The organism is Actinoallomurus purpureus (genome assembly GCF_024055795.1).
Taxonomy (GTDB): domain Bacteria; phylum Actinomycetota; class Actinomycetes; order Streptosporangiales; family Streptosporangiaceae; genus Actinoallomurus; species Actinoallomurus purpureus.
Window position 1 is genome coordinate 57,476 of sequence record NZ_JAMXMY010000031.1, and the last position, 41,176, is coordinate 98,651.

At 69.3% G+C, this 41,176-nt stretch carries 34 protein-coding genes; 21 read left to right on the forward strand and 13 right to left on the reverse strand.

Annotated features, from left to right (window positions below):
• Positions 1–18: 18 nt before the first annotated feature.
• On the reverse strand, positions 19–888 hold the full coding sequence (locus NE236_RS39100) for an MBL fold metallo-hydrolase (protein WP_252847344.1): 870 nt from the start codon (positions 886–888) through the stop codon (positions 19–21).
• A 136-nt stretch (positions 889–1,024) separates the two neighbouring features.
• Between NE236_RS39100 and NE236_RS39105 the strand changes: the two genes are divergently transcribed.
• A complete protein-coding gene (locus NE236_RS39105) occupies positions 1,025–1,498 on the forward strand; it encodes a MarR family winged helix-turn-helix transcriptional regulator (protein WP_252847345.1) in 474 nt (157 codons plus the stop codon).
• A gap of 46 nt (positions 1,499–1,544) precedes the next feature.
• Here NE236_RS39105 and NE236_RS39110 read toward each other — a convergent pair whose 3' ends face one another.
• Complete coding sequence (locus tag NE236_RS39110) at positions 1,545–2,342, reverse strand: GntR family transcriptional regulator (protein WP_252847346.1); 798 nt, start codon at positions 2,340–2,342, stop codon at positions 1,545–1,547.
• 48 nt (positions 2,343–2,390) lie between these two features.
• On the opposite strand from NE236_RS39110, the gene NE236_RS39115 reads away from it, so the two are divergent.
• Entirely contained in the window at positions 2,391–3,218 is an 828-nt protein-coding gene (locus NE236_RS39115; RefSeq protein WP_252847347.1) for a carbon-nitrogen hydrolase family protein, read from the forward strand.
• A gap of 33 nt (positions 3,219–3,251) precedes the next feature.
• Here NE236_RS39115 and NE236_RS39120 read toward each other — a convergent pair whose 3' ends face one another.
• Together NE236_RS39120 and NE236_RS39125 are read right to left on the reverse strand one after the other, a co-directional pair.
• On the reverse strand, positions 3,252–3,398 hold the full coding sequence (locus NE236_RS39120) for a hypothetical protein (RefSeq protein WP_252847348.1): 147 nt from the start codon (positions 3,396–3,398) through the stop codon (positions 3,252–3,254).
• On the reverse strand, positions 3,398–5,320 hold the full coding sequence (locus NE236_RS39125) for an MDR family MFS transporter (RefSeq protein ID WP_252847349.1): 1,923 nt from the start codon (positions 5,318–5,320) through the stop codon (positions 3,398–3,400). Before NE236_RS39125 ends, NE236_RS39120 begins: the two co-directional genes overlap by 1 nt.
• Before the next feature lie 245 nt (positions 5,321–5,565).
• Between NE236_RS39125 and NE236_RS39130 the strand changes: the two genes are divergently transcribed.
• From NE236_RS39130 to NE236_RS39160, 7 genes are all read left to right on the forward strand, one after another.
• Positions 5,566–6,414, forward strand: a complete 849-nt coding sequence (locus NE236_RS39130; protein WP_252847350.1) for an MBL fold metallo-hydrolase — start codon at positions 5,566–5,568, stop codon at positions 6,412–6,414.
• A 419-nt stretch (positions 6,415–6,833) separates the two neighbouring features.
• The gene (locus NE236_RS39135; RefSeq protein ID WP_252847351.1) at positions 6,834–7,835 is read left to right on the forward strand and encodes a zinc-dependent alcohol dehydrogenase family protein; all 1,002 of its coding nucleotides are present in this window, start codon (positions 6,834–6,836) and stop codon (positions 7,833–7,835) included.
• Positions 7,836–8,002: 167 nt separating this feature from the next.
• Positions 8,003–8,842 (forward strand): MBL fold metallo-hydrolase, encoded by an 840-nt coding sequence (locus NE236_RS39140; protein WP_252847352.1) that lies wholly within the window; start codon positions 8,003–8,005, stop codon positions 8,840–8,842.
• Positions 8,843–8,915: 73 nt separating this feature from the next.
• Complete coding sequence (locus NE236_RS39145) at positions 8,916–9,389, forward strand: winged helix-turn-helix transcriptional regulator (RefSeq protein WP_252847353.1); 474 nt, start codon at positions 8,916–8,918, stop codon at positions 9,387–9,389.
• 211 nt (positions 9,390–9,600) lie between these two features.
• The gene (locus NE236_RS39150) at positions 9,601–9,846 is read left to right on the forward strand and encodes a hypothetical protein (protein ID WP_252847354.1); all 246 of its coding nucleotides are present in this window, start codon (positions 9,601–9,603) and stop codon (positions 9,844–9,846) included.
• Positions 9,847–9,857: 11 nt separating this feature from the next.
• The gene (locus tag NE236_RS39155) at positions 9,858–11,060 is read left to right on the forward strand and encodes an alpha/beta fold hydrolase (protein ID WP_252847355.1); all 1,203 of its coding nucleotides are present in this window, start codon (positions 9,858–9,860) and stop codon (positions 11,058–11,060) included.
• Between the two features lie 39 nt (positions 11,061–11,099).
• Positions 11,100–11,993: an alpha/beta hydrolase gene (locus NE236_RS39160; RefSeq protein ID WP_252847356.1), complete on the forward strand. Its 894-nt coding sequence runs from the start codon at positions 11,100–11,102 to the stop codon at positions 11,991–11,993.
• Between the two features lie 188 nt (positions 11,994–12,181).
• Here NE236_RS39160 and NE236_RS39170 read toward each other — a convergent pair whose 3' ends face one another.
• A complete protein-coding gene (locus NE236_RS39170; RefSeq protein ID WP_252847357.1) occupies positions 12,182–13,168 on the reverse strand; it encodes a phosphotransferase family protein in 987 nt (328 codons plus the stop codon).
• Between the two features lie 761 nt (positions 13,169–13,929).
• On the opposite strand from NE236_RS39170, the gene NE236_RS39175 reads away from it, so the two are divergent.
• The 3 genes from NE236_RS39175 to NE236_RS39185 all read left to right on the forward strand — a co-directional run bounded on the left by NE236_RS39175 (position 13,930) and on the right by NE236_RS39185 (position 17,227).
• Positions 13,930–15,417: a DHA2 family efflux MFS transporter permease subunit gene (locus NE236_RS39175; RefSeq protein WP_252847358.1), complete on the forward strand. Its 1,488-nt coding sequence runs from the start codon at positions 13,930–13,932 to the stop codon at positions 15,415–15,417.
• Between the two features lie 195 nt (positions 15,418–15,612).
• Entirely contained in the window at positions 15,613–16,221 is a 609-nt protein-coding gene (locus tag NE236_RS39180; RefSeq protein ID WP_252847359.1) for an RNA polymerase sigma factor, read from the forward strand.
• Positions 16,222–16,456: 235 nt separating this feature from the next.
• A complete protein-coding gene (locus tag NE236_RS39185; protein WP_252847360.1) occupies positions 16,457–17,227 on the forward strand; it encodes an acyl-CoA thioesterase in 771 nt (256 codons plus the stop codon).
• A 45-nt stretch (positions 17,228–17,272) separates the two neighbouring features.
• On the opposite strand, the gene NE236_RS39190 is transcribed toward NE236_RS39185, so the two are convergent.
• The 5 genes from NE236_RS39190 to NE236_RS39215 form a co-directional block, all read right to left on the reverse strand.
• Complete coding sequence (locus tag NE236_RS39190; RefSeq protein WP_252847361.1) at positions 17,273–17,605, reverse strand: hypothetical protein; 333 nt, start codon at positions 17,603–17,605, stop codon at positions 17,273–17,275.
• Positions 17,602–19,185, reverse strand: coding sequence for a PfaD family polyunsaturated fatty acid/polyketide biosynthesis protein (locus NE236_RS39195; protein ID WP_252847362.1), 1,584 nt, complete (start codon positions 19,183–19,185; stop codon positions 17,602–17,604). The genes NE236_RS39190 and NE236_RS39195 overlap by 4 nt, the downstream gene beginning before the upstream one ends.
• Positions 19,182–23,159: a hypothetical protein gene (locus NE236_RS39200; protein ID WP_252847377.1), complete on the reverse strand. Its 3,978-nt coding sequence runs from the start codon at positions 23,157–23,159 to the stop codon at positions 19,182–19,184. The genes NE236_RS39195 and NE236_RS39200 overlap by 4 nt, the downstream gene beginning before the upstream one ends.
• Before the next feature lie 5 nt (positions 23,160–23,164).
• A complete protein-coding gene (locus NE236_RS44130) occupies positions 23,165–29,401 on the reverse strand; it encodes an SDR family NAD(P)-dependent oxidoreductase (protein ID WP_308209206.1) in 6,237 nt (2,078 codons plus the stop codon).
• A 350-nt stretch (positions 29,402–29,751) separates the two neighbouring features.
• On the reverse strand, positions 29,752–30,372 hold the full coding sequence (locus NE236_RS39215) for a TetR/AcrR family transcriptional regulator (protein WP_252847363.1): 621 nt from the start codon (positions 30,370–30,372) through the stop codon (positions 29,752–29,754).
• Between the two features lie 69 nt (positions 30,373–30,441).
• Between NE236_RS39215 and NE236_RS39220 the strand changes: the two genes are divergently transcribed.
• A complete protein-coding gene (locus tag NE236_RS39220) occupies positions 30,442–30,807 on the forward strand; it encodes a YybH family protein (RefSeq protein ID WP_252847364.1) in 366 nt (121 codons plus the stop codon).
• Here NE236_RS39220 and NE236_RS39225 read toward each other — a convergent pair.
• Both NE236_RS39225 and NE236_RS39230 read right to left on the reverse strand, forming a co-directional pair.
• A complete protein-coding gene (locus tag NE236_RS39225) occupies positions 30,791–32,059 on the reverse strand; it encodes a YbfB/YjiJ family MFS transporter (RefSeq protein WP_252847365.1) in 1,269 nt (422 codons plus the stop codon). The two genes, NE236_RS39220 and NE236_RS39225, sit on opposite strands and share 17 nt — an antisense overlap.
• A gap of 98 nt (positions 32,060–32,157) precedes the next feature.
• On the reverse strand, positions 32,158–32,460 hold the full coding sequence (locus NE236_RS39230; RefSeq protein WP_252847366.1) for a muconolactone Delta-isomerase family protein: 303 nt from the start codon (positions 32,458–32,460) through the stop codon (positions 32,158–32,160).
• Positions 32,461–32,630: 170 nt separating this feature from the next.
• Here NE236_RS39230 and NE236_RS44135 point away from each other — a divergent pair, with 170 nt between their 5' ends.
• Together NE236_RS44135 and NE236_RS39240 are read left to right on the forward strand one after the other, a co-directional pair.
• Positions 32,631–33,545 carry a LysR family transcriptional regulator gene (locus tag NE236_RS44135; RefSeq protein ID WP_308209207.1) on the forward strand — a complete coding sequence of 305 codons (915 nt, stop codon included), beginning with the start codon at positions 32,631–32,633 and terminating at the stop codon, positions 33,543–33,545.
• A 189-nt stretch (positions 33,546–33,734) separates the two neighbouring features.
• On the forward strand, positions 33,735–34,448 hold the full coding sequence (locus NE236_RS39240) for an SDR family NAD(P)-dependent oxidoreductase (protein ID WP_252847367.1): 714 nt from the start codon (positions 33,735–33,737) through the stop codon (positions 34,446–34,448).
• Between the two features lie 45 nt (positions 34,449–34,493).
• On the opposite strand, the gene NE236_RS39245 is transcribed toward NE236_RS39240, so the two are convergent.
• Positions 34,494–35,387, reverse strand: coding sequence for a helix-turn-helix transcriptional regulator (locus NE236_RS39245; protein ID WP_252847368.1), 894 nt, complete (start codon positions 35,385–35,387; stop codon positions 34,494–34,496).
• A gap of 185 nt (positions 35,388–35,572) precedes the next feature.
• On the opposite strand from NE236_RS39245, the gene NE236_RS39250 reads away from it, so the two are divergent.
• The 6 genes from NE236_RS39250 to NE236_RS39275 form a co-directional block, all read left to right on the forward strand.
• A complete protein-coding gene (locus NE236_RS39250) occupies positions 35,573–36,535 on the forward strand; it encodes an SDR family NAD(P)-dependent oxidoreductase (protein WP_252847369.1) in 963 nt (320 codons plus the stop codon).
• A gap of 621 nt (positions 36,536–37,156) precedes the next feature.
• A complete protein-coding gene (locus tag NE236_RS39255) occupies positions 37,157–37,984 on the forward strand; it encodes an AfsR/SARP family transcriptional regulator (RefSeq protein ID WP_252847370.1) in 828 nt (275 codons plus the stop codon).
• Positions 37,985–38,105: 121 nt separating this feature from the next.
• Complete coding sequence (locus NE236_RS39260; RefSeq protein WP_252847371.1) at positions 38,106–38,564, forward strand: anthrone oxygenase family protein; 459 nt, start codon at positions 38,106–38,108, stop codon at positions 38,562–38,564.
• Between the two features lie 105 nt (positions 38,565–38,669).
• On the forward strand, positions 38,670–39,872 hold the full coding sequence (locus NE236_RS39265; protein WP_252847372.1) for an acyl-CoA dehydrogenase family protein: 1,203 nt from the start codon (positions 38,670–38,672) through the stop codon (positions 39,870–39,872).
• Positions 39,850–40,833, forward strand: coding sequence for a hypothetical protein (locus tag NE236_RS39270; RefSeq protein WP_252847373.1), 984 nt, complete (start codon positions 39,850–39,852; stop codon positions 40,831–40,833). The genes NE236_RS39265 and NE236_RS39270 overlap by 23 nt, the downstream gene beginning before the upstream one ends.
• Before the next feature lie 181 nt (positions 40,834–41,014).
• Positions 41,015–41,176, forward strand: a 162-nt coding sequence (locus NE236_RS39275; RefSeq protein WP_252847379.1) for a helix-turn-helix domain-containing protein, incomplete at its 3' end; no start/stop codon positions are given.

A 41,176-nucleotide genomic window follows, 5' to 3' on the forward strand; every position in this document is an offset into this window, starting at 1 on the left:
GCCGGCCCGGCCGGTCCCTCACCAGCGGACGGCCGTGAAGTCGATCGGCCGAGGCCGTAGCAGTCGCGTGCGCTCTGCCAGCGCTTGCACCCGCCGGGACATCTCGTCGGCGGCCAGGCGATGGCGGTCACCGTGGCCTGGCAGGACCCATTCGAATCGCAGGCGTCCGGCCGTCCTGGCCAGGGAGGCGGCCAACTCCTCGATGGAGTACCAGGTCACACTCTCCGCGACTTCCAGATCACCGGTGGCGCGTGACCAGTAGAAGCTGTCTCCACTGAAGCAGTACCGGCCATCCGCGAGGTAGAGCACACTCCCCTTGGTGTGGCCGGGCAGTGGATGGGCGCTGACCCCCTCGCCGACCTCCAGAGGTTCCAGGCCCCGGATCACCCGGTCCGCGTCCGGCGCCGCGTCGAGGTCGCCCTCGTGGATCCACAGCCGGGCGCCGAAATGGTCCGCATAGCGGCGGCCGTGTGCGGCGTGGTCTCGGTGCGTGAGCAGCACATCGGTGACGATGCCCGATGCCGCGTAACGCTCGGCGAGGTCACGGCTCCAGCGCGGTGTGTCGATCATCATCACCGTGCCGGACGGCCGCAGCAAGAGGTAGGAGTTGGCCCCGGCGGTGTGCCGGGAGTTGTGCCCGCACATCAGTACGCCGTTGTCCAAGGCCATCGGAAAAGGGTCGAGCGCCTGGTCCGGCTGCCCGGACGCCGGGCGGATCGAGCGTGTGGGGCAGGCGAAGGCGGCCGCGTGAAGGCTCCGTGTCTCCGCTTCATCGTTCGGCGGGCGCAGGATCTGCGACCTTCCGTCGGCCTCGCCGATCAGGTCGGGCGCGAGCTGTCGGGCGGCATCACAGTTGATGCAGCGGTCGTCCACGTACCAGCCGTCCATGGCAGGACTCCTTCCAGAAAGGGGGAACGACCCGGACCCGGGCCGTCATCAGGCCCTCCGGTTCGCAGAAGCAACGCATCGGATACAGTAGCTGCATAGTTAAGTATCTGAATCGTGAAGATAAATGGACCCCCGCATGCCCGTCAAACCGCAGGACGATCAGAACGACGAACTCGCCGACCGGATCATCGCGTCCATGACTGACCTCGCCGGAGCCCTGGGACGCCTGAACGACCTGATCGCCCAGCATCTCGGCATCGCGCAGACCGATCTGCTCTGCCTGCACGTGCTCGACCGCGCCGGAGCCTCCACTGCCGGAGCGCTCAGCTCTCAGCTCGGGCGTACCACCGGCGCGGTCACGCACATGATCGATCGCCTGGAGAAGGCGGGATACGTCCGGCGTAGACCGGACCCGAAGGACCGCCGCCGCGTACTCGTCGAAGCCTCGGCCCCAGGACTCGAACGGATCGCTTCGTTCTACGAGGGGATCGACGCCCGCAGCCGCCGATTGATGGCCGCCTTCTCCGGCGACCAACTGGCGGCGATCCACACCTTCCTTCTGGGCAGTTACGAAAGCGCCGCCGAAGAGTGTGATCACCTGATTCGGTAGCGAGGCCCCTGGCCGCCGCGATCGGGCGTGGTGACCGGCCGGCCCGTCAAACGTGCCTTGACCGCCTACGACCGCTGAGCCCCTTGGAGGCGGCCATCTGGTCCTCCTCGACGATGGACGCCCACAGCGCGTCCACGTCGACCGGCTCGCCCTGCGCCCGGGCCGCCTGCCGGGCCAGGATGAGCCCGGTGTTGGTCAGGTGCGCCCGCATCGCGCGTACGGCGCCGTCGGCGTCCGCGGCGGCGACGGCCGCCACGATGGGCTTGTGCTCCTCGTGCACCTGCCGCAGGGTCCGGGACCGGTCGTCGGTCGAGGTGCCGAGGATGCGCATCGTGTCGCGCAGGCCGCCGACGATCGCGCGGGCCCGGCCGTTGCCCGCCGCGACCAGGATGTGGTCGTGCAGGGCCTGGTCCAGGTGGAAGAACAGCGTCTCGTCACCGGCGTCGACCGCCGCCGCCATCTCCTCCATCGTCGCCCGCAGGGACTTCCCGAGCTCGGCCGAATCGCCGCCGGCCACCCGCCGGACGGCGGGCAGCTCCAGCGCCAGCCGTACGCCGAAGATCTCGACGATCTCCCTCGGGTGCGGCAGCACGACGCGGAACCCCCGGTTGCGCTCGACCTGCACCAGGCCCGCGTCCGCGAGCCGCAGCAGCGCCTCGCGCACCGGGCTCCGGGACACGTTGAGCTGCTCGGCCACCTGGTAGACCGAGTAGAGCCGGCCGGGGACCATCGCGCCCGTGTGCACCGCCCGGCGCACCTCGGAGATCACCTGCTCGGCCAGCGACCGCGACGCGTGCGGCAAGGGCTGCAGCCGGAGTTCGGCGTGCTGGCGGGTGGGCGGCATGCTGGCATGCTACCCACACGGGTACCGGCCGTACGGATGGAGAAGCCCATGCGCATCGCACTGAGTCAGCTGGTCGCCGGGACCGATCCGACGGCGAACCTGGCACTGGTCGAGGCCGGTGTCTCCGACGCCGCGGCCCGGGGCGCCCGGGTCGTCGTCTTCCCGGAGGCGACCATGGCGTGCTTCGGGATACCGCTGGGGCCGGTGGCCGAGCCCCTCGACGGCCCGTGGGCGGGTGCCGTACGCGACCTCGCCCGCCGGGCGGGCGTCGTGGTGGTCGCTGGCATGTTCACTCCGGCCGCCGACGGCCGGGTGACCAACACCCTGCTCGTCACCGGGCCAGGGCTGGACGACCACTACGACAAGATCCACCTGTTCGACGCCTTCGGCTTCACCGAGTCGAAGACCGTCGCCCCCGGGACGCGTCCGGTGACCTTCGACCTGGACGGTGTCACCCTCGGCGTGGCGACCTGCTACGACGTACGTTTCCCCGAGCTGTTCACCACGCTGGCCGCGCGCGGCGCCACGGCGACCCTGCTCGCCGCCTCCTGGGGCGCGGGCCCGGGCAAGCGGGACCAGTGGGAGCTGCTGGTGCGGGCTCGCGCCCTGGACAGCACGAGCTGGGTGCTCGCGTGCGGTCAAGCCGATCCGGAGACGATCGGGCGGCGCCCGATCGGCGCCGCGCCGTCCGGAATCGGGCACAGCCTGGCGGTCTCACCGCTCGGTGAGGTCCGCGCCCGTCTCGGCGCGGATCCCGGCCTGCTGGTGGCCGACATCGATCCGGACGAGGTGCGCACGGCCCGGGCGGCGGTCCCGGTCCTGGCCAACCGGAGATTCACCACCACGACGCCGGACGACGGCGCCGAGACCCTCTAGTCCTTCAGGGCAGGCGCCGGCCCGTCCCGGAGGTCAGCCCTTGCCCAGCAGTTCGCGCACGTGCTGAACGATCTCCTCGTTGGTGTAGGCGTGACCGCCGATGCCCCAGCCCCCGGGAACCGCCTCGATCAGCGTGACCCAGGTGCGCTCAGCGAACCGCTCAGCAATTACGCCCGTCATCAGGCTGCGGCACCGCGTTCCGCGGCGGCTCTTGCCTCCAGTCCGGATACCTTTCGCAGCGGCACCCCCTTGGTCCATGCCGCGACCAGGAAGGCCAGGACCATCACGGCCGCACCGAGCAGGAAGACAAGGTGCATCGACTCCGTGAAGCCGACCTTGAACGGCTGGGCCAGCCGCGGGTCGAGGTGCGGGATGAACGAGGAGTCATCGAGAACGCCCGAGCCGTTCCCGCCGCGCGGCTGCGAATGTCCGAGCATGGTCAGCACCGGTGCGTTCGCCGGGTTGGAGAGCACGGCAGGGTCATGGACGGCCTGCTGGAATCGGGCCGTCTCGTACGCCGCCTTGAAGGCCGAACTGATCTTGGTACTGAGGGTGCTGAACAGCAGGGAGAGGAAGATCGCCGTGCCGGCGGTGCTGCCTATTTGCCGGAAGAAGGTGGCCGAGGCGGTGGCGACGCCCATGTCCCTGGGCTCGACCGCGTTCTGCATGGCCAACGTGAGGATCTGGAAGCAGCCGCCGAGCCCCGCCCCGAACAGCGCCATGAAGCTCATGGTCTCCGGCAGGGGGCTGTTCCACTGCACGCGGTAGTGGAAGAGCAGCATCGCCGCGATCATCAGCGCGGATCCGATGACCGGGAAGATCTTGTACTTGCCGGTCCTGCGGATGACACGGCCGACCGTCAAGGTCGCGAGGAGCATGCCGACCATCAGCGGGAGCATCAGCAGTCCGGACTTGGTCGGGGTGACGCCCTTCACGATCTGCAGGTACAACGGGATCATCATCATGCCGCCGAACCAACCCATGCCGACGAGCACGGAGAACAGGCTCATCTTGGCGAATACCGCGTTGCGGAAGAGCCGCATCGGCATGAGCGCCTCGTCGCCCATGGCCCGCTCGACGAAGATCCATATCGCCAGGCCGATCACGCCGATCGCATAGCAGACGACCGATTCGGTCGAGGTCCATCCCCAGCTCTTGCCCTGCTCGGCGACGAGCAGCAGTGGCACCACGCCGATCGCGATGGTGACGGCGCCCCACCAGTCGATGCGATGATCGCGCCGGGTGTGTGGGAGCTTGAGCACCTTGGCGACGACGAACAGCGCGACCACGCCGATGGGCACGTTGACCAGAAAGACCCAGCGCCAGCCGGTGATGGTCAGAATGCTGCCCTGGCCGGCCAGGAACCCGCCGATCAGCGGGCCGAGCACACTCGAGGAACCGAACGTCGCGAGTATGTAGCCCTGGTACCGGGCGCGCTCGCGAGGCGGGACCATGTCGCCGACGATCGCCAGCGCCATCGACATCAGACCGCCGGCTCCGATGCCCTGGAACGCTCGGAAGGAGGCCAGCTCGATCATGGAGGTAGAGACCGAGCACGCGGCCGAGCCGACGATGAAGACACCGATGGCGGCGAGGAAGAACGGCTTGCGCCCGTAGATGTCGGACAGCTTGCCGTACAGCGGCGTGCTGATCGTCGAGGTGATCAAGTACGCGGTGGTGACCCACGCCTGATGGCTGAGCCCATGCAGATCATCGGCGATGGTGCGGATGGAGGTGCTGACGATCGTCTGGTCGAGCGCTGCGAGGAACATCCCCAGCAGCAGGCCGCTGAGGATGGTCAAGATCTGGCGATGCGTGAGTCTGACGGGTGATGCCGGATCGGCTACGCCTGAGACGGTTCCCCCGGGGGCAGGGGACGCGGACTTCGTCATGCGTACTTTGCTCCTTGTCACGCCACGGCACGAGGGAGCGCCCCAGCGCCGAGGCCGATGCAGGTGTTGGTCCACCAGGTCGTCGTTGAAACGCTTGGTCAAGCGGATGAAGGGGCAGCGGCCCTCTGCCGGCCACGGCCGCCGGAACCCGGCTCCGCGTCCTGCCGGCAGGTGCCCGATCCAGCATAGAGCGAAGGGTTTGATTTTCAAACCGACTGCCGATGCGGGACGAACTCAAAGGTGTCGATGGGCGCAGCATCTCCGGGTACGGATCCCTTCGGGCCACGGATCGCCCTTGCCATCCAGGCCCCGTCGTCCCGCAGGACACGGCTACGCCGTGCCGACCATACGAGGCCAGTGGTCTCGCCACGCTACGTCTCGAAGCGCTTCAACCGGCCGCGCGCCGTCCACTGACGGCTGCGTCGTAGCCACACGAGGAATCCGAGGAGATGATCATGCCTGGAGCACCGCTGAGCTGGAGCGTCCACACAACACCGTCGATCCCGACGGAGATCTCAGACCTGCCGCCCGACCTGCCCCGACGCATGTGGTCGCCGATCACGGCGACGCTGATCACAGGCGAGCGGGACGCGGTGCTGGTCGACGCGCTGATGACCACTGAGCAGGCCGGTCGGCTGGCAGACCGGGTAGCCGCGAGCGGTAAGAACCTCACCACGGTCTTCGTCACCCATGGGCATGGTGACCACTGGTTCGGGCTGGGTGCCCTCCTCGATCGCTTCCCGCGTGCCCGCGCCGTCGCCGCACCTGCCGTGGTGGCGCAGATGAAGAAGCAGATGGCGCCGGAGTTCGTCGCGTCGTTTTGGAACACGCGCTTCCCCGGCCAGATCCCCCACAGGCTCGTCGCGGCCGAGCCGCTGGTCGGCGACCGGCTGGAGTTGGAAGGCAACGAACTCGTCGTCGTGGGGCTCGGGCACACCGACACCGACGACACCACGTGCCTGCACGTGCCGTCCATCGGGTTGGTCGTGGCCGGCGACGCCGTCTACAACGATGTCCACCTCTACCTCGCCGAATCGCCCCCCGAGGGCCGCCGATCCTGGCTCCACGCACTTGACACCATCGCCGCGCTGGACCCGCAAGCGGTCATCGCAGGGCACAAGCGTCCCGACCGCCCCGACGACCCAGAGAACATCACCGAGACCCGAAAGTACATCCAGGACTTCGAGACGCTCGCCGCGCGCACCACGACCGCCCTCGACCTCTACCGCGGCATGCTGGAACTGCACCCGACCCGAGTCAACCAGGGCGCACTCTGGGGCTCGGCGAGATCCGCCAAAGGCTGACCGCCGCACCGCGGGCAGCGTGTACAGAGCGAGCTTTAGGGGAATATGTGGCCTGCGGGGTCATCGGGGGGAAGCAGTGATGTCCGTGATCGAGAGTGTCGGCGACGCGACGTCGGCTACCGTAAGTGATCTTTCATCCACGGCGCTGGATCCGAAGAGGCGCCGGGTCGGCGAGTTGGTCGATGATCGGCTCGGCAATGGGAGCATCAAGAACAGGGTGCAGACCAGGGTCGGGCCAGCGGATCTTTCGGTACCGCGGAACCGGGCGGGCCGCTTCGATCCCTAATTGTCCGCCGCGGCCGTATCGATCACCGAGCAGGTGATGGAGGAGGCCGAGGCCTGGCAGCACCGTCCGCCCGATCCGATCTACGCCATGACGCGCGATGGCGCGCGATGGCGCGCGTAGGAGAGGTTGAGGGATGAGAGCTATCCGATTCGCTCAACATGGCGAGCCATCCGAGGTTCTTGAAACCGAAGACGTGCCTCTTCCTGAGCCTGGGGACGGGCAGGTAAGGGTTCGCATTCTGGCGACTCCAGTGAACCCGTCTGATCTCTTGTATGTGCGGGGATACTATGCGGGCGTCGAAGCCCAGTTTCCAGCGCCGGTCGGGTTTGAAGGCGTCGGCATCGTGGACGCCATCGGGCCCGGGGTGAAGAACGTCGCTACCGGACAGCGGCTATCGGTTGTCAACGGTCAAGGGGGAAACTGGGCGGATTATGCCGTTGTCCCCGCGGGTGACCTGTTCCCGGTACCCGATGAGATCCCCGATGAACAAGTGGCCTCCTTCGTCATCAATCCGGCCTCCGCGATCCTCATGGTCCGCCGATTGCTGGCGGTCCCTAGAGGTGAGTGGCTCCTCCAGTCCGCGGCAGGGTCCGAACTGGGTCGCATGATCATCAGGTTGGCCGAGCGCGATGGTATCCGTACCGTGAATGTCGTCCGCAGACGTGAATCGGCAGCCGAACTGGAACGTCTGGGAGCTGACGCCGTCATTGTGTCCACGGAGGGGCCGATCGACGAACAAGTCCGACGTATCGTTGGACCCGAAGGCGTCAAGTACGCCATCGATCCTGTGGTCGGAGAAACCGGCACCCAGATTTTCAAGGCGCTTCACGAGGATGGACACATGCTGGTATATGGCTCCCTGACAGGCGAGCCGATCCGTGTTGGTGAGGACCCGCGCTACATCCTGGCGGGCCGCCGTATCCTGGAAGTCTTCTGGCTCGGCTACTGGCTTCCGAGGCTCACCGACGCAGAACGACGGCAGTTGGGAGAGGATATCGTGGCGCTTATGCGTGAGGGAATTATTGAGACCTCCCCTGGGCGTAAATACTCTCTCGACGAGATCGGTGACGCCGTAGCCCACGCAGAGCAGAAGGGCCGGCAGGGAAAGGTGTTCCTTGTTCCCGGAAAGAAGTAGCGAGGACCGGTCTTGCCAACCGTGCCGCGGCGCCGGAAGCACGGCAGGAACGCCAGGTCGCCGTCGGCTGCCTCTGCCGGCGAATTTCGCCGCCGATGCGGGCATCCCAGGTCTGATCCCCGGTCAATGTGCGCACCGCGAGCGACCGCAGAGCCAGGAGGTGTGACGTGACGGAGTTGCGCTACGACGTGCTGGTCTCCGATGGGGTGCGCCGTCAACGATCCATGCGATTGCCCGACGGAGGCCCGATCGTATCCTCGCCACTGGCATCCACCCTGATCCTGGGCCAGACGGACGCGGTCCTGGTCGACCCGCCGTTCACCCGCGAGCAGGTGCACGCGGTCGGCGACTGGATTGAGCAGTGGGGCAGGCGACTGGCTTACATGTACGCCACCCACGGGCACGGCGACCACTGGTTCGGCACCGATCTACTGATGCAACGATTCCCCGGCGCCGTGCCCTATGCGACCGAGGGCACGATCCGGCTGATGCACAAGCAGGCGACCGAGGGACGCGAACAAATGTGGGATGTGGACTTTCCCGGGCTCATTCCCGACAGTCCCGTGGTGTACCAAGTGGTTCCCACAGGAGGGTTCGAACTGGAGGGCCACCGCCTGCTGGCGGTGGAGACCGGCCACACTGACACTGACGACACCACCGTCCTCCACGTGCCATCGATCGGCCTCGTCGTGGCCGGCGATGTCGCATACAACGGAGTTCACCAGTACCTGCTTGAAAGCGTCGGCGGCGGGATCGAGAAGTGGCTCACCGCACTTGAAACCGTTGCTGCCCTGCTCCCGCGCACAGTTGTCGCGGGCCACAAGAACAGAGACCTGCCCGATGACCCGTCGATCCTGGAACAGACCCGCGACTATCTGCTCGACGCACGGCGCCTACTGGCAGCAAAGCCAAGCCCGCGTGAGTATTACGACCAGATGCTGCAGCTCTATCCAGATCGGCTCAACGTGAGCCCGGTCTGGTACAGCGCGCTGGCACTTCTGTCATGACCTGCCCGACCGCTTCGCGCCGTCGCCCGGCCGTGGAAGACCCCGACGAGACGGGTGTGCAAACCTTAGGTGCATGGACAGCAAGCACGGCCGCCCCTGCTCGATCGCCGCGGCGCTGTCGTGTGTGGGAGACCGATGGGCGCTCCTCGCGGTCCGCGAGGTCATATTCGGCAACCACCGGTTCAGCGAGATCGTCCGCAACACCGGAGCCCCTCGCGACCGCCTTGCCGCGCGGCTGAAGAGCCTCGTCGCTGCAGGAGTCCTTGAGCAGCGCCAGTACCAGGAGCATCCGCCCAGGTACGACTACCACCTCACTCAAGCGGGCCGGGAGCTCGTACCGGTTCTGTCGGCGCTGCGCGCCTGGGGGGATAAGTGGGCCGTCAAGGATCCCCCTCTCAGTGTCACGCATCACGGCCACCCGGTCCGCCCCCGAGTCATCTGCGAGACGTGCGGCAGGCCCGTTCGCGAGGATGAGGTGGAAAGAACCTCTAACGCTGCGGACTGGGATCTCGCCGGCCCCGTGAGCGAGGGCTCCACCAGTCGCTGAGGTGTGGCGAGTCTCCCCCGGCCATGGTCCCGGATCGCCGACCCCACGCCGAGCCGGGGGTCCAAGTCTCGACGATCCACAGCTGCGGGGTCCTGCATTGCCGCCGACACCGCCCATCAGGTGCACCCGGCGGTGGCTGCCACCTCCTTGAGCCTGGATGCCGCGAGCCGATACTCCTCGGCCTCTGCGCTTCGACCGATGGATTTGGGGAATGACCACAACGCTCTATCTGGACCGCGGGCGTGTCGACACCGCGGCTCTGCCGGTCCTGGGTCGCGTGACCGCCGATGACACCCTCGTAGCCGGCATCCTCACCATTCCGCTCGACGACGGCGTGCTCGACGCATCCCCGGGCAGGCGCATGACGTGCCTGGACGAGCGTGCGGTGGGGTGGTCGCCCATGGACACGGCTGAGCGGTTTGCGCCTGGAGCCACGGTGACTCCTGGGAAGGAGTGAGCTGCATGCAGATGGATCGCATCGCTGACACCGACGTCAGGTTTCAGCGGAACGGCGCGGGTGATCGGGCACTGGTCTTCGTCCACGGATTCCTCGACGACCAGCACGTCTGGGACGCGGTAATCGGGGAGATCAGGAGCGACGGCGTCGAGACGGTGCAACTCGACCTGGCCGGTATGGGCGAACGCACGGATGCGAGCGGTCCGTTCACGCTGGAGCGGTTCGCCTCGGAGGTCGGGGCCGTGGTCGACGCCCTCGACACGCCGGCGGCGCTCATCGGGCAGAGCATGGCCGCCCCGGTCGTGGAACTGGTGGCCGCCGCCCGTCCCGAGCGCACCCTCGGCGTGGTGCTGGTGACGCCCGTTCCGCTCGCCGGCACGCGATTGCCCGATGAGGCGGTCGAGCCCTTCCGAAGCCTGGGCGGCGACCCGCAGGCGCAGCGGACGGTTCGACAACAGCTGTCCCGTGGGCTTGGCGAGGCGGACCTGGACAGGCTCGCGGTGATCGGCGGCCGGGTGCGGCCCGAGGTGGTGCGCGCGCTGGTGGACTGCTGGAACGCCGGCCACCCGGACGGAGACCGGCCAAGCCGCTACACGGGCCCCGTGCTGGTGATCCGCGGCGCCGACGACGGATTCGTCACGGAGGACATGGTCGCCGACGGGGTGCTGAAGCGGTTCGGCACGGTCGAGGCGGCCACGGTCGACGGGGCCGGGCACTGGGTGCACATCGAGCGGCCCGCTGTCGTCGCTGCTCTGCTGGACGCGTTCCTGGCCAAGACGCATCCCGCGGGCAACACGACGCGCGGCGTACGGCCGCAGCGGTGGACCGTGGCCTTCGCCGAGAAGTCCGCCGCCTCATTCGCGGAGGCATTCGCCGAGGACGTCGTGCTGGAGGCGAACACGCTCACCCGGCCGGTCGAGGGCCGTGAGCAGGTCAAGCAGGTGATGGAAACGGCCAGCGGCATCTACGACTCGCTGGTGTTCACCCAGGAGAGCTCCAGCGGGCCGCGCACCTATCTGGAGTGGGAGGCCACGGCGTTCGGCGGGACGCAGATCCGGGGCGTGACCATCCTGACCGAGGATGAGCGCGGGCAGATCGTTCGCGCGGCGATCCACCACCGGCCGCTCGGCGCCGCGCTCCGTTTCTCTGCCGAGCTGCGAGACCGCCTGCGCGGCCGAATCGACCCGGCGCACTTCTATGACGGCGACCGATAGCCGGTGCGACAAGCTGCGGCCTTGCGACGGGGATGACACATGATGCAACGCACTGATATCGCCTTCACAGCGGAGGGCCGCATCACGCTGCGCGGCTGGCTGTTCATTCCGGACGGTCCCGGCCCGCACCCGGCGGTCACCATGGCTCACGGTTTCGCCGGCGTGAAGGAGCACGGGCTGGAGCGCTTCGCCGAGGCCATTGCCCGGGATGGCTTTGTGGTCCTCCTTCACGACCACCGCACGTTCGGGGCCAGCGAGGGCCTCCCCCGCCAGGACGTCGATCCCTGGCGGCAGATCGCCGACTGGCGCCGCGCCATCTCCTTCCTGGAGAGCCGGCCCGAGGTCGACGCCGACCGGATCGGCCTGTGGGGCACCAGCTACGCCGGCGGCCACGCCATCGTCCTTGGCGCCACCGATCGGCGTCTGCGGTGTGTGGTCGCGCAGGTGCCCACGATCAGCGGATACGAGCAGGGCCTGCGTCGCGTCCCGCCGGATGCCGTCGCAAGCCTGGAGCAGGCGTTCGCGGAGGATGAACGGGCTCAGTTCCGCGGCGAGCCGCCCCGCACGCAGGCGGTCGTCAGCGACGACCCCGCCGTGGCGGCGGCGTACCGGGGCAAGGACGCGATCGACTTCTACCTCCAGCCGCTGCCCTCAGGCGTCTGGGAGAACCATGTGACCGTACGCTCCACGCGCGCCGCCCGCATGTACGAACCCGGCGCCTGGATCAGCCGCGTCTCGCCCACCCCGCTGCTGCTCGTGGTCGGCGACCACGACACCATCACCCTCACGGACCTGGCGCTGGCCGCGTTCGAGCGTGCCCTGGAGCCGAAGAAGCTGGTACTGCTGCCAGGCGACCACTTCGATCCCTATCTATCCGGGTTCCAGGAGTCCAGCGCGGCGGCGCGCGCCTGGTTCCGCCGCCACCTGCACTAGTCGACCCAAGGGCCCGGGCCTTGTTTCAGCACCGCGAGCGCCGCCGGCCCTCCCGCCGGATAGCGGCGTGCGAAGTCGCCGTCGATCTGGAAACGGGTCACGAATCCGGCACCCGACGCCGGCACATTCCAATCCCGGGCGGGTTTGGGAACCCGCCGGTCCCGGACGCGTTTGTGCTGGACACGGCTCTAGGCACCGCCGCTGTGGGAGATGCGGTCGAGCACCTGGGTGAGCGCGTTGGTGGCGAGGTCGCGCAGGGGCGCGTACTCCTCCTCCGGGTACTGCCGGGGTCCGTTCTCCACCAGGAGGATCAGGTACAGGTACGCCCGGTAGAGGTCGAGGCGGACGCGGGCCGGCGGGGTCAGCGGCAGCGGGGTCACCTCGCGGTAGCCGGCCACCAGCGGGTCGTCCTCGTGCAGTTCACCGAAGATCGTCGGGGTGACGAACTCCGCCAGCGGGTCGCCCCAGAACGCACGCTCGTGGTCGATGATGGCCTGAATCCGCGGTGTCGTGGTGAGGTCGAGGAAGACGTTGCCCGGCCAGACGTCGAAGTGCACCAAGTGCGGCGTCACCACCTCGTCCAGGACGGGTGAGGCGGCGGTGAGCACCGCTCGGAGCTTCTCGACCGGCAGCGGCAACGGTGTCGGGTACCGTTCGACGTCGGCCAGCAGAGCCCCGACCATCGCGAGATACGCCTCACGCCACGTGCCACCGGTGATCCCCGCATGCGGGTAGCCGAAGACCTCACCGGTGACGGTGTGCAGCCGTGCGAGATGGCGGCCCAGCTCTCGGCGAAGCGAATCCTCTCCGTCCGGCTTGACGGTGTTCCACGAGACGCCATCGAGCGCGCCGAGCAACAGGCAGTCCCCGCCGAGCACTGGCTCGTCGAACACCGCGGCCAGCAGCGGCGGCACCGGCACGCCCGCCGCCGCTGCCAGTCCATAGGCCTCGGCCTCCGTACGCAGCAGGTGGCGCTCGTAGCTGAGCTGCTCCAGGTCGGGAGGCGGTGAAATTTTGAGCACCACCTCACGGCCGTCGTCGAGGGCGAGCCTCCACACCGCGTTGGCGAACCCGTCCGTCAGCTCGGTCGACGCGATCACGCCCGCGCCGAGCACCCGCCGCGTCAGCGCGTCCAGCTCGGCTCCGCTCAGGCGCCGTTTGGTTCTGCTCTCCACGGTCCGGATTGTGCGGCCAGGCCACCTGATCGTCCAGGCCGGACGGGAAGGACCACGCGGATTCCCGTCCCGGACGTGTCCCCCCATGGCGGCGCGACACCGGTCACGGGTGGACCTTGATCCCGGCAAGGAGATCAAGGGCCCTGCCACGACCACGCGGTCGCGTAGGCGGCGATCGCGTCGCGACAAGCTCCCGGCGAGGCACCGACCTTCGTGAGCCTCCCGGAAAAATCCGCGAAAAGATCGAGAACCGTTGAACCCTCCGCCGCCGGGCTGCGTACTGCCTCCCAAACGATCTTCGGTCGCCAACGGTGACGAAGGAGGAACGGATCAGCTACGGTTCAGACCCGATCGCCTAGACCACGAGGTGTCTTCCGCCAAAGCCGTGGTGATCCGCGGCTCCCTGCAAAGGTTGTGAAACGTGACAGCCCCCACGTGCACTTTCATGCCCGAAGCTCCTTTCCCGCCCACAGCACCGGCAGCGGTTGCACCTCGCTTGCCGCCGAGCGATTGCAGCGGGTCGCCGGCCGCGCCGCCGGCCCGCGGAGGCCGGTCCCGCGAATCGACGGCCGACGGCGGCATTCACGGCTGCCTACGAGCCGCCGCCCGTGCTCTCGGTCATGGGCCACCCGGGACACGGGTTACGACGGACCCATCGCCGACCTCTCCCTGCCGGACATCACCGGACCGGTCCTCGCGTACCCCGGGAGACGTCCGGAGTGCTTGCGCCGAACGCGAATACGCCCTATCCGAGGAGCGTCATGACCAGTAGGAAACCGTCCGCACTCTGGACGGCCGCCATCTGCGGGCTCGCGATCTTCATGGTCGCCCTGGACAACCTGATCGTGACGACCGCGCTGCCGACGATCCGGGTCGACCTGCACACCGGGATGGAAGGCCTGCAATGGACGACCAACGGCTACACACTGACGTTCGCCGTACTGCTGCTGACCGCCGCGACGGTCGCTGACCGGTACGGCCGCCGGCTGCTGTTCGCCATCGGCCTGGCGATCTTCACCGCGGCCTCGGCGGCGTGCGCCATGGCGCCGGGAATCGAAGCGCTCGTCGCCGCGCGCTCCGTGCAGGGCGTCGGTGCGGCGATCATGGCTCCGCTGACCCTGACCCTGATCGCGGCCGCGGTTCCACCCGCGCGGCGCGGCGCGGCCCTGGGGATCTGGGGAGCGATCAGCGGTCTTGGGATCGCTCTCGGCCCCCTCATCGGCGGCGCGATCATCGAGCATTCCTCGTGGTCCTGGATCTTCTGGATCAATGTTCCCACCGGAGTGCTGCTGCTGGTCTGCGTTCCGTTTCTCACCGAAAGCCGGAGAGCGACGCCCACACTCGATTTTCCGGGTACCGTGCTCGCGACCGGAGGGCTGTTCGGCATCGTTCTCGGCCTGATCCGGGGAAACGACGCCGGATGGTCGAGCGCGCAGGTGATCGCCTCACTCATCGGCGGCACCGTGCTCCTGTCGGCGTTCGTGGCCTGGGAACTCCGAGCGTCCGCTCCCATGTTGCCCATGCGGCTCTTCCGGAATCGCGGGTTCAGCGCGACGAACACGGTGGGGATGCTGATGGGCTTCGGCACGCTCGGCGCCGTCTTCCTGCTCGCTCAGTTCCTGCAGACGGTCCAGGGGTACTCACCCCTCCAGACCGGCCTGCGCACCCTCGCGTGGACGGGCATGCCGCTCATCGTGTCACCGGTCGCGGGGGTCATCAGCAACCGTGTCGGGGGCCGGGTCCTGCTGATCACAGGCATGGCGCTGCAGGCTGTGGGCCTGGGCTGGCTCACCGTGGTTCTGACGCCGACGGTCGCCTATTCGCGTCTGGTTCCCGGCTTCGTCATCTGCGGTATCGGCATGGGGTTGTTCTTCGCACCGATCGCCAGGCTGGCGCTCGGATTCGTGGACCGGGATCTCGAGGGCGTCGCTTCCGGTGCCAACAACGCGTTCCGGCAGCTCGGCACCGTCATGGGGATCGCGGCGCTCGGTGCGATTTTCTCCGCCATGGGGGGTTACACGAACGGGCAGGCGTTCGTTGACGGCCTGGTGCCCGCGATGTGGGCCGGCACGGCGGCGGTCGCATTGGCCGTCCCGGCCGCCATCCTCATCCCCCGCGCCCGCGCCGTGCAACCGACCGCCGTGCAGCCGTCCGCGGCGGTCCCCGGGCCCACGGCCTCGCCGGAGACCGCGATGGAGGCCGAGGACGACGCCCCCCTGCCTTCGCCGACAGGCGCCGACCACCGCTGACACCGCCGACAAGTCGGCCGCCCGGAGTACGACGACCCTATCTCGGACTCTTAGATGTCAGACCTGTTAAACATCGGATAACATCCCGACAAATACCTCAAATCGGCTTGTCCGAAACGTACCTTGTTGGCTAGAAAGAGTACCCACGCCAACCATTCGTCTCCGCCAGATCAACCACATGGGAAAGGGGGAACGTTGCCAGAGCACGATGAGCCGAGTACAACGGCTGTGATAGAACGCTGCATCGCCGGAGAACCGAATTCATGGGAAGAGCTGGTCCGTCTGTTCAACCCCCTGGTATGGACGGTCGCCCGCTCGTTCAGCTTGACGCAGGCCGACTGTGAGGACGTATGCCAGCACACCTGGACCCAATTGGTCGGCCGACTGGCCACGCTCCATTCACCTGACCGGCTCTCCGCCTGGCTGGTCACGACGGCACGACGGGAGTCCCTCCGGCTGACCAAACACGCCCGGCGCAGTATGCTCGTCCCATTTCTGATCGAGGTGGATCCACCCTCCGACCAGGTCGCCACTCCGGAGGAGCTCGCGATCGCCGACGCCCGGCGGTCGGCACTGCTACGCGGGTTCCGCGAACTCCCATCACGCCAGCAGGCGCTGATGGAACTGCTCTCAAGGGAGCCCCGCCCAAGCTACCAGCAGATAGGCGAGATGCTCGGGATGCCCGTCGGGACGATCGGTCCCACCCGGCAGCGGATCCTGCGACGGCTGGCCGAATATGTCAGGGATGACGACGGTCGGAAGGGTCGGGCACAGACTCGAGAGCTCTGCGAACCGCTGCGATAGAAGTGCGCAGCACGCTTTCCGGCATAGGCCCGACCGCGTCGCGGAACTCGTCGGTGAGATCCATTTCCTGCCCGCATTCCGCTACCTGATCGTGGTGCTCTCCCTGCTCACCGTTATCGATCACACCGTTCGTCGGCATCCCATCCCCTGACCCCGATTGCAATTTCCGTCCCGCTCACCTGACAGCTCGGACGCCCATCGTTCGAGCATCTCCTCATCTACCCGAGGATGCAACATGCAGCAAGACCTCCCCCGTACTGACGTCGTCATTCCCTCCATCGACCGCGGGTGGTGGTCATGGGCCGGGGCACACGGTGGCCGTACTCTGGCTCTTCTCGGAGATCACACCGGTGCCCACGCGGCCGGTTTCGCACCACGTTCGGTACACGCCTCCTTCCTGACCCCGATCGCCGACGGCGACCTGCACGCCGCCGTGGAATGCGTCCGGAAGGGCCGTTCGAGCGCCGTCGTGACCGCCAGGCTGACGCACGAGGGGAAGCCCGCGGTTCTCACCACATCGCTGTTCGGCGCGGCCGGTGACGGCCTCACCCACCAGGGCGTCGGCATGCCCGCGGTGCCGCCGCCCGAGGACTGCGAGGACGCCGCCGACATCCTGACCGCCATGGTGCCTTACGCCCAGCACCTGGGGATGCGGCCCACCGACAACGTGCTGCTCGACCCGAAGGAGGCTGGGACGGCGCGGATCCGCGTCTGGCTCACGGCGAAGGACCCATCGCCGTCCGCGGTGGCCGATGCGCTCATCTTCCTCGACGCGATTCCTCCGTCCCTGTGGGCGCTGAACCATGAGTTCATTCCCATCCCCTCTGTTGACGCGGCGTTCCATTTCACCGACGGGCTCGACCAGATGGACGCCAAGGACTGGTCTCTCGTCGAGGTGGCGACCGAGCGTGTCGGCGCGGGCTGGCTGGTGGAGTCCGGATCGCTCTGGAGCCGGGACGGGGTCCTGCTGGCGAGCTCCCGGCAGACACGCCGAGTGCTGGGGTGAGGTTCCGTCGGCCGGCATCGGCCGGTGCCGGCCGACCGGGCTTCGTCAGGCGGGCGCACGCCGCGACCGGGCGGTGAGGAAGCCGGTCGTGACCGAGCCCTTGCGGAATTCGGGATCCTCGACGATCTCACGGTGCAGGGCGATGGTGGTGGCCAGCCCCGGGCCTTCGACGCGGCACTCGGCCAAGGCTCGGGCCGCCCGGTCGAGCGCGTGCCCGCGGTCGCTGCCCCAGACCACCAGCTTGGCGATCAGCGGATCGTACTGCGGGGACACCAGGCTGCCCGGCAGTTGCCCGGCGTCGATCCGTACGCCCGGGCACCGGGCCCACTGCGGCGGGCGCGGGTCGACCCGAGGGTCCGGCTCGCTGACGATCGTCATGATGTCATCTCCAGTGGCATCGGCCGATAGCGCGCGGACCGGGCCGGCAGCTCCACCCCGGCCATGCGCAGTTGGTTCACGCGTGCACCGAAGGCCGCCCCGCGAAGAAGATGGAGCGCCACGTCGGTGACGGATCTGTTGTCGGGGGCGGCCAGGTAACTGTCCTTGACCCAGGCGTTGAAACCGCCCATCGCGGGACCGCACCAGATCTGCTGGTCGGTGGCGCGGTCGGGGTCGCCCAGGACCGCCCATCGCGATGACAGCCCGAGGTACCACCGGAACACCAGCGCCATCCGCCGCTTGGGTTCGTTCAGCGCGCGCTCGATCTGGGAAGGGTCGCGCTGCTGGAAGAACGCGACAGTCTCGGCCCAGACGTCCTCGACCGGCCGCCGCAGGACCTGACCCTCCAGCCATTCGCGCTCCGCGGGCGACAGCTCCTCCAGACCGCCGAGCCGCTGATAGAGGTCGTAGAGCCGCCGTGCGCGCACGGCGAACATCGACCCCCGCTTGACGACCTGGACCTGCGCCCCGTACTCGAACATGTCGGCGGACGGGGCCATGTCGACGTCGGTCGGGTCGACCGTGGCCAGCAGCCGGCGCGTGCGCTCGGACGTGGCGGCCTCCACGCAGGACTGGTTGACCGAGCCCGTCACGACGTAGTCGGCGCCGAGCACAAGCGCCGCCAGCACCGCCTCCGGAGTACCGATACCGCCCGCCGCGCCCAGCCGGACCTCGGCGAGCTCGGGCCGTTCGTGGTGCACGGTGTCGCGCAGGTCGCGGATGATCGGGAACATCGTCATCAACTGCTGCCGGTCGGTATGGCCTCCGGAGTCACCCTCGACGGTGATGTCATCGGCCATCGGCACGCCGCGGGCGAGCTCGGCCTGCTCACTGCTCACCACGCCCGCGGCGACGAGGTCGGCCAGCATGCTCTCGGGCGGGGGGAGCAGGAAGTGCCGGGCCACCTCAGGCCGGGAGATCTTCGCGATGACCCGGTTGGTCGCCGACACCCGGCCGGCGCCGTCACGTACCAGCCCCGCCACCCGGTAGCGGACGAGCGCCGGAGTCAGCCCCAGGAACGCCGACGCCTCCAGGCAGCGCACGCGGTGGGCCAGGCACAGGTCCACCACGGCCTGTTCGTTGGCGGGCTCGTTCGGCGAGTGCAGGAGGTTGACCGCGTAGCCGAGGCCGCCGAGCTCGGTCTCGAGACGGGCCACGGCCTGCTGGACACGTTCCGGCCGGAGGCCGCCGGCTCCGAAGGAGGACATGAAGCCCGCCCGGGCGAGCGCGATCACCAGGTCCTCGGACGCGATGCCCGCGGCCATGGCGCCCGCCATGTATGCGTGGCGTACGCCGTGCGCTCGCCGGAACGCGTGCGAGCCCAGCGTCTCGGGGAGGACCGGCCCGGCCGCCGCCAGCAGCCGTTCGCCGGGGCCGGGGAGACGCGTGGCGAGCCCGGTCCCGGACGGTCCGGAGATGACATGGCAGGGCCGGTCGAGCCGGCCGAGCATGGCGTAGATGCCCTCGGGGTCCACGGCGAGCGCGTCCTCCGGCAGGGTCTCCGCAGGGTGAGTGGTCATCGCGCCCGTACCTCCACGGCGATGTCGGTCACTTCGTAGATACGCAGCCCTGGCTTCCAGATGCTGCCGTCGCCCACCACGATCAGCCGGTCGTCGCGGCGGTCGACCCGCTTGAGATGGACGTCGAGGAGCATCTCTCCGTCGTCCGGCAGGATCTGCCCCCGGTACTTCCAGTCCAGCGGGACGCCGGGGACGATCCCGAACACGGGCTCCGCCATGGAATCGGTGAGGCCGAGCTCCACGGTCAGGATCTGCAGGCCCTCGTAGAGCGCTTCGACGCCGAGCGAGCCCGGCATCACCGGGTCTCCGTGGAAGTGGCAGGCGAAATACCAGTCCGCGGGGTCGATCGTCTTGCGACCGCGCAGGTACCCCAGACCGTGCTCGCCCCCGGCCATCGCGATCTCGGCCTCGTCGATCATCCGTAGATGCGGGATGCGGGGATGCCGCGCGAGGTCGACCTTCCTGACCTCCCCGTCCCAGCCGCCGGGCTCCTGCCGTTGCGAGTCCAGCCACGGCGGCACGTAGGTGCCGTCGTCCAGACCTCTCTGCGCGGCCATGGCCTCGGCGGTGAAGTACCCGAAGAGCGACTCCCCTTCGTAGAAGACCTCGCCGTCGACCAGGCTCCGGTACCGGTAGTTCTGCAGGAGCGTGTCCCCGACGCGCTGGTGGCTAAGCAGTTCGGTCTCCTGCCGGAGCGTGCGACCCCGCAGATCGACCTCGCGCAGGAGCGTCGCACGCCCACCCAGGTTCCGCAGGCACAGGTCCAGCTCGGGCGTCTCGAGACTGCCGCCCAGCAGGTAGCCGGTCGACACCGCGGCCTGGAGCGAGGTCTCCATGAGCACACAGTTCGAGATATCGGCCTGGGACCGATCCTGGTGGTACCAACCGTCGGCGGCGAAGTCATACTCCATGACCGAGGACGCCCCGTCGCGGGCCGCCCCACGCTCGCCGCGGACCTCCATGATCCGGTCGACGAACTGGAAATCGCCGTTGGGCAGCCGGATGGCCTGCCGCCCCTCGTACACCTCGAACTCCGGTCCGAACGCCACCGCCAGATCGCCCTTGGCGAAATGGGCCAGGTGGAGCTCGTTGAGCAGCGCCGGTTCCCCCTTGGCGTTGCGGCGCCCGAGGAACGACCGGGGCCGCCCACCCGCCTCCGGCCCGACCGGGACGCCTGGCTTCTCCCGTATCTGGAGCCCGAAGTCGCGGATCACGGTGATCGGCTGGTCTCCGAGGTAGACCGTGACATCGCCGACGAGGGTCGGCCGCGGCAGCAGCGTGATCTCGGTGATGTCCGCCTCGAAGCGGATCCGGTCGACGTCCGGTGTGACCTGGCCGCGAAACGTGAGGGACATACGACGCCCCGGAAGGGCCTGGAACTCCGCGTCCGGGAGGACCAGATGCAGCCCGAGCGACAGCGCGTAGACCTGCAGGACCTGGGTGGCGCCCTCGAGGACCATGAAGCCCGGCATGACCGGATCGCCGGGGAAGTGGCAGGCGAAGTACCAGTCGTCAGGCCTGATCTCCTTGACCGCCGACACCCTGCCGAGACCGCGGGGCCCGCCCCGGCGGTCGATGCCGGTCACCTCATCGATCAGCAGCATGTCCCCCGCGGGGAGCCGCATCGAAGAGTTGCACCCGTCGTCGGTCTGGTCGAAGGCCGGCCCGAAGACCGTGCCCGGCTTGCCCGCCGCCAAGGCTTCGAGGTCCCCCCTGGTCAACGCCGTCCGCTCGGTTTCGGCGAGCGGCTTGAACCAGGACCTCGTCATCTGCTCCAGCCGCCGCTGGTCGGCCGTGGTGATGATCACGCCCTGCGGCTCGGCCAGTTCCTCATACGTGAACAGGCCCGCGCACCCGTCCTTCCCCTCGAGGATGAGACGGTCCCCGACGTAGCAGCGCGCGTCGAAGAAGTACATCAGCTGATCGTCACGCCAGACGAAGCGAGTGATGGTGACCTCGTAACGCATGGTCTCCCCGCCCGCCGGCAGCCTGTCGTGAAAGACCGCGGTGCCGCCGAGCAACCTGAAAACCCGCCGACCCCGCGCCCGGAAGTCGACGCCGAGGTAGCTGACGAGCAGCAGGCTCGACTGCCCCGCCTCAAGCAACACGCCGATCGGGACCTTGCCGTCGACCGAGTACCAGGCGTTCTCCGGCACGTCGTACTCGGTCGTTATGGACGACGGCTCGAACTTGCCGGGTGTGGCCCGCAGCTCCGTCACCCGGGAAATGAACTGGTACGGCGGCGCGGGAATCCTGACCCTGGCCGGCATCTCGTCGATGGCCGCGTACTCGGGGCCGAAGACGTTGGCGACCTTTCCGGTGGAGAACTCCACCATGTCCGCCTCGGTCCAGATCACCTCGGGACTGGGACTGGGACTGGACGTATCGGACTCGGGGGCAGCGTACGCGTTCGCGGGAGGCTGTTGCCGGGGTGGTTCGAGCACCGGCGTCCGGTCCTGCTCAAGGGCGAGCAGGCTGCGCTCGGCGATCGCCGACTGGAGGCGAAGCGCGGATCGGTGTGCGGCCGCGACGGTCGCGCCCAGCTGTACGAACGGGCCGGCTCCGTCATGAGCTCGCAGGCTCACGCCGTTCCTCTCCATCGTCTTCTCCTGCGGTGCCCGCTCCCAGGACCCGTTTTCGCCGGCCGCCGGTGCCTCGGCCGCGTGTTCCACGACCACGCTGCCGGGAGCCGCCGTCGCCAGAAAGGCGACGACCTTGTTGGGGTCGAGATCCATTCCAGCTCCTGCCAGCCCGGCCAGCAGCCTCAGCCAGTTGGTCGCCGCCGGGGTTCCGCGGCGGTCAGCCGGAAACACCAGGTGCGGACGGTCGCCGAGCGTCTCGCCGATCCAGCGGCCGGCGTCGGTTCCCGGCCCGACGTCGATGAACCACCGGAAGCCCCGCGCATAAGCGGTCTCGACCAGGTGCCGGAAATCGACCTCATTCCGCAGCATGCCGACGACCCGGCGTACGGTCCCGTGTCTGTCGGCCAGTGGAAAGCCGCCGGGATCGGAGGCCGAGAACAGTTCCATCGCGGGGTCGGGGACACCGGGCGGGAGAGCGGTGAGCACCTCCAGATCCGCAACCACCGGATCGATGACCGGGGTATGCAACACCCCACCCTTCGCGACCTCCAATCCCGGGCAGCCGAGATCGGCGATCACTTTCCGGCATTCGCCGGGCGCTCCCGCGATGACGACCTCGCGCGGGGTGTTGACGTGGGTCAGGAAGGCCCTGGCTCGTCCGTGGAGGGCCTGCCGTACCCGGTCGGCGTCGGCGAAGACCACGAAGCTTGCCCACACCTCGGCATCGGGCAGTCCCTCGGGCAGGTTCCACGCGGCGCGCACCACCTCGCAGCGGCCGTGCAGTTGCTCGCGGAAGACCGGGGTCGTAAGGATCGTCCCGGCGTCGGCGCGCTCGGCGGACATGACGTCCATGCCGCAGAGCATGCTGAGCTCGCCCAGGCTGTACCCGAGACCGCCATGCGGCCGGATACCCAGGACATCGCGGAGCGCACGTGTGTGCATGTCTCCGATGCACACACCGGCCGCCACGAGCCTGCCGAGATCCTCGGTCAGCCCGTCCGCCGTCAACGCCGCCAGATCCAGGTCCTGGGGAGGCCGCAGGCCGGGGAACAACCGTGTCAGGTCACGGCCGGCACCGGGGTACGTGGCGAAGGTCCCCGGGTAGACGAAGGCGACCCGGCCCTCGGGAGGGGAGGGGACGAAGAAGCTTCCCCTCGGCGACCGCCACGGAGCGTTCGTCTCCACCGCCTTCGGCAGGAAACGTTCGGCCGCCTCCAGCTCGCGGACGAGAGTCGCCGGGTCGGGGGCGAGCAGCGCGGCGATGTAGCGATCCGGAGGGGCGAAGAGGCTGCGCGTGGCGACCGCGGCGGCATCCTGCCCCGCGAGCAGCGACTCGCGCGCACGTGCGGCCTGCAGCCCCAGGGCCGCACCGTCCGCCCCTCGCAGCAGCATGAGGATCACTGCGCCTCCACCTGAGCGTCCTGCGGGCGGGCGCCCGCGAGATGAGCACGTGCCGACCTGAGGAACTTCTCGGTGAGCGCGGCACTTCCCACCAGTTGCACATCCCTGAAGACCAGGTAGGGCGAGCCGTCCGCGGCGCAGGCGGTGACCGTGCCGTGGAACACGCTGCCCTGCCGGACGATCCCGCTGACCGCGATGAAGAACGGTTCGCCGGAGGGGGCCCGGGCGACGACCTCGACCGAACCCACGTTGCTGGGGAGGAGGCTGACGCCGTGATGACGCCTGCCCCAGGGTCCGAGCGCCTGCAGCAGCAGGTCCGCCACGACCGGGCTGTAGGACGCGGTCGCGTAGGCGCCGTCCGCCAGCGGTACGTCGTCCAGCCGGCAACCGAGCAACAGGGAGTCGGGGCCCTCCGACAGCACACGGCGAATCCCCTGCAGCCGTGGCCCGTGGAAAAGGCTGCCGTCTGAATAGCCGTCGAAGGGTCCGCCGTCGCCGATGTCGAGCGGCGGGAGCCCGGCGACGGGAGCCGGCCGCGCCGATGGCGCGGACCTCGCCGCGAGCCGGACCGTGCCTTGGTAACGCGGGCGCCCTTGCTCATCTCGAACGCTGATCCGCAGGCCCAGATCCTCGGTGCGTACGATCGACATGGTGACCTCATCCGGGGCGTCCGGGTCGAGGACCACACCGCGGAAGACTGTGAAGCCCTCAAGCCCCACCGCGCGGAAACCGGGATTCGTACGCTCGGCGATGCGCAGCATCGCTCCGATCACCGCGGTGGCCGGTATGACCGGCACCCCGTCGATGGCGTGGTCGGCCAGGACCGGATCGCGCTCGACGGCGGCGAGCCGCCGGGTCACCAGGAGCTCCCGGCTCGCAGGCGGCATGATCTCCCCGTCAGTCGGACCGGACAGCCCTGGTGCGTCCGTCGCCGGCGCGACAACGCGGACGACCTCGGGTGTACGAGACGAGCCGTACTGTTCGATGAACGACTCGACCCCCTGGTCCAACGGAATCAAAGGCACGCCCCGCTCCGCGAAGAGCCGTTCCAGCTGAGGCGTGACCATGCCACCCGCCCAGGCGCCCCAGTTCAGCGACCCGACGACGGCCTGAGGCAGGTCCCGGTCCAACGCGGCGGCGAGGCCGTTGAGAGCGTCGTTGGCCATCGCGTAGTCGGCCTGGCCACGGTTACCGAAGAACCCGGCGACCGAGGAGAAGAGGTGGACGAACCGCAGCCGGTCCGGATCGAGCGCGCCCATCACCGTGGCCAGGCCGTTCAGCTTGGGTTCGAGCACCCGCCGGATGTCCGCGGAGCTCTTCTCGGGGATCAGCTGGTCGGCCAGCACGCCTGCGCCGTGCACCACCCCGGTGACGCGATCCCGGTAAGGCTCCAGGACCTGCCGTACGGCGTCCGCCTCGGTGACGTCGACCGGGAGGTATTCGGCCGTTCCGCCGGCCTCGGCGATGGCGGACAGGGTCGCGCGTACGGTTCGCGAGCCGGTGATGTTCCGGTAGTGGCCTTCCACCGCCCGGGGCACCGGACGCTCGCCGCGCGCACGCAGCTGCTCGGCGATGACTCGGCGCAGCTCTTCCTCGCCGACCCCTTCCGACCACCCCGGCTCCGGTTCGAGCGGCGTTCGGCCGAGGAGCAGCAGGCCGCACTGGTATCGCCGCGCCAGGCCGATCGCGCATGCGGCGGTGACGCCGCGGCCGCCACCGGTCACCACCAGCAGGTCCGCGGTTCCCGGCGGCTCCACGTGGGGGACGTCCCGGTCGTCCGCGGGATCCGATGGGTCCGGCAGCGCGAGCGTCTGTCTCTCACCCTGGGCGCCGACACCCACCTGGCGTGACTCCAGATCCGCATCGTGCAGTTCGTCCCACAGCAGGTCGGCCCCCTCCCCCGGCGTCAGGTCGGGGCTGAGGTCGATGTGCCGCGCGAACACCGACGGCGCCTCGATGGCCAGCGTCTTGACCAACCCGGCCAGCCCGCCCAGCGCGGCAGCGGGGAAGGACGCCGCATGAAGGCCGAGCGCTCCGTCGAGTTCCGTGACGACGCAGAAAGCGGCTCGTTCCGCGCCGGATCGGGCGGTCCGCTCCAGCGCCCGCTGCACCCGGCCCGCCAGCAGCAGTGCCGTCTCCAGCTCAGCGATCACCCCGTTCATGTCCGCGCCCGCCGGCGGCGCGTGCAGGACCAGGTGAAGCGGCGAGCCCGCATCCAGCCCGTCAGGGTCCCGAAGGATCGTCCATCCGTTCTGGCCCAACCGCTCGGCCAGTTCGGCCATCGCGCGGGTCGGCTCCCCCGTCACCAGAGCGACCGGGGCGGGACCGAAGACGTCGCGGACCACGTCGACGGCGGGCAGCGGGTGGAGGCGGGCCGGCGTGCTGAGGACGCCGGTCCCGCCGTCAGCTTTTGGGGACGAGACCGCCTCGCTCCCGGCGAGGAATCCGACGATCTCCTCCAGGCTGCGCAGCTCGATCAACCGCTGCTGAGAAGCCTCACCGACCGCAGGGAACCGATCCCGCAGCTCACTCATGATCTCGACCCGCTTGATCGAGTCGATACCGAGATCGGCCTCGACATCCATCGACAACTCCAGCATGTCGACCGGGTAGCCCGTCTTGCTCGACACGATCTCCAGCAACACACCGCTCACGGCCTCCGCCGACGTCCCACCCGAATCCGGCGGCGACGGGGTCGGCTGCGGGGTCACCGGCACCGGTGGTGGGGCGGACGAGGCGGCCGCCGGGACGGACGTCTCACCAAGGCGAATGGGCTCGGCGAACGGCGCGGGCGCCGTCTGCACGGGCGCCGGATACCGGGCTGCCGGAGCCGACGTCACCTGCGGACGCTCCGGCACCAGCGAAACCGGATTCGCGGCGGGCGCCGGGAGCGAGGGCACGACCGGGAGTGAAGGCACGGCCGGGAGCTGCGGCGGGGACGCCGCCGCAAAGCCGGAGACCGGTTCCTGCGCCGGCAGGCCCCCCTCGATCCGCAGACAGGTGTGCAGCACCTCACCGGCCTGCAGATGGCTCTGCCCGATGGCCACGCCGTGCTGAGTGAGCGCAGCGATGGCACCCAGCACCTCCGCGCGCGGCCCGCCGGCGGCCTCCTGCCAGAGCAGGTCGCCGATGCGGCGGGCCATGTCCAGCTGGCCGGTCAGGTATTCGCTGTGCATCCGCAGATGCTCGGCGGCGAGGGCGGTGACACCGGAAACCGGGAGGACCGCCGGGACGTCGCCGCCCTGCTGCGGGGCGGGAGCGGGCTCCTGAGCGGCGGGAACCGGGGTGCCGGCAGCACGCGGCACGGCGGGAGCCGGCGCTGGGGCCGCCACCGGTGCGGGGCGGGGCACGTGTCCGTTGACCTGACCGTTCTGGATCTCTTGGATGCTCACTTTGTAGCCGTCCTCCAATGCGTCGCTGTAAGCGCGACGCCGCTCGTCAGGGACATGGTTGGTCCCGTTCAGAAAGACCTTCATTCCGGCACGCTCGGGTTCCGCGGCGAGCGACTCCTGGTAGCGGTCGATGCCGCCGAGCGGCATGCCCAGTACGGTCAGCTCGGCGACGAGCTGCTTCAGCACCCGGGCGCCGTCACGGCCGGGCCCGGGGTCCGCCGAGCGCACGATCACGTCGGGACGATCGGCGAGGATGCGCCGCACCAACCCCGACAGGACGGTCTTCGGCCCGAACTCGACGAACACGCGGAACCCGTCGGCGTACATCTGCTCGACCCGAAGCTCGAACGCGACCGGGTTCACCAGCTGCTGCGCGAGGAGCACCCGGTTGGCCGCCGCATCCGGGCCGTACTCGGCCGTGGCCTGGCCGGCGTAAACCGGGAACTCCGGCGCACCGATCTCGACCGTGCCGAGAGTCCGCGAAAACTCCTCGACGGCGTGCGCCACGTACTTCGTGTGGAACGCCGCCGCGACGGGAAGCATCTGGGCCTTCTCACCCGCCGCCTGGCAGGCGGCGACGAAGCGCTCGACCGCCTGTGTGCCGCCGCCCACCACGACCTGGCCTGGACCGTTCAGATTGCAGATCTCCACGTCGTCGTGGTCGGCCAGCAACTCGGTCACCCGATCTCGCCCCGCCTGCACGGCGGCCATCGAACCGGGGTCGGCCGCGCCGGCGGGACGCCGGGCCATGGCGACCCCCCGGGCCCGAGCGAGCCGGTGGAAGTCCGCCTCGGTGTAGCTGCCCGCAGCCCAGAGCGCCGTCAGCTCGCCGAAACTGTGGCCCAGCGCGCCGTCCGCCGCGAAGCCCAGTTCACGCAGGTAACGGAACTGGCCGAGCGACAGTGCGCCGATGGCGGGCTGAGCGTAATCGGTGCGCCGCAGCCAGTTCTCGTTCGCCGCACGGCCTTCCCCGTCGAAGGCCGCCGCCGGATACACCACCCGGCCCAACGGCCGCGACTCCTCATCCGGCCCCGGTCGGTCCGCCACCGCATGCGCGGCGGCATCGAACGCCGCGCGCACCGGCGGAAGCGCCATCGCGGTGCGGGCGCCCATCCCCGTGTACTGGCTGCCCTGACCCGCGAACAGCGCCGCCACCTTCCCGGGCACGCCGCCTTCCCTCCGGAAGTACGCGCCTCCCGGCAGAGAGAAGGCGTCCACCTCAGGGTCCGCGCGCAGCCGCTCCAGCGCTTGGTCCCGCAGTCGGTCCAGTTCCTCGATCCCGTCGGCGACGATCGCCAGCCGGGCGTGCTCCTCAGGTATCCCGCCCGCCGGGGCGTCGGTCCCCGGGCCGGCCTCCACCGCGATGAGAAGTTCCGCGGTGGAGGCCGCATGCCAGACGTGCGTCCGGGCCATGCGGTGCTTGACGGCCACGACCTCGTCCGCAGAGCCGTGCTCTTCGAGAACGCAGTGGAAGTTGGTGCCGCCGAACCCGAACGAGGACACCGCCGCCATACGGCGTGGCTTCCCCGGGTCGAGGATCCAGGGCTTGGTCTCGGTGTTGACGTAGAACGGGGACTCGTCCAGTCCCAGTTCCTCGCGGGGCCGCTCCAACTTGATGGTCGGCGGCAGCATCTTCTGATGAAGGGCCAGCGCCACCTTGATCATGCTGGCCGCGCCGGCCGCCCCCTTGGTGTGCCCGATCTGGGACTTCACGCTGCCCACCGCGATCGACCCGCGCGCCGCACCGGCCTCGGTGTAGACCTGATTGAGCGCGGTGAACTCGGTCAGGTCGCCTACCGGGGTACCGGTGCCGTGACACTCGATCAGGCCGATCTGATCGGGACTGACTCCCGCGTCCTCGTACGCGCGGTTCAACGCCAGAACCTGGCCCGAGCCTCTCGGGGCGTAGATGCTCTTGTACCGACCGTCGCTGGACGCGCCGATCCCACGAAGGACCGCGTAGATCCGATCCCCGTCACGCTCGGCGTCCTCGAGCCGCTTCATGGCCATCATGCCGAGACCCTCGCCGATCAGCGTGCCATCGCCGGACTGGTCGAATGGACGGATGTCGCCGCGCTTGGAGAAGGCCGGGGTCTTGGAGAAACAGAGGTACATCATGATCGCGTTCTGGGCGTCGACACCGCCGGTGAGCATGAGATCGGCGCGTCCCGTGGCCAGTTCGCTCACCGCGATCCGTACCGCCGCGAGCGAGCTGGCGCAGGCCGCGTCCACCGTGCAGTTGAGGGCGCCGAAGTCGAAGCGGTTCGCGACCCGACCGGCCACGACGTTGCCCAGCACGCCCGGGAAGGAGTTCTCCTGCCACGGGGCGAACGCCTTGACGTACTTGGCCGCGATCGCCTCGGCGTCTTGCTCAGACAGCCCGCAGCTTCTGACGACCTCCTTCACCACCGGCGTCTGCAGCCGCGCGATGAGCGGCTCTGCCAGCGTCAAAGGGCTGGTCACTCCGAGGACGACGCCGACGCGAGAGGAGTCGTACCACTCCGCGTCGGGGCAGCCGGCGTCGCGCAACGTCTGCTTGGCCACGACCAGGCTGAGCAGCTGGAGGACATCGGTGGCCTCCAGGCTGCTCGGCGGCATCCCGAACTCGATCGGGTCGAAGGCAGTGAACGGGACGAAGCCGCCACGCTTGGCGTAGGTCTTGTCCGGCACCGAGGGATCGGGATCGTAGTAGTCGTCAACGCGCCAATGCGTCTCCGGGATGTCCTCGATGCAGTCGACCCCTTCGGCGATGTTCCTCCAATACTCACGGAGGTCGCCGGACCTGGGAAATAGTGCGCCCAATCCCACGATCGCGATCGCGGTTCCATCACTCTGCGTCACAGCCGACACTGTCCGCCCTCGCCCTCGAACTGGAGCTTTCACCCCTACAGAGGCACGAGGGGGCGGTCTGATACACAGAATCTCGATCTTGTTTTCTACCGCCGGGTAACAAGCCCGCGGCCGCCGGGCGATCCGGCCGTCCCATCACCTGCACCGCAGGCGAGCACGGCCCGGCAGGCGCGCTGAACAGCAGGTCGTCCGGGGCGAGCCGCCCCGCCGTCCTGACAGATGTCGGCCTCCGCGCGACAGCCGACCGCCCAGACCTCCACCGCATGGCGGGCGATGGACCGCCGTCCGCCGCGCAGCCGGTGAACCGCGCCTCCCAGCGAAGCGATAGGCGGTCGGTCTCCTCAGGCGGCGGCCGGTGTGCCCTCGTCGGTGCGGGCGCCGAGCAGGGCCAGGCAGTTGGTCCAGAGGGCGGTGAGGTGCCCGGTGTCGTTGTAGAGCTTGGCGAAGAGCACCTGGCCTTCCAACTGGGCGACGATGGAGCGGGCGGTCTCTCGGGTGGCGGTCACGGTGACGTCGCCGCGTTCGAGGGCTTCGGTGATGACGCCCTCGACCATGACGACCTGGGCATCGAAGATCTCCTGCAGGCGTTCGCGGACGGCCTGAGTGTGGTTGCTCATCTCCAGGGTGAGGTTGCCGAACAGGCAGCCGGAGATGGTCCCGCACTCCTGCTGCCCGGCACGCTGGGCCGCCTCGGTGTGCTCGAACAACTCCCGTAGTCGTTGCAGTGGTGCGGCATCGCCGTTCAGGATGTGGGTCCACTCCCGTAGCTGGGCGTTCCACTGCTCGTCGATGACGGCCAGGGCGAGGGCCTCTTTCGACTCGAAGAAGTAGTAGAAGCTGCCTTTCGGCACGCCTGCGGTCTTGCAGATCTCCGCCACGCCCAGTGCGGAGTAGCCGCGCAGCTCGAGGAGCGACTGCCCGACGGTAAGGATCTTCTGCCTCGCATCGCTGTTCCGTCCCATGTTGTAAGTATACGACCGATCGACTAGTTTTAGTAGACCGGTCGGCTACTATGAATGAGGACTGACACCATGACCGATCCGATGCGCGAGGTTCTGGACCGCTGGAAGGCCGCCTTCGACGGCCACCAGGTGGACGCGATGGCCGACCTGTTCACGACTGACGCCCTCTTCCAGGGCTTCGGCCCGGAAGTCGTGTCGGGAACGGACGCGGTGCGGGCCTACTACGCGGCGGTGCCCGAGAACCGCACGGCCGACATCACCGCCCTCACCACCTACACCATCGGCGAGCAGGTGGCCGGCGGCTTCGCGGACGTCACCTTCCGGGACACGGCGGGCTGGGAGGCGCCGGTGCACCTGTCCCTGGTCCTCCAGCGCGAGGAGGGTGCGTGGCGAATCCGCCAGTACCACGTGTCTCGCGTCAGCTCCGAACACTGACCTTCATCTCCGGCCGGGGTCCAGGTCGTGAGCCCGAGGTCGGATGGCCCAGAGCGGGCATGCGGTGCGGGAATCCGACCCGCAGGACGGCGGCCGCCGCCGCGGCGGTCAGGACGACGACGGCCGCCAGGATCAGGGCCTGGTGGTAGCCGTGGTGGAGCAGGGGCGCGACGGCCAGCGGGCCGAGGATCTGGCCGATGGAGTAGCCGGCGGTCAGCAGGGCGACCGAGCGGGGGATCCGCAGGTGGGCGCCGGCGGCGAGGGCGATGGTGCTGACTCCGAGGAACGTGGCGCCGAAGAGGAACGCCGAGATGAGCGCCGATGCGACCCCGTTCAACAGGGCGGGTAGGGCGATGCCGATCGCCTGCACGGCCAGTGCGGTCAGCAGGAGACCGGGGCGGGACCAGCGCCGGCCCGACCACGCCCAGAGCGCGCACGAGGGAACCGCCGCCAGCCCGACCAGCACCCAGGCACCGCTGCCGATCCATCCGGGAGAGCTCTGCTCGATCGCGGCGACCAGGAACGTGCCGGCGATGATGTAGCCGATGCCCTCGAGCGTGTAAGACACGAAGAGCGCGGTGAACCAGCGATGAGTGCGCGGGCCCTTTGCCTGCTCTCCTGGCGAGGGTTCCCTGGTCTCCGGCTCGGGCGCCGGTTCCGGTCGCAGGTTCCACGAGGCGGCGGCGAGCAGCGCGGCCAGCCCCGCGGAAGCCCACCAGGCGGCGCGCCAGTCGGCGGCCGGGCGCAGGACCAGGACCAGGAGCCCGGACAGGGCGATGCCGGCGCCGACGCCACCGACGGCCCATCCGGGCAGATGGGCGGGGTGCTCGCGCAACCGGCTGAGCAGCGAGCCGACGGCGATGACGAAGATCAGCGCGCTCGCCACGCCGGCGAACAGCCGGAGCGCCAGCCACACCGTGGTGGTGCGGGTCAACGGCATGGCGGCGAGGGTCGCCGTCAGCGCCAGCAGGGATCCGCGCAGGACGACCGGGGAACGCGTCAGCCGCGGAAGGAAAATGCCGGCGAGGGCACCGGCCAGGTACCCGATGTAGTTCGCGGTGGCCAGATCCGCGCCGGCCCCGGCCGACAGGCCGGCCTGGGCGTGCATCAGGGGAAGGATCGGGGTGTAGACGAAGCGTCCGACGCCCATCCCCGCCGCCAGCGCGGCGCCGGCCTGGGCGACGTGGATCCAGGGTGAGCGGCTCGTGGTGCCGGATGTGGCGGTGCGGTATTGCAGAGATGCGGAGTTCATGACGTGTTTCCTCGGTAGGGCGAGTCCGCCGGCACATGGGAGCGGCTCCCCGCCGTACGGGGGACGGCCGGGAGCCACGGGGGAAGGGGTTGGTCGGATCAGGCAGTCTGGTCGTTGCCGCCGGGGTCGTTGGGGTGGGGCTCCAGGGGCGTGACCTCCGCCGTCATCCACGGACGCAGGGGCAGGCCTCCCAGGACCTTCTCGTGCAGCTCGATCTCGTCGGCGGCGCGCCACAGGCCGATGCTGCGCGCTTCCCCGACCGGGCGCCACAGTCGGCCCAGATGGCCGGTGGCGGCGAGTTCCCTGGCGCGGACGGCCTCGGCGGCGCGGCGGCGCTCGACCTCGGCTGGATCCGTGCCCTCGGGGACGTGAGTGGTGAGCTCGACCAGAAACTCCTTCATGCCCATTCCTTGATCTCTATCGGCGAGGTCTCCGGGATTGCCGGAGATATCCGGATGAGGTGGGGTGGCGTGCTCCCCCGTCCCAGGATGCGCCCGCCACCAGGGCCGACGCCACGACCGGGTTACTCCCTGCTGGTAGGCGCCGTCTCTCACGCACGTAGCATGCGGGAGTGGAACTGCGCCAGTTGCGATACTTCGTCGCGGTTGCCGAGGAGCTGAGCTTCGGGCGGGCCGCCGAGCGATTGCTGATCGCCGGGCCTTCTCTCTCGCAGCAGATCAAGGCACTCGAACGCGACCTCGGGGTACGGCTGTTCGATCGCGACCGCCGCTCGGTGGCCCTCACTCCGGCCGGTGCGGCCCTGCTTCCGCACACCCGCGCCCTGTTGGACCGGGCCGATGACCTTCAAAGCCGTGCGGCCCGGATCTCCGGCTCCGAGCCGGTACGGCTCGGATACGTCAACTGGGTGCCCGCAGACCTCACCACCCGTACGTCCGCGGTGGCCCAACTGCACGTCGACCCGTGGATCGCCCCGTCCCACACTCAGGTCGGCCGGGTCGTCGACGGCAGTCTCGACCTCGCGGTGTGCTGGGTACGGACGACGGACCTCGCCCGACACGGCCTTCATGCCAGGCTGCTCGGCGCCGAACGGCTGGACGCCGTCTCCACCGGCGAGGGCACCGGCGACGTCCACGCCGACGAGACCGCCGTCCTCCTCGACGACGACACCACATCGTGGGAGTCGTGGAACCTCTTCGCCGAGCAGCTCGCCCGCGAAACCGGTGCCCTCGCGGTGCGCACCTCCGACGGAGGCATCACCGGACCCGCCTTCTTCGACCACGTCCGCCGCAGCCGGCGCCCGATCGTCAACTCCCCCAAAGGCCGGACCACTCCCCTGCCGCCCGACCTCGTCCAGCGTTCGGTGATCGCCCCGAAGGTCTACTGGACCTGGTCGCTCGTCTGGCGCCGCGCCGAGGTCTGCCCCGCCGTGCTCGCCGCCGTCGACGCCCTCACCGACGGCATCGGTGACCTCGGACTCCACGAACCGGACGTCTGGCTGCCCGACGGCGACCCCTACAAACGGTAGGCGTCACCACCGGTTCTACGACCGGCTTCCTCCCATCTGGTAGGCGCGAACTCCCACCGCAGGTAGTGGGCGCGTCCCGGATCTGCCATGGCCATACCCCCCGCTGGAAGATTGTCGACCGGTCGTCTAGTTTCGTAGAAGACCGGTCGACTAGAAGCGATCGGCAACGATAACTCGGAGAAGATCACCATGAGCACACCTGTCCAGAAGGTCGCCGTCATCACCGGCGCATCGCAGGGAATCGGCGCCGGCCTCGTCGAGGCGTACCGCAAGCTCGGCTACGCCGTCGTCGCCACCTCGCGCGGTATCGCTCCTTCGAACGATCCGCACGTCGTCACCGTCCAGGGCGACATCGCCGACCCCGCCACCGCCGAGCGCGTCATCGCGGCCGCCGTCGAGCGTTTCGGCCGCGTCGACACTCTGATCAACAACGCCGGCATCTTCGTCACCAAGCCGTTCACCGACTACACCCAGGAGGACTACGACACGGTGACCGGGATCAACCTGACCGGCTTCTTCCGCATCACCCAGCTCGCCATCGAGCAGATGCTCCGCCGGGCCGGCGGCCACGTCGTCCAGATCAGTTCGAGCCTCGTCGACCACCCCCTTTCCACGGTCCCCTCCGTCCTGGCCTCGCTGACCAAGGGCGGCCTGCAGTCGGCGACCAAGGCCCTGGCCATCGAGTACGCCACGCGCGGCATTCGGAGCAACGCGGTCGCGCTGGGCATCATCAAGACGCCGATGCACCCCGAGGAGAATCACGAGGCCCTGGCCACGCTGCACCCGGTCGGTCGGATGGGCGAGGTGAGCGACATCGTCGACGCGGTGATCTACCTCGAGAACGCGCCCTTCGTCACCGGCGAGATCCTCCACGTCGACGGCGGCCAGAACGCCGGCCACTGATCCCTGCTGCCCCGGTCGCCGCGTGCGGCGCCCGGGGCAGGGGACTCACCGGCCGTGACGTGTCGTCCTGTCGGCCTCGTCCGGGGCGTCGGCGGTCCAGGCGGCCAGCAGGCGCAGGGCCTCCTCCGACGGGCTGCCCGGTTCGGCGGTGTAGACGCCGAGAAGCTGGTCGGGATCGCCGGTCACCGCCAGCACGTCGTAGTGGAGCGTCAGGTCGCCCACCACGGGGTGATGGAAGTGCTTGGCGCCGTGCGTGCGTCGTTTCACGTCGTGGTCGGCCCACCAGCGGCGGAAGTCGTGGTCGCGTACGGACAGCTCACCGATGAGCTCGGCGAGCCGGGGGTCGTGCGGATGCCGCCCGGCGTACAGGTGCAGGGCCGCGACACTACTGCGGGCGACGGCTTCCCAGTCGGTGTACAGGCTCCGGGCGGCCTCGTCCAGGAAGATGTAGCGGGCCATGTTCCGGTCGCGGTACGGCAGGGCGTCGAAGTCGGTCAGGAGCGCCCGTGCCATGCGGTTGGTGGCCAGCACGTCGGTGCGGTGGCCGACCACGAGCGCCGGGTTGTCGCCCATCGTCTCCAGGAGCCGGTGGACGCTGGGCCGTACCCGCTGCGGCGGCAGCGGACGGCGCCGGTCGCGTACGGGCCTGGCGAGGGCGTACATGTGGGAGCGCTCGTCGTCGGTGAGACGCAGGGCGCGGGCGATGGCGTCCAGCACGGCCTCGGAGACGTTGACGTCACGGCCGCGCTCCAGCCGGATGTAATAGTCGACGCTCACCCCGGCCAGCTGCGCGACCTCCTCGCGGCGCAGCCCCGGCACCCGGCGGACCGTCGGCGTGGGGGGCAGGCCGGCGTCGTCCGGCGTGACGCGCCCGCGGCGCGAACGCAGGAACTCCCCCAGGTCGGAGCGGTCGCGTCGCGCGGAAGGGTGCACATCCATGCCCTCCACCGTACGTCGGCGGCCACGGCCGATCCGGTGCCAGAGGGGTACTGCCGGTCCCCCGGTCCCACCGGGCCTGTTGTGGCGCTCAGGCGGCCCCGACCCGGCTGGTTCGCTGGAAGGGAACCGCTCACCGCCCCGGCGCGCGACCGCCGCCGGCGGCGGGAGCACAGGAAGGCACTCTCATGACGGCACGTGTCACCACTCCCTTCGACGCGCGGACCACCGCCGCGCAGGTCGTCGCGGGCGTCGACCTCACCGGTCGCCGCGCGATCGTCACCGGCGCCTCGTCGGGCATCGGCGTCGAGACCGCGCGGGCGCTCGCCACCGCCGGCGCCGAGGTCACCCTCGCCGTACGCGACGTCGCGGCGGGAGAGAAGGCCGCCGCCGACATCACCGCCACGACGGGCGGCCGGCGGGTCCGGGTCGCGGCGCTCGACCTGACCGACCGGGCGTCGATCGCGGCGTTCGTGGCCGCCTGGGCCGGACCGCTGGACATCCTCGTCGCCAACGCGGGCGTCATGGCCTCGCCCGAGACGCGCACCGCAGAGGGATGGGAGCTGCAGTTCGCCACGAACCACCTCGGTCATTTCGCGCTCACCACCGGCCTGCACCCCGCGCTCGCGGCGGCCGGCCACGCCCGGGTCGTCGTCGTCAGCTCGGTCGGTCACATCAACGGCGAGGTGCTGTTCGAGGACGTCAACTTCGAGCACCGCCCGTACGATGCCTGGGCCGCCTACAGCCAGTCGAAGACGGCCAACATCCTGTTCGCCGTCGAGGCCGCCCGCCGGTGGGCCGCCGACGGCATCAGCGTGAACGCCCTCAACCCAGGACGGATCGCCGGCACGAACCTCGCCCGGTACATCGGGGAGCCCACCAACGCCCCGGCCTCCTTCGAACCCGGGCAGAGCACCGGTGTGTCGGTGAAGGACATCGAGCAGGGCGCCGCGACATCGGTGCTGCTCGCCGCCTCACCGCTGGTCGACGGCGTCACCGGGAAGTACTTCGAGGACTGCCAGGAGGCCGAACCCCACGAGCCGGGCGTACGCCGCGGCGTCGCCGCCCACGCGCTCGACCCGGACAAGGCGGCCCGGCTGTGGCGGCTCTCGCTCGACCTGCTCGCGGCCGCCGGGAGGCCGTCCTCCTGACCGTCACTGGTGCCGGCGCGCGCCGCCGGCCCGCTCGACCGGTCCCGTATGGATTCGGCCGAGTCGCCGGGGACGGAACGCCGGGTATATCGGTGTTCCGTCCCCGGGACGAATTCACCGAGGTCTCCTGATGCCCTCTCACCACTTACGAAAATCTGGACTCTCTCGAGTCCAGCCGCCGAGATACGGCCCCTATCGCGGCGTGACAGAACCCTGTCGCGAGGGCCACGTCCCCCTGTTTAAGGCCGGTCATTGATCGGCGAGAGCCTCGAGGCCGTAATTGCCGCGTAACGATAGTCCGAACCCCAGATCGACCTCCGCCGTACGGTCGCTGGAGGGTCCCTTGAGGTAGTGGACACGGCCGGCGAGCTTCCATGCCCTTTTAACGTTCAAAGGTTCCAGGCGGCGCAAGAAAGATGCAATAGGGCCCCACTGCGTCACTGCGGACAGACGCGACGCAAGCATCCAATAAGGTGCTTGACACGCGAATGCACACATTCGTAAGATCAGTCGGTGATCACAACCTGACGTCAATCATGATCGAATTCGCGCGAAAACTCGGCCTTGCTTCCGCTTGCGCGGACACCAGTGACATACCGGAGATCAACGGGGGATAATAGCGTGGAAATTCGGATACTCGGACCGCTGACTCTTTCTCACGAGGGGCGCCCACTCACCGTCACGGCACCTAAGCCGCGCAAGGTCCTCACCCTGCTACTTCTGAACGCGGGGTTCATCGTTCCCACCCGCGCGCTGATGACCGAGGTCTGGGGTGAGCACTCGCCGCGCAGCGCCTCGACCACCCTGCAGACCTACATCCTGCAGCTCCGCCGCAGCCTCGGAGCCGTCCTCGACCTCCCGGCACCGGCGGTCGCGAAAAAGGTCCTGATAACGTGCGAGAGCGGCTACATGATCCGGACCGCCGACACGGAATTCGATCTTCCCGAATATGAATCCATTGCCCAGGAAGGGCGCTTAGCGTTCAGCGCCGGTGACTACGCGGAAGCCGCGCGACTCATCGGCGAAGCGCTCGATTTGTGGAGAGGGCCGGCACTGGTCGACGTGGCGGCCGGACGTCTGATCGAGACGGAAATCCTCCGTCTCGAAGAATCGCGTCTCAGCCTGCTGGAGTTGCGCATCGAAACGAACCTGCGACTCGGCCGGCACCATGAAATCCTGAGCGAACTCACCGCTTTGGTCGCCAGGCACCCCCTGCATGAGGAATTGCACGGGAAATTCATGCTCGCCCTTTACCGGTCCGGGCGCCGATCTCAGGCGCTGGAGGTGTTCCACCAACTCCGGAGCACGCTGATCCGGGAGCTGGGACTCGACCCCACTCCGAGCCTGCAACGGCTGCAGCAGCGCATCCTGTCCTCCGACCCCACGCTCGACGTCCCCCCGCAGCCGGAGCACCGCCCGCTGGAAGCCACCTCAGCACCCGACCGTTAGCAGAGAAGCTGTCATAGAGGCAGATGCCTGTCAATGTACGGCGAGGGTTCTCAAGTCCGCTCCGAGTCCGGTTCGACCGGCCGAGGACACGCTGACGCCAGTCGTCAGAGAGGAGCCGGGCATGTGGACGCAGACGCTCGAGGTGCTGGTCCTGGTCAGCGCGGGGCTCGTCACGGGAGTCCTCGTCACGGGAGCCGTGGCGCTGGTGCCGTGTTTCCGGGCCCTACCGCCGGACCGCTACGTCGAGGTCCACCAACTGCTCGACCGCCGCATCGACCCGATGATGCCCATTCTCGTCGTCATCTCGTCGGCGCTCGCGCTCATCCTCACCTTCGTCGCCGGCGGTACGACCCGCAGTCTTCTCTTCGCCGTCGGGTCGATCCTGATGGCCGGCGTGGCGGTGGTGTCGGTGAGCACGGCCGTGCCCCTGCTCCGCCGCCACGTCCGGAAGGTGGACCCCGCCGACCTGCCCGCCGACTGGTACGACCTGCGCCGGCCATGGCGGGCCTGGCATCTGATCCGGACTCTGCTGGCCGTCGCATCGCTGCTCGCCATCGCGTCGGCGTCGGTCGCGACCTGAGGACGACGCCTGGGAGCCGGTCACGGCCGGGACCGGTCGTCGCCGGTGACCGCGCTCCGCCAGAACGCCGCCCACCGTCGCAGTCGATCTTTGAAGGGAGCCCGCATGCTCGTCGAGGGCCTGACCGGCCACGGACCGAGCCCCGCCGTCACCGAAGCCAAAGATGTGGCCGCGGCGCATGCCGAGACGGCCGAGTCCGAACGGCGGTTGCCCGGTGCGGTGGTCGACGCGATCATCAAGGCCGGATTTCCGGCTCACTTCGTACCACGGGCCTGGGGCGGGCGCGAAGGCACCTTCACCGACTTCACCGACACCGTCAGCCTGGTCGGCGAAGGATGCGCCTCGGCCGCCTGGTGCGCCGCGCTCTACGCCACGCTCGGCAGGATGATGGCGCACCTGCCGCTTGAGGGACAGCGGGAGGTCTGGGCGAACGGCCCGAACACCCTGATCGTCGGCGCGATCAGCCCCGGGGGACGAGTCGAGAAGGCGGACGGAGGCTGGCGGCTGACCGGCCACTGGCCCTTCACCAGCGGCGCGGACCACTCCGACTGGGCGCTGATCGCCGCCATGGCTCCTGAGGGCGATCGGCGCGCCCTGCGTTACTTCGCCGTGCCGCGCCACCGCTACCAGGTGATCGACACGTGGTTCAACGTCGGCATGCGCGGCACCGGCAGCAACACTCTCGTCCTGGAAGACGTCCTGGTTCCAGCGCACCTGTGCTTCGCGGGCGAGGACCTGTGGGCGGGGAAGGGGTCCCCCTCCACGGCGCGCTGCCACAACATCAAATTCAGGTCGGTCAACGGGTTGTCCTTCGTCGCCCCGGCCCTGGGCGCCGCGCAGGGGGCGCTCCAGACGTGGAGTGCCTGGATAGCGGAGAAGATCGACACGACGGGGAGGCCGACGAGGGAGCAGATGAGCGTCCGTGTCGCGCTCGCCCACGCGGCGGGAGAGATCGACGCCGCGCGGCTGTTGCTGGAACGAGCCGCCGCCGGCGCCGACGCGGACGGCGTTCCCGAGGACGCCGACTTCCAGGCCGCCAGGAACTCCCGTGACTACTCCATCGCGATCGATCTGCTGGCGAGCGCCGTCGACAGGCTCTTCCGCGCGGGAGGAGCCCGCGGCCAGGCCGAGTCCGGGAACCTGCAGCGGGCATGGCGGGACGTCAACTGCGCGGCCGGACACGTGGCGCTGCGGTTCGAGGCCAACGCCACCGACTACTTCAATGTCGTGGTGGGCGGCGGTGCCAGCCTGCGCCCCGACTACCGCCAGTCCATCGGAGACACACGTGCCGCTGCTGCTCGACCGTAAGGCCCTACGGCCGCTGTTCACCGAAGCACGCTGGATCGAGGAGTCCTTCCAGGTCATCGAGAGGTCGCTGCTGGAGGGGGCCGGGCGCTTCTCGTGGCTCCATATGCCCCTGGCCGATGGGTACGGTCAGGGTGACGGGCGCCGGACCGTCAACGTTCAGGTGGAGACCGTCCCTCCCGGAGGCGGATACGTGCGGGTCTATCCCGACCGGTCGGCCACCGCTCCCTCTGGGGGGCACCCGGCCCTGCTGCTGGACGCCGACGGCCGGCTGCTGGCGCTCCTCGCCGCCGACGACCTGAACGCCTGGCGAACGGCCGCTCCGGTGGCGGTCGCCGCACGCCTTCTGGCACGGCCCGGCGCGCGCACGGTCACCGTCCTCGGGTCCGGACGCCAGGCCGAGCATCACATCCGCGCGCTCCGCACGGCACTGCCCGCCGTTGAGACGATCTACGTCCACAGCCGGACGGCGGAGCACCGCGAACGCCTGGCCGCCACCATCGCGGCGGACGGTGTGGCCTGCCGGGCGGTGTCCGACCCGGCCGAGGCCGTCGCCTCGTCCGACGTGATCTCGGTGACCGGCCGGGGCTACGGCGACCCGCTCGTCGACCCCGCGCCGAAGGACGGCGCGCTGGTCACCAGCATCCTTCCCATCACGGTGCCGGATGCGCACGGCTCCGGGCCGCCACGGCTGGTCGTCCCCTCCCTCCACGGCCCCGAGAGCAGATCGTCCGGCTGGGACCCCCCGCACGGCCCGCCCGGGGCGGCGGCCGGCAGGACCGCCCGCGGAGTGGCCGTCACGCTGGTCGATGTCCTCCGGGGCACCGCCGACGCCCGCACCGAGCCGGGCGAGGTCGTCGTGTACGAGCAGCGCGGCCAGTTCGGGTGGGATCACGCTCTCATGCGCTGGGCCTATCTGCGGGCGTCCGAGACCGGGGCGGGCGTGCCGTTCGATCTGGTCTGACGGTCCAGGGGCGGTCCGCCGTTCACCTAGTCCTCCGGAGGATGCCCCGGCCTTCAGGCCGGGGAGGAATCCGGACTCCGTCAGGCGCGGCCCGGCGTAGCCGGGACGGTCTCAGAACGGACTCCGCCGACATTCGGCCATTCGACTTACACATTCGCATGACAGTTGTAATGTGTCGGTCATGCGGACGGCGTACAAGTGCCGGGCCTACCCCGGCCCCGAACAAGCGGCAGTGTTCAGCCGCACGTTCGGATGTGTGCGCCTGGTGTGGAACAAGACCCTCACCGAACGCCACACCGCGTACCACCAGCGAGGCCAGAAGACCTCCTACAAGCAGACCGAC

Excerpts from the sequence above, each read along its gene's own strand:
- NE236_RS39100 (WP_252847344.1), bottom strand. The coding sequence starts at position 888 with ATGGACGGCTGGTACGTGGACGACCGCTGCATCAACTGTGATGCCGCC.
- NE236_RS39105 (WP_252847345.1), top strand. The coding sequence starts at position 1,025 with ATGCCCGTCAAACCGCAGGACGATCAGAACGACGAACTCGCCGACCGG.
- NE236_RS39110 (WP_252847346.1), bottom strand. The coding sequence starts at position 2,342 with ATGCCGCCCACCCGCCAGCACGCCGAACTCCGGCTGCAGCCCTTGCCG.
- NE236_RS39115 (WP_252847347.1), top strand. The coding sequence starts at position 2,391 with ATGCGCATCGCACTGAGTCAGCTGGTCGCCGGGACCGATCCGACGGCG.
- NE236_RS39120 (WP_252847348.1), bottom strand. The coding sequence starts at position 3,398 with ATGACGGGCGTAATTGCTGAGCGGTTCGCTGAGCGCACCTGGGTCACG.
- NE236_RS39130 (WP_252847350.1), top strand. The coding sequence starts at position 5,566 with ATGCCTGGAGCACCGCTGAGCTGGAGCGTCCACACAACACCGTCGATC.
- NE236_RS39135 (WP_252847351.1), top strand. The coding sequence starts at position 6,834 with ATGAGAGCTATCCGATTCGCTCAACATGGCGAGCCATCCGAGGTTCTT.
- NE236_RS39145 (WP_252847353.1), top strand. The coding sequence starts at position 8,916 with ATGGACAGCAAGCACGGCCGCCCCTGCTCGATCGCCGCGGCGCTGTCG.
- NE236_RS39150 (WP_252847354.1), top strand. The coding sequence starts at position 9,601 with ATGACCACAACGCTCTATCTGGACCGCGGGCGTGTCGACACCGCGGCT.
- NE236_RS39155 (WP_252847355.1), top strand. The coding sequence starts at position 9,858 with ATGGATCGCATCGCTGACACCGACGTCAGGTTTCAGCGGAACGGCGCG.
- NE236_RS39160 (WP_252847356.1), top strand. The coding sequence starts at position 11,100 with ATGATGCAACGCACTGATATCGCCTTCACAGCGGAGGGCCGCATCACG.
- NE236_RS39175 (WP_252847358.1), top strand. The coding sequence starts at position 13,930 with ATGACCAGTAGGAAACCGTCCGCACTCTGGACGGCCGCCATCTGCGGG.
- NE236_RS39185 (WP_252847360.1), top strand. The coding sequence starts at position 16,457 with ATGCAGCAAGACCTCCCCCGTACTGACGTCGTCATTCCCTCCATCGAC.
- NE236_RS39190 (WP_252847361.1), bottom strand. The coding sequence starts at position 17,605 with ATGACGATCGTCAGCGAGCCGGACCCTCGGGTCGACCCGCGCCCGCCG.
- NE236_RS39195 (WP_252847362.1), bottom strand. The coding sequence starts at position 19,185 with ATGACCACTCACCCTGCGGAGACCCTGCCGGAGGACGCGCTCGCCGTG.
- NE236_RS39200 (WP_252847377.1), bottom strand. The coding sequence starts at position 23,159 with ATGCTGCTGCGAGGGGCGGACGGTGCGGCCCTGGGGCTGCAGGCCGCA.
- NE236_RS39215 (WP_252847363.1), bottom strand. The coding sequence starts at position 30,372 with ATGGGACGGAACAGCGATGCGAGGCAGAAGATCCTTACCGTCGGGCAG.
- NE236_RS39220 (WP_252847364.1), top strand. The coding sequence starts at position 30,442 with ATGACCGATCCGATGCGCGAGGTTCTGGACCGCTGGAAGGCCGCCTTC.
- NE236_RS39225 (WP_252847365.1), bottom strand. The coding sequence starts at position 32,059 with ATGAACTCCGCATCTCTGCAATACCGCACCGCCACATCCGGCACCACG.
- NE236_RS39230 (WP_252847366.1), bottom strand. The coding sequence starts at position 32,460 with ATGAAGGAGTTTCTGGTCGAGCTCACCACTCACGTCCCCGAGGGCACG.
- NE236_RS39240 (WP_252847367.1), top strand. The coding sequence starts at position 33,735 with ATGAGCACACCTGTCCAGAAGGTCGCCGTCATCACCGGCGCATCGCAG.
- NE236_RS39245 (WP_252847368.1), bottom strand. The coding sequence starts at position 35,387 with ATGGATGTGCACCCTTCCGCGCGACGCGACCGCTCCGACCTGGGGGAG.
- NE236_RS39250 (WP_252847369.1), top strand. The coding sequence starts at position 35,573 with ATGACGGCACGTGTCACCACTCCCTTCGACGCGCGGACCACCGCCGCG.
- NE236_RS39260 (WP_252847371.1), top strand. The coding sequence starts at position 38,106 with ATGTGGACGCAGACGCTCGAGGTGCTGGTCCTGGTCAGCGCGGGGCTC.
- NE236_RS39265 (WP_252847372.1), top strand. The coding sequence starts at position 38,670 with ATGCTCGTCGAGGGCCTGACCGGCCACGGACCGAGCCCCGCCGTCACC.